At 49.3% G+C, this 48,617-nt stretch carries 40 protein-coding genes (1 of these 40 only partly in view); 31 read left to right on the forward strand and 9 right to left on the reverse strand.

All coding sequences use genetic code 11. The features are described from left to right. On the forward strand, window positions 1–719 hold the 3' portion of the coding sequence (locus tag A7K91_RS11330; RefSeq protein WP_068682704.1) for a replication-associated recombination protein A. The gene continues 595 nt to the left of window position 1, outside the view; only the last 719 of its 1,314 coding nucleotides appear in the window; its start codon lies beyond the left edge, outside the window; it ends in the stop codon at window positions 717–719. A gap of 169 nt (window positions 720–888) precedes the next feature. Here the strand turns inward: A7K91_RS11330 and A7K91_RS11335 are convergent, their stop codons facing one another. Further along, window positions 889–1,977 (reverse strand): copper resistance D family protein, encoded by a 1,089-nt coding sequence (locus tag A7K91_RS11335; protein ID WP_068682706.1) that lies wholly within the window; start codon window positions 1,975–1,977, stop codon window positions 889–891. Then, a complete protein-coding gene (locus A7K91_RS11340) occupies window positions 1,974–2,606 on the reverse strand; it encodes a copper resistance CopC family protein (protein ID WP_068682708.1) in 633 nt (210 codons plus the stop codon). Before A7K91_RS11340 ends, A7K91_RS11335 begins: the two co-directional genes overlap by 4 nt. A gap of 209 nt (window positions 2,607–2,815) precedes the next feature. On the opposite strand from A7K91_RS11340, the gene A7K91_RS11345 reads away from it, so the two are divergent. Then, on the forward strand, window positions 2,816–4,264 hold the full coding sequence (locus A7K91_RS11345; protein ID WP_082967391.1) for a hemolysin family protein: 1,449 nt from the start codon (window positions 2,816–2,818) through the stop codon (window positions 4,262–4,264). A 25-nt stretch (window positions 4,265–4,289) separates the two neighbouring features. On the opposite strand, the gene mnmA is transcribed toward A7K91_RS11345, so the two are convergent. Next, window positions 4,290–5,417, reverse strand: a complete 1,128-nt coding sequence (gene mnmA / locus A7K91_RS11350; protein ID WP_068682710.1) for a tRNA 2-thiouridine(34) synthase MnmA — start codon at window positions 5,415–5,417, stop codon at window positions 4,290–4,292. Between the two features lie 153 nt (window positions 5,418–5,570). Here mnmA and cymR point away from each other — a divergent pair, with 153 nt between their 5' ends. From cymR to A7K91_RS11370, 4 genes are read left to right on the forward strand one after another with little or no spacing between them, the layout of a single operon-like run. After that, window positions 5,571–5,990 (forward strand): cysteine metabolism transcriptional regulator CymR, encoded by a 420-nt coding sequence (gene cymR, locus A7K91_RS11355; RefSeq protein ID WP_068682712.1) that lies wholly within the window; start codon window positions 5,571–5,573, stop codon window positions 5,988–5,990. A 12-nt stretch (window positions 5,991–6,002) separates the two neighbouring features. Further along, window positions 6,003–7,160 (forward strand): cysteine desulfurase family protein, encoded by a 1,158-nt coding sequence (locus A7K91_RS11360; protein WP_068682714.1) that lies wholly within the window; start codon window positions 6,003–6,005, stop codon window positions 7,158–7,160. A gap of 15 nt (window positions 7,161–7,175) precedes the next feature. Continuing rightward, window positions 7,176–7,712, forward strand: coding sequence for a PRC-barrel domain-containing protein (locus tag A7K91_RS11365; RefSeq protein WP_082967392.1), 537 nt, complete (start codon window positions 7,176–7,178; stop codon window positions 7,710–7,712). A gap of 12 nt (window positions 7,713–7,724) precedes the next feature. Next, window positions 7,725–7,934: a hypothetical protein gene (locus tag A7K91_RS11370; RefSeq protein ID WP_068682716.1), complete on the forward strand. Its 210-nt coding sequence runs from the start codon at window positions 7,725–7,727 to the stop codon at window positions 7,932–7,934. 102 nt (window positions 7,935–8,036) lie between these two features. Here the strand turns inward: A7K91_RS11370 and A7K91_RS11375 are convergent, their stop codons facing one another. Further along, window positions 8,037–10,265 carry a copper amine oxidase N-terminal domain-containing protein gene (locus tag A7K91_RS11375; RefSeq protein ID WP_068682718.1) on the reverse strand — a complete coding sequence of 743 codons (2,229 nt, stop codon included), beginning with the start codon at window positions 10,263–10,265 and terminating at the stop codon, window positions 8,037–8,039. 749 nt (window positions 10,266–11,014) lie between these two features. Here A7K91_RS11375 and A7K91_RS11380 point away from each other — a divergent pair. Continuing rightward, a complete protein-coding gene (locus A7K91_RS11380; protein WP_068682721.1) occupies window positions 11,015–12,253 on the forward strand; it encodes a saccharopine dehydrogenase family protein in 1,239 nt (412 codons plus the stop codon). A gap of 1 nt (window position 12,254) precedes the next feature. Continuing rightward, window positions 12,255–13,382, forward strand: coding sequence for a carboxynorspermidine decarboxylase (gene nspC / locus A7K91_RS11385; protein ID WP_068682723.1), 1,128 nt, complete (start codon window positions 12,255–12,257; stop codon window positions 13,380–13,382). A 70-nt stretch (window positions 13,383–13,452) separates the two neighbouring features. Here nspC and A7K91_RS11390 read toward each other — a convergent pair whose 3' ends face one another. From A7K91_RS11390 to A7K91_RS11400, 3 genes are read right to left on the reverse strand one after another with little or no spacing between them, the layout of a single operon-like run. Then, window positions 13,453–15,531, reverse strand: a complete 2,079-nt coding sequence (locus tag A7K91_RS11390) for an acyltransferase family protein (RefSeq protein WP_068682725.1) — start codon at window positions 15,529–15,531, stop codon at window positions 13,453–13,455. A gap of 48 nt (window positions 15,532–15,579) precedes the next feature. Further along, the gene (locus A7K91_RS11395) at window positions 15,580–17,013 is read right to left on the reverse strand and encodes an MBOAT family O-acyltransferase (RefSeq protein WP_068682728.1); all 1,434 of its coding nucleotides are present in this window, start codon (window positions 17,011–17,013) and stop codon (window positions 15,580–15,582) included. Then, window positions 17,014–18,111, reverse strand: a complete 1,098-nt coding sequence (locus A7K91_RS11400; protein ID WP_068682730.1) for a hypothetical protein — start codon at window positions 18,109–18,111, stop codon at window positions 17,014–17,016. 194 nt (window positions 18,112–18,305) lie between these two features. On the opposite strand from A7K91_RS11400, the gene A7K91_RS11405 reads away from it, so the two are divergent. The 12 genes from A7K91_RS11405 to A7K91_RS11460 all read left to right on the forward strand — a co-directional run bounded on the left by A7K91_RS11405 (window position 18,306) and on the right by A7K91_RS11460 (window position 34,355). Continuing rightward, window positions 18,306–19,376: an AI-2E family transporter gene (locus A7K91_RS11405; protein ID WP_068682732.1), complete on the forward strand. Its 1,071-nt coding sequence runs from the start codon at window positions 18,306–18,308 to the stop codon at window positions 19,374–19,376. 442 nt (window positions 19,377–19,818) lie between these two features. Continuing rightward, the gene (alaS, locus tag A7K91_RS11410; RefSeq protein ID WP_068682734.1) at window positions 19,819–22,452 is read left to right on the forward strand and encodes an alanine--tRNA ligase; all 2,634 of its coding nucleotides are present in this window, start codon (window positions 19,819–19,821) and stop codon (window positions 22,450–22,452) included. 54 nt (window positions 22,453–22,506) lie between these two features. Continuing rightward, window positions 22,507–22,776, forward strand: a complete 270-nt coding sequence (locus A7K91_RS11415; protein WP_068682737.1) for an IreB family regulatory phosphoprotein — start codon at window positions 22,507–22,509, stop codon at window positions 22,774–22,776. A 14-nt stretch (window positions 22,777–22,790) separates the two neighbouring features. Continuing rightward, window positions 22,791–23,207: a Holliday junction resolvase RuvX gene (gene ruvX / locus A7K91_RS11420; protein ID WP_068682739.1), complete on the forward strand. Its 417-nt coding sequence runs from the start codon at window positions 22,791–22,793 to the stop codon at window positions 23,205–23,207. An 8-nt stretch (window positions 23,208–23,215) separates the two neighbouring features. Then, window positions 23,216–23,512, forward strand: coding sequence for a DUF1292 domain-containing protein (locus A7K91_RS11425; RefSeq protein WP_068682741.1), 297 nt, complete (start codon window positions 23,216–23,218; stop codon window positions 23,510–23,512). Further along, entirely contained in the window at window positions 23,512–23,826 is a 315-nt protein-coding gene (locus tag A7K91_RS11430) for a DUF1292 domain-containing protein (RefSeq protein ID WP_068682743.1), read from the forward strand. The genes A7K91_RS11425 and A7K91_RS11430 overlap by 1 nt, the downstream gene beginning before the upstream one ends. Before the next feature lie 176 nt (window positions 23,827–24,002). Then, window positions 24,003–25,127 carry an endolytic transglycosylase MltG gene (gene mltG, locus A7K91_RS11435; RefSeq protein ID WP_245697431.1) on the forward strand — a complete coding sequence of 375 codons (1,125 nt, stop codon included), beginning with the start codon at window positions 24,003–24,005 and terminating at the stop codon, window positions 25,125–25,127. A gap of 44 nt (window positions 25,128–25,171) precedes the next feature. Beyond that, complete coding sequence (locus A7K91_RS11440; RefSeq protein ID WP_068682745.1) at window positions 25,172–26,104, forward strand: peptidase U32 family protein; 933 nt, start codon at window positions 25,172–25,174, stop codon at window positions 26,102–26,104. Window positions 26,105–26,128: 24 nt separating this feature from the next. After that, window positions 26,129–27,385: a peptidase U32 family protein gene (locus tag A7K91_RS11445; RefSeq protein WP_068682747.1), complete on the forward strand. Its 1,257-nt coding sequence runs from the start codon at window positions 26,129–26,131 to the stop codon at window positions 27,383–27,385. 237 nt (window positions 27,386–27,622) lie between these two features. Next, window positions 27,623–29,803, forward strand: coding sequence for a methyl-accepting chemotaxis protein (locus A7K91_RS11450; protein WP_245697433.1), 2,181 nt, complete (start codon window positions 27,623–27,625; stop codon window positions 29,801–29,803). A 183-nt stretch (window positions 29,804–29,986) separates the two neighbouring features. Then, a complete protein-coding gene (locus A7K91_RS11455) occupies window positions 29,987–32,167 on the forward strand; it encodes a methyl-accepting chemotaxis protein (RefSeq protein ID WP_169833401.1) in 2,181 nt (726 codons plus the stop codon). 355 nt (window positions 32,168–32,522) lie between these two features. Continuing rightward, a complete protein-coding gene (locus A7K91_RS11460; protein ID WP_068682751.1) occupies window positions 32,523–34,355 on the forward strand; it encodes a peptidoglycan D,D-transpeptidase FtsI family protein in 1,833 nt (610 codons plus the stop codon). A 15-nt stretch (window positions 34,356–34,370) separates the two neighbouring features. Here A7K91_RS11460 and ytvI read toward each other — a convergent pair whose 3' ends face one another. Further along, the gene (gene ytvI / locus A7K91_RS11465; protein ID WP_068682753.1) at window positions 34,371–35,603 is read right to left on the reverse strand and encodes a sporulation integral membrane protein YtvI; all 1,233 of its coding nucleotides are present in this window, start codon (window positions 35,601–35,603) and stop codon (window positions 34,371–34,373) included. 188 nt (window positions 35,604–35,791) lie between these two features. On the opposite strand from ytvI, the gene A7K91_RS11470 reads away from it, so the two are divergent. After that, complete coding sequence (locus A7K91_RS11470) at window positions 35,792–37,198, forward strand: polysaccharide deacetylase family protein (protein ID WP_068682755.1); 1,407 nt, start codon at window positions 35,792–35,794, stop codon at window positions 37,196–37,198. A gap of 154 nt (window positions 37,199–37,352) precedes the next feature. On the opposite strand, the gene ilvD is transcribed toward A7K91_RS11470, so the two are convergent. Next, a complete protein-coding gene (gene ilvD / locus A7K91_RS11475; protein WP_068682757.1) occupies window positions 37,353–39,038 on the reverse strand; it encodes a dihydroxy-acid dehydratase in 1,686 nt (561 codons plus the stop codon). 247 nt (window positions 39,039–39,285) lie between these two features. Here ilvD and A7K91_RS11480 point away from each other — a divergent pair, with 247 nt between their 5' ends. From A7K91_RS11480 to A7K91_RS11525, 10 genes are all read left to right on the forward strand, one after another. Continuing rightward, window positions 39,286–39,993, forward strand: coding sequence for a response regulator transcription factor (locus A7K91_RS11480; protein ID WP_068682759.1), 708 nt, complete (start codon window positions 39,286–39,288; stop codon window positions 39,991–39,993). Then, complete coding sequence (locus A7K91_RS11485) at window positions 39,983–41,134, forward strand: sensor histidine kinase (RefSeq protein ID WP_245697434.1); 1,152 nt, start codon at window positions 39,983–39,985, stop codon at window positions 41,132–41,134. Before A7K91_RS11480 ends, A7K91_RS11485 begins: the two co-directional genes overlap by 11 nt. A gap of 137 nt (window positions 41,135–41,271) precedes the next feature. Continuing rightward, complete coding sequence (locus tag A7K91_RS11490) at window positions 41,272–42,264, forward strand: D-alanyl-D-alanine carboxypeptidase family protein (protein WP_245697436.1); 993 nt, start codon at window positions 41,272–41,274, stop codon at window positions 42,262–42,264. Between the two features lie 75 nt (window positions 42,265–42,339). Next, window positions 42,340–42,651, forward strand: a complete 312-nt coding sequence (gene ureA / locus A7K91_RS11495) for an urease subunit gamma (protein ID WP_068682763.1) — start codon at window positions 42,340–42,342, stop codon at window positions 42,649–42,651. Window positions 42,652–42,814: 163 nt separating this feature from the next. Next, window positions 42,815–43,264 (forward strand): MarR family winged helix-turn-helix transcriptional regulator, encoded by a 450-nt coding sequence (locus tag A7K91_RS11500; RefSeq protein ID WP_068682765.1) that lies wholly within the window; start codon window positions 42,815–42,817, stop codon window positions 43,262–43,264. A 197-nt stretch (window positions 43,265–43,461) separates the two neighbouring features. Beyond that, window positions 43,462–44,523: a BMP family lipoprotein gene (locus A7K91_RS11505; RefSeq protein ID WP_068682767.1), complete on the forward strand. Its 1,062-nt coding sequence runs from the start codon at window positions 43,462–43,464 to the stop codon at window positions 44,521–44,523. A gap of 72 nt (window positions 44,524–44,595) precedes the next feature. Continuing rightward, entirely contained in the window at window positions 44,596–46,095 is a 1,500-nt protein-coding gene (locus A7K91_RS11510; protein WP_068682769.1) for an ABC transporter ATP-binding protein, read from the forward strand. After that, window positions 46,088–47,155 carry an ABC transporter permease gene (locus A7K91_RS11515; RefSeq protein WP_245697438.1) on the forward strand — a complete coding sequence of 356 codons (1,068 nt, stop codon included), beginning with the start codon at window positions 46,088–46,090 and terminating at the stop codon, window positions 47,153–47,155. The genes A7K91_RS11510 and A7K91_RS11515 overlap by 8 nt, the downstream gene beginning before the upstream one ends. Further along, on the forward strand, window positions 47,139–48,062 hold the full coding sequence (locus A7K91_RS11520; protein WP_068682771.1) for an ABC transporter permease: 924 nt from the start codon (window positions 47,139–47,141) through the stop codon (window positions 48,060–48,062). Before A7K91_RS11515 ends, A7K91_RS11520 begins: the two co-directional genes overlap by 17 nt. 101 nt (window positions 48,063–48,163) lie before the next feature. Then, entirely contained in the window at window positions 48,164–48,610 is a 447-nt protein-coding gene (locus A7K91_RS11525) for a hypothetical protein (protein WP_156739489.1), read from the forward strand. Window positions 48,611–48,617: the final 7 nt, after the last annotated feature.

A 48,617-nucleotide genomic window follows, 5' to 3' on the forward strand; every position in this document is an offset into this window, starting at 1 on the left:
AGGATGCGCTAGACCATATTGCGTCAATGGCTGGGGGAGATATCAGGCGGGCGCTCAATGCGCTGGAGCTTGCAGCGGTTACAACGCCTTCGGAGCCGGACGGCTCCGTCCGCATCACGCTGGAGGTGGCTCAGGAATCGGTCCGCAAGCCCAGCATCCGCGCCGACCAATCGACTCAATACGATGTATTGTCGGCCTTTCACAAAAGCGTCAGAGGCTCCAGCGATGCCGCATTGTATTGGTTTCTTTACGCTGTAGAGAAGCTTGGCATGGACCCTATGACCTTTATCCGGCGGCTTATCGTGGCCTGCAGCGAGGATATCGGGCTTGCGAATCCTCAAGCGATGATTCAAGCCGTCACCGCGATGGATGCCTATCACAAAATTGGCTGGCCGGAGGCCAAATACAATATCGCCCAGGCGATCTTGTTTGCGGTGGAAAGCCCCAAGTCCAACGCAACGGCCGTCGCCATCGGCAATGTTATGTCGGCGATTGAACGCAATGGAAACGCCGAGGTGCCGCTTCATTTGCGCGATACCCATTATAAGGGCGCTACAAGTCTGGGGCACGGGGGTTATCAATATCCGCATGATTTCCCCAACCATTACGTAAAGCAGCAATATTTGCCGGATACGTTCCGCAATATGACGTTTTATAAGGCAACCGCACAAGGCATGGAGGACAAAATAAAGCAAAACCAGGAGCGGAGATTGCGTTGACCGCTGCCAGCCAGCAAAATGATAAACGAGTCCAATGAAAAACGGCGTTTCACACCTTGCGGAAAGCAAGATGCGAAACGCCGTTTTTGCTTGGGGCTGGCCGAAAAGTCAAGTGAAACAAATAACGATTCAGCAGGGAGGACCGGACGTGAAAGATGATTCCGTAAGGTTATGCGGAAAGGCTGAACATAGCTCCCAGGTAAGCAAAGCCGGCGCATAATACACCCATGGACAAGGCTGACCATGGACGGCTGGAGCGATGGCACCAGATGACGCCGCAAGCCATTAGCAAAGCTGCCGCAAACATGAGCAAGCCTTCAAGCGTCCAGGTAAAGGAAAGGCTCATGTCCGGGCTAAAGGAACCCCGGAACAGGCTGGTAAATAATGACGAAGGAGCTTCATACTGCAGCGTTTCTCTTACAGTATGCGGCGGCGCCTGCTGCCCCAGCGAAGCCGTTGCGGCCAGCACCAGCAAGGCGACAATGCCTTCCGCCTTTATCCAGGGACGAGGCTTGAAGCTGCTGTCTGTTGCTGCTTTGCGCTTATAAAGGAAGCCGTTGGTAAAGGCAAACAGCAGTAGCGGCAGTATTAGCAAATGCTTCATGAGAAGCATTTGTCCGTATGGCAGCATCCAGGAGTTGACATACTGTGGGGTTGTAAAGGTCATCAAGGTAAAGCCCGCAATGAGAGTAAGTAAAACACAAACGATAGCAACAGGCGAAAACCACTTCAGAAAGGCGGCCCAATGGTGGTCGTTTTGCGAAAACCAGCCTGCTACAAATAAAATGCCGATCCAGACGCTAAAGCCCAGAAAATGAGCGCTGTGCACAACAAGCCCCTTGAACGCGCTTAACGAAGAAGCATGACTGGCGTAGCCCAGCCAGATAATAAGCAAAAAAAGAATAAACAATGCAACTTTGGGCATATGCTTATCCTCTCGAAAAGCCTTTAGCGACAACAGGATCGTAAGGCCAAGCGAACCTAGCAGGGTCCAGATCCAGGCTTTGCCCATGCTGACGTCCGCTAATATGCTCCGCAGCATTTCCATATACGAAAGCTCAAACTCGGTCGAAAACCGTAAAGCAAGCTCGTGAATGGGAACAAAGGACAAAACGGGAATCAATAAAGCGCAAGCCGGAAGAAGCCAAGCGGGCGTTTTTATTTCCGGCTTGTTTTTGGCGGGCACAAGCCGGAGAATCAACGTTCCGGTCAACAGGGCGAAGCTGATATAGAGCAAAGCCTCGCTTATATAAATCATGATTTACGTCTCCTTAGTAACAAAACAACGACAGCACAAACGATAATACCGATAATAACAAAGGCGATAATGCTTGCGGTGGAGCTTTTTTCAGGCGAAGCTGCTTTTTCGACGTTATTGTCCGATGGTGAGCCAGCGTTTTCCCCGCTACCTTCGCCGCCATCCGTAGAAGTGTTGTCCGGCGCCGCAGAAGGCTCTGTGGAAGGCACTGTGGACGGCTCTGCTGACGGCTCGCTTGATGGAGCCGCTTCAGGCGTTGCAGTTTCCTCCTGCACAGCAGCATTGACCGTAAAAGCATAGGAGCCGTTGATGGTATGGCCGTCCGCTCCGATGATTGTCCAATCCACCGTATAGGTACCATTGCCGAGCGGCTCCTTCACCTTGCCGGACAATGTGTCGTTATCGACCTCGGTCCGTTCGGTTTCAATCTGCTCTCCATTTTCGTCGAGCAGTTTAAAGCTGCTCAGCTTTTCAATTTTTGTATTAAAGGTCATCTCGATGGCAGACGGAGAGTTGTCCAGGACTGAGTCTGCGGCAGGAACCGATTGTTCCAGACGCGAGTGGGCCAGCGCAGCTCCCGGGAGCAGCAGAAGAAAAACCAGAATAAGCGGTAAAACACGTTTCATCATAATTAAATCCTCCTGAATTGCATTGTGATATTTATTACAGCAACATCTCATGTATTATACCAAAAGTTAGGGATAGCCGCTCCCCAATTGCCTAGTTTATCGGCGCCATAATTGAACAATTCATGAATCTTGGATGGGCCTGCCGGAATAAAAATAGGTAAGGCTGGCATTACATTGCGGAGGGAGGTGCGTCAAGAGTGCTGTAGCATGTGCAACAGCAGCTAATTGAGGCTGTTCCAAGCAAAGACGGACCTCTCATCATTGGCGCTCTTGGCGGATACAAGTTGGATGAATGGGCTGCTGCGTTCTGGATGGTTATGCTGGCGTTTGCCCTGACGGGCGTTAATGCTTTTTTTGCGGCTGTACAAATGTCTTTGACTAAGGCTCGCACATGGTTGCCGAATAGAGAAGAGGCAAGGAACGAAGGGAGCTTGAGGAGCAGGCTGGCTGCAGCAATGGCGGCAAATCAGGAACGATTTATGACCCTTTGCCAATTAGGTGTTTCTTTTTCCTTTCTGTCCGTTGGTTTCCTGTTTACCTGGATCGCCGCTAAGCTGCTGGCGCCGTGGTTTGGCAGCTTTGACCGGGTAAGCGAGGTTTGGATTATGCCGTTGGCTTATACGGGGGCATTTGCTTTGGCCCTGTTCCTTCTGCTTGCAGCAGCGGGACTTGCGCTCAAGCTGGCGGAGCTGCGTCGTCCTGAAGCGGTGCTTCGTTTTGCAGCGTTACCGATGTATGTCGCGATGAAGCTGCTGTCGCCAATCGTGACGCTGCTGCTTTATTTGAACAATGGGCTGCTGCGGATATTTGGCCTGAGCGGTCACCATGGAGCCAAAGCGGCTCAAGCGGAGGTTAACCTGCGCAGTATGCTGGAGGAAGGACGAAGAACCGGCTTTATGGAAGGCGCGGAGCTAGCTGCAATGATGGACAATATTTTTAGCTTCAACGAAAAAACAGCACGGGAAATCATGATTCCCCGCACCGAGATGATATGCTTGAAAGCCGGTTTGTCTTTAAAAGCAAACAAGGCGATCGCCATTCAATATATGCGAACCCGCTATCCCGTCTGCGAAAATGACAAGGATAACATTATCGGATTTGTTCATATCAAGGATTTGCTGAAGGATAATGTACAGCCGACCGACAGCATGAAACCGATGATTCGGCCCGTAACAACGGTGCCGGAGGGAATGCAGATAAGCTCCCTGATGGGGCTGATGCAGAAGACGCGAAGCCAAATCGCGATTTTAATAGATGAGTTTGGAGGCACGTCGGGACTTGTTACGCTGGAGGATATTATGGAGGAGATCGTTGGGGATATTCAAGATGAATTCGATTCCGGGCTTCCCGATATTGTCAAAATGGACAATGGACATTATTCCATCAGCGGCTTGATGCTCATTGAAGAGGTCAACAGCTTTTTCGGGTTGAACATTCCGAGCGATGAATTCGAGACGATTGGGGGCTGGCTCTATCATCAGCTTCCGTCGCCGCCCATGCCTATGCAAAGCTTTATTTTGCAACGGAACTATCAATTTCAAATTCTTGAAACTAAACATCTGCGAATCTCTAGAATTGCAATAGCTAAGCAGGACAATGCCGTATCGCAGGATAAACCTGAGCAAAAAAGACCCACCCGAACGATATCCCGTTCATAATGAGTCTTTTTTCTGAAAGCGCTGATTATCTCACTGGCTCCGCGCTTGCTTTGTGCACGATGTCGATCGTCCCGCCGCCAAGACATTCGTCGCCATTGTAGAATACAACGGCTTGTCCCGGTGTAATTGCTTTTTGGGGATTGGCGAAAACAACACGCGCGGCGCCGTCAGCCTCCATGACAACCTCAACTTCCTGGTCGGGCTGCCGATAGCGGAACTTGGCTGTGCAGACCAGAGATTTGGTATCCTGGCGCGGTACGATCCAGTTCATGCCGGAAGCCGTCAAGCTATGCGAATAAAGGCTGGGATGGCGCTCTCCCTGAACGACGTACAGGATGTTCCGTTCCAGATCCTTATCCGCTACAAACCATGGTTCACCGGAGCCTGTGCCGGAGCCGCCGATGCCCAGACCCTGACGTTGTCCCAATGTATAATACATTAGACCGTCATGGCGTCCCATTTTTTGGCCGGTGGCGATATCAATCATATCACCAGGCTGGGCCGGCAAATAACCGCTCAGAAATTGCTTGAAGTTTCGTTCGCCGATAAAGCAGACGCCCGTGCTGTCTTTTTTCTTCGCGGTATGAAGTCCGGCCTCCTCCGCAATGCGGCGCACCTCGGACTTGGGCAGATGCCCGATTGGGAACATGGCTCTGTTCAACTGCTCCTGGTTCAGCGCGCTCAGGAAATAGGTTTGATCCTTGCCGGAGTCCACGCCTCTCAGAAGCTTGACGGTGCCATCCTCGGAACGTTCAACCCTTGCATAATGCCCCGTTGCCAAATAGTCCGCATTAAGCTCCAGCGCTTTGTTAAGAAAGTCGCCAAACTTGATTTCGCGGTTGCACATAACGTCGGGATTTGGCGTTCTTCCGCGTTTATATTCATCCAGAAAATAAGTGAACACCTTATCGAAATATTGGCGCTCAAAATTGACTGTATAATAAGGAATGCCGATTTTGTCGCAGACGCGCCGCACATCCTCGGAATCCTCCTCTGCTGTACAATGTCCGAATTCATCGGTGTCATCCCAGTTTTTCATAAAAATCCCGATCACATCATAACCCTGCTGCTTAAGCAGCAGCGCTGCAACCGAGGAGTCGACTCCGCCGGACATGCCAACGACGACTCTTGTTTCTGCTATGCTTTTGCTCATTTCCATCACCGCCTTGTTGATTAAAACAGCTATATTGTATCATAGTTGTGAAACTTTTTCATGAAATGACAACCTTTTTTGCACACGGAACGTCTGGTGTATGTTAACATATAAAGGTAATGGGAATACAGAGAAATAGAGAGAGGTGCTACTTTGAAAATATCGACAAAAGGTCGTTACGGTCTCACGATTATGATGGAGCTTGCAGCCAAATTTGGCGAAGGTCCTATATCCCTTAAAAGCATCGCAGAAAAAAACAGCTTGTCCGAGCATTATCTGGAGCAGCTCGTTGCTCCGCTTCGCAACGCGGGTCTGGTCAAAAGCATTCGCGGCGCATACGGCGGCTATATCCTGTCAAAGGACCCTTCGCACATTACGTCCGGCGATATCATCCGCATTTTGGAGGGACCGATTTCTCCGGTCGATTTTACAGAGGAAGACGATCCGGCAAAGCGCAATTTGTGGCTTCGCATCCGAGACAGCATTGCGGAAGTGCTGGATACGACTACGCTTGAAAGCTTGATTGCTTACAAGGAAGAAGAACAAAAAGATTCGTACATGTTCTATATCTAGGCGGCGACGGAGATGAAAAGATATTATTTCGACCACTCGGCAACAACGCCGATGCATCCCGATGTAATAAACGCTATGCTTGAGGTGATGCAGGGACCGGGCGGCAACGGCTCAAGCACCCATGCCTTCGGACGGGCTGCCAGGGGCAGAATTACTGCAGCGCGGGATTCTGTTTCGGCAGCCCTTGGCTGCAAATCAAGCGAACTGATGTTCACGTCAGGAGGAACGGAAAGCGACAATATCGCTTTGATCGGAGCGGCCAGGGCGCAGCGCAGGCGCGGCCGGAACCGGCTGATTACATCCGCTGCGGAGCATCATGCCGTGCTGCATACCTGCCAGTGGCTTCAGGACGAAGAAGGCTTTGAGCTTATTATGTTGCCTGTGGATGAATTCGGTCTTGTAGACCTGGAGCAAGTAAAGGCGGCGCTAACCCCGGAAACCGCTATTGTCAGCATTATGCATGGCAATAATGAAGTAGGCACGCTGCAGCGGATAGAAGAAATTGGGGCGCTGGTTGCTGAATCAAATGCGGTGTTCCATGTGGATGCCGTGCAAACGCTTGGTTTTATTCCGTATTCCTTAAACCATATGCCTGTTGATTTGATGAGCTTCTCCGCTCACAAAATCAATGGGCCGCAAGGCGTTGGCGCGCTGTATGTCTCCTCGGGCGTTCACCTGGACCCTCTGCAGCATGGAGGCTTGCAGGAAAGAAAACGCCGTGCTGGCACCGAAAACGTAGCCGGAATTGCGGGTTTTGCAAAAGCAATTGACATTTCTGTGAACGAAAAAGAAAAAAAGCAACCTTTTTTGGACAAGCTTCGTATGAGATGGATAGAGATGCTTGCAGAGGGAATTGGTCCCGCGGGCGTTGTTGTCAATGGACATCCAACTCTGCATCTTCCTCATATTGTCAATATCAGCTTTATCGGCATTCCGACGGAAAGCATGCTGATGAATCTGGATATGGCCGGAATAGCGGCGGCAAGCGGCTCAGCCTGTACATCGGGTTCTTTGGAAAAGTCGCATGTATTGAAGGCAATGGGGGTATCTCGCGAACGACTGGATTCGGCAGTAAGATTTAGCTTTGGTTTGGGGAATACTTTGGAGGAACTGGAGCAAGCGGCGCAAATTGTGATTGATATTGCCCGCCGCCTGTCCAAGCAAGGATAGGAGGTCCCTCCCAAAGTGATCAAACTTCAACAGCTGATCGGATTACCCGTTTTGGCCATCCATTCCGGCAAGTATGTCGGAACGGTAAAGGACGCCTGGTTTGACGAGCATTGGCGATTAAACGGACTTATATTGGAATTTGCCAAATGGTTTGCGTTTAATGTCAGGGCGGTAGAATGGAGCGATGTATTGACCTGCGGTGAAGATTCCGTCATTATCTCCGGAGAAGGCGCGGTTAAGGTAATGAAGCCAAAACAGGTCAAGCGCGCATTTTATTGCGGCATCGTCAAGCTGAAGGATATGCCGGTGATTACGGTGCATGGCGTTCAGCTTGGGGCTGTAAGCGATGTTTATTTTTTCCCGTTTCAGGGTACACAAATAGTAGGCTATGAGCTTACTGACGGTTTTGTTTCGGATCTGATGGAGGGACGGAAGTGGCTGAAGTCACCGAGTGATCCGGATGACGTATTGCTCGGGGAAGACGCGATTATTGTTCCTGCTGTCAGTGAAGCGGAATTGGAGCCTGTCGCAGCTTCCAATTTCAAGGGATAGGGAGACATGTATATGATGAGATGTCCAAACTGCAATTCAAAAGATATCGGAAAGATTGGTTCCCATCAGTTCTATTGCTGGGGCTGCTTTATTGAATTGACGGTTAACGGGGAAAAAATGTCCGTATACCAGGTTGAAGAAGACGGCACGTTAAGCTCGCTTGATGATTTGTTTTTTGAGGACGAAATTGCTCATACAGAAACTCACAATCATTTTACGTAAAAGTGGCTTGTTACTAAACTTAATGTATTAGGTATAGAAAACCCCCTCACATTCGCGTTTGGCGAAGGCGAGGGGTTTTTGAGCGGGTACAATGTTAGAAACTCACTTAATCTCCAACATAAATTTATCCCCATATCTTTGACCGAAAGGATAAATAATTTTTAGCTCATAAGTGCCTGCGGATACGTACTTGCCACTCTGATTTTTTTGATCCCACAATACAGGCATGCTGAATCCTTCATTTTGATTCAATGTTCCATTAAGGCTAGGTAAGTCTCCCTTGTAAATTTGCTTCAATTTTCCGTTTGTATCCACTTTAGAGACCGTATAGAAGATTTTATGGTTTTTAAATGTGTAGGGCTTGGGATCGCTGTTATAGACTGTGAAATCAAAGGCGATTATGCTATTTAGTGGATATATCTCCTTATAATTCACAGGAGCAAACATGGCGGAATACTCCATATCGCGCTCATTTATTTCCAGAGACTGCAGCAGTTGAGGGTTATCCTTAATAAATACCCGATAGGCCCCTTTTACGGACTCAGCCAGGTCTGTTTTAAAATGGTATGTGCCGCCAGTGGCCGGCTTTACATTATTTTGATGATCAATATACACAAATATTGATTTATTAATATCATGTTCCATTGGAGCGATGATAATCTGTTTACCTGTTAAATCACGATGAATTTGGATGCTTCCCGAGATAATACGACCATTCCCGTCACTGACTAATTTCCCAACAGTGACGTAATCATCAGCATCGCTCCAGTTAAAACCAGATTTCTGCAGAGTTTTGGACTGCTTCTCAGCCCATTTCAGATAAGCCTGGAATCGAAGCTGTTTTATTTCCAGGGCGGATAAAGCTGGCAATGAAGCTTCGGTTTGCACCAATACCAGTCTGGAGTCCGAGTTCCATCCCACCTTGGCTCCAAATGTCTCCAGCACGATTCGGGCCGGGATATACGTAAAGCCTTTACGAATGACCGCTGGCGTGCCCAACGGCTGTTCTTTGCCGTTAACAAGAGCAGTGCTGGAGTCAATCGTCAGCTTGATTTGTTTGCCGTCCTTGCTTGCTGTAACGACACGCTTAACAGGGTCCCAGCCAATTTTGGCGCCAAGCTTGGTTAAAAGCTCCCGGAACGGAACAAGCGTATGCCCGTTTTCCACAATGGGCTGATTTTTCAAATCAAGGAGCTCATTGTTCCACACCACAGCGGCTTTATATCCGGTTTGACCGGCTGGCACGGCGATATCAATGAGCCATTCGCTTGCGAGAGGCATAGGCCTGGTTTCCAGGCTGCCCAAATAATCGACCCATTCCCCCGTTTTTGCATCAATAAAAGGACCGGCTCCTGTATAAAATACAGGAATGCCCTGTTTGGGTACAAAGGAGTATTCAGCGGTGGCGCTGCCTTTTCCATCCGGCCTGAAAACCAATTCTACGTCATACAGGGACAGCAGCCGCTTTTTAGCCAGTTCTACGCTATAGGTTGGCGAAGCTGTGCCTGTCGTATTTTCTTCACCTTCGCTCATGCCCCCAAAGGCATAAACCAGCCGCTTGTTGTTATCCTCGGTCCAGGACAAAATGGGCTTAAAGCTTTTGTATAGCCTTGTTTGCGCTTTTTGAATGCTTTCCAGATTTTGTGGAATAATATAATTGGTTTTGGTCCAGCTCAAATCATGTCCGGCGACCTCGCCTGTTGCACGATTGATCCAGACATATAATTTGTCGGGTGTACGACCGTTTTGGTATGCCCGTTGGAGCGGGATAGTGTGGAGGGCCTTGTCAACCCAACGGAGCGAATAATCCGATTCCTCTATAACGTTATCCATCCATTGCTCGTGGTCAAAAGGCCAGCTTTGCTCTTTCGCATATTTTATAGCTATGTCTATGGCTTGAGCGTAGCTGAATTTCTCTGATGAAGGGTCGTACGGAGGCGCCATGGGGTCCCCGCCAACGCTGCTGTAATTCAATCTTTCACTGAGAGCAATCAGCTCGCCGTCGGAGGAGCGAAGTTTGATCGTTCCTTCCTGAACATTACCGCTCCCATTTGAATAAAGATAATGGATCGACCAACTGGCTTTATTTGGATCAGGAGCATTGGACACAATTTTGGCGTCTTTAGGAATCAGTCCATATTGCTTTGCCCGTTCCAGAGCATCGCCTTCATTTGCAAGCTTAACAGCCTTCAGCTTTGTTACATCCTCGGCAGCATAGGAAGCCGGAGCAGCAAGGTAAGCCGATCCGCTAAAAATAATGGAGGCTGCGAGCACGCTTTTGGCAAAAATAGTAACGCCCCTCCGGCCAAGATAAGCGCGGGTTGTCTTCATTCTGGATCACTCTCCCGAAAAATAGAATTTTCTAGCTGTTATTAAGGACGGTTTCCAGAAAAAAAAGTTGCGGCGCAATGGATGGTTAAGGGGAGAAGCAAGGCTGAAGGATTTCCGGCAGGGCAGGCAGCTTGAAGTGAAGAAAGACCGAAACGGCGCAGTTTTTGCGGCATCATGCGTTTTATTGTCGGTGCTGGGCTAGCTGCGATTGAAGCTTTACAAAAAATTAATATGATAAAAATCAAAAAAGGGTCTTGTATTTTTTCTGTACGTCTGTTATTGTAAAACCTGTGATTTTGGAAAGCCGATATATCAATATGAGATGGATCTTTCCAGCAAATAACTTTGACCACTCCCACAAGGACGTTAAGGCCATACGGACAGCCGGGTCAAATGCCGATTGGCAACATGAGTTGCCTTATTGATTGAGTTAAAAGCTCAAATTTTATAAGTTGGTTACTTTACAACCAGTGCATTTGCACATCAACTTGTGAAACGGTCAATAAGAGTGGTAAAGGCGAATTATTTGCTATATAGACTCTGATCCCAATATTGATATACAGTAGAAGCTTTCCGTCAAAGGGGCACTTTATGTTCTTTTGATCTGGAATTGTGAGCTTTTTAATATTGTATATCAAAGCAAGTGTGATGCGCGGATATGCCATTTTGCACTTGTTTTTTTGTTGCAAAAAATACGGTGCACGCGGCACGGGACGAAAAAATCCAATTCAGGTCAGGAGAATGAAACCATGGGAAAAGTATTAATCATTGGCGCCGGCGGCGTCGCATCCGTAGCGATTCATAAATGCGTTCAAAACAGCGAAGTGTTCGAGGAAATCTGCATTGCAAGCCGCACCAAGTCCAAATGCGACGAGCTGAAAGCAAAGCTTGACGGCGGCAAAACAAAAATCACAACGGCGCAAGTGGATGCGGACAACGTTGACGAGCTGATTGCTTTGATCAACAAGGTTAAGCCTGATCTCGTGATGAACCTGGCGCTTCCTTACCAGGACCTGACCATCATGGACGCTTGCCTGGCCACTAAAACGCACTACATGGATACGGCAAATTATGAGCCTAAGGATACGGCTAAATTCGAATACAGCTGGCAATGGGATTACAAAGAGCGCTTTGAGCAAGCCGGCATTACGGCACTGCTGGGCAGCGGCTTTGACCCAGGCGTAACAGGCGTATTTTCCGCCTATGCGCTGAAGCACTATTTTGACGAAATTGAATATATCGATATTCTGGACTGCAACGGCGGCGACCATGGCTATCCGTTCGCAACCAACTTCAATCCTGAGATCAACATCCGCGAAGTATCCGCTAACGGCAGATATTGGGAAAAAGGCGAATGGATCGAAACTAAGCCAATGGAAATCAAACGCGAATACAACTTTGCGGAAGTTGGCCAAAAAGATATGTACCTGCTGTACCATGAAGAGCTGGAGTCGCTGGCGAAAAACATGCCCGGCTTGAAACGCATCCGTTTCTTCATGACCTTTGGCCAAAGCTACCTGATGCACCTGAAAGCTCTGGAGAACGTTGGCATGACTTCCATCGAGCCAATCGAATTTGAAGGCCAGCAAATCATTCCTCTGCAGTTTCTGAAGGCTGTTTTGCCGGACCCTGCTTCCCTTGGACCACGCACGGTTGGCAAAACAAACATCGGCTGCATTTTTAAAGGCAAAAAAGACGGTCAAGACAAGACGTATTATGTCTACAACGTTTGCGACCATCAAGAGTGCTATAAAGAAGTAGGCTCCCAGGCGATCTCGTACACGACTGGCGTGCCGGCCATGATCGGAGCAGCAATGATTCTGACGGGCAAATGGGTTAAACCAGGCGTTTACAACGTAGAAGAATTTAATCCGGACCCGTTCATGGAAGAGCTGAACAAATGGGGCCTGCCTTGGGTAGAGGATTTTAATCCGGTTCTCGTGGACGAACTGCCTGTAGAAGAAAAAGAATCGGAGCTTGTTCGTTAAGATGAAATTTGAGGAACTTCCGACGCCGTGTTTTGTTGTTGACGAGGAGCTTATTGAGAGAAACCTAAAAATCCTGAACGGCGTTATGACGCGTACCGGTGCAAAAATCGTTTTGGCGCAAAAAGCCTTTTCCATGACGGCGATGTATCCGTTGATCGGTCAATACTTGAGCGGAGCAACCGCAAGCGGGCTGTACGAGGCCCGTCTGAGCTATGAGGCTATGGGCAAAGAAAACCACGTCTTTGCTCCCGCCTACCGTCAGGATGAAATAGATGAAATTATTTCCATTTGCGATCATATTATTTTTAATTCCTTTTCGCAGCTGGAGAAATTTAAGGATAAGGCGCTAAAAGCGGGAAGAAAAGTCGGTTTGCGCATCAATCCGGAATGTTCCACGCAGGAGGGGCATGAGATTTACGATCCATGCTCCCCCGGCTCGCGATTTGGCACCAAAAGCGAAGATTTTCGTCCTGAACTTCTGGATGGCGTAACAGGGCTTCACTTCCATACGCTTTGCCAGCAAAATTCGGATGATCTGGAAACGACGTTAAACGCCGTTGAAGAGAAGTTTGGACAATGGCTGCCGCAAATGGAATGGATTAATTTTGGCGGCGGGCATCATATTACGCGCGAGGATTACGATATTCCAAGACTGGAAGCCTGCATCAATCGCATGCAGGAGAAATACGGCCTGGCTGTTTATCTGGAGCCTGGGGAAGCTGTGGCGCTGAATGCCGGCTATTTCGTCACCTCCGTGCTGGACCTGCATAAAAACGGCATTGATATCGCCATTCTTGATACGTCTGCGACATGCCACATGCCTGACGTGCTGGAGATGCCATATCGCCCGCCGCTCTTCGGCTCAGGCGAGCCGGGAGAAAAGCCGTACACGTATCGTCTTGGCGGTCAAACCTGCCTGTCCGGCGATGTAATCGGCGACTATTCCTTCGACAAGCCGCTCCAGTGCGGAGACCGCCTTGTGTTCGGGGATATGGCGATTTATTCCATGGTCAAAACAAATACGTTTAACGGCATGCCATTGCCTGCCATCGCGATCCAAAGAAAAGGCGGAGATTGCGAGATTGTGCGCCAGTTTGGCTACAATGATTTTAAAGAACGCTTGGCCTAATACAATAGCCCCTTTCGTTTGGAATGATTCATTCCATTTGAAAGGGGCTTTTTACTGCTTAAGTCGCGTCTTACTGAACAGGCGCTTTTATTTTTTCCAGGACTAGTAAAAGCTCCTTTCTGATCGGCTCGGCCAGCATAGCGGCAAATTGAGTGCTTAGATGGAATTTGTCGCGGTAAACAACGGTATTATTGATGACGGACTTACAGGATTGAGAGTCACAGAGGTAATCGGACATGTCTACAAAGTAGACATTGCCGGGTAAATTCTCTGTATGCGCCCAAGGAGGCTCGCCTGATAAAAGCTTGTCTCGAGGCACAGAGCAATTGTCCCCTCCATACAGTTCAACGCAGGCAGGCACATCTTCAGGCATCGACGGGGTGTCTCTGATGGCAAAAATAGTCGTTATCCCGTCGAATTTGTTCCACATATCAATGTAGCCTTCCGGTATGTAAGCATCTCGATCAACATTTGCTGTAGTCATCAATACATCTGGAGGATCCTGTAGCAACGCTTCTGCTGCAAGCTTGTTCCATTCGATACAGGAGGCGGACAGCTTACCGTCAAAATCATCTGTCGTGAATCTGCAAGCATCCTTATTGTAAACGTCGATTCTAAGTTTTTCTTCCAGAGCAAATTGCTCCAGCGCAGGGAACCAATGTCCGGAGCGAGACCCGCCAACGAGAGCCAAGGTGTAATCCGGGTCGCTTGTTTCTCCATAGGAGCATTTTTTCATGCCCCTGTTTTTCATATCTACATAGCATCGATCCCCGTAAAAAACAGGCAGGTTTTGGATGTCCGCTAAGGAGGCGGATACTAAAGCGGAATCGTGTTCGCCTTGGGTACCCCATAACTGCTGAAAAGCATCCAGAACAGGCTCTGGCTCCTCATCAAGTTCAATTACGCGTTTTGCTTCGGAATTCTCTTGATCCAATACATGCTGCATCGTTGCTTGCGCGGCCATTTGCCGGGAATGCTCGGCATATATACTCCAGAACAGGCTGGCCAAAACAACGGGAAGGGCAAAGGAAGCCAATAAAAATACGATTTTTTTTCTGGATTGCCGAAGGGACAGCTTTCGAATAGGCGCCTCAACCATTCGGGTTGCAAGCAGAGATAATGCAAACGTAAGGAGAAGAATCGCAATTCCCGCCAATGCGGAGACGTCTTCCTTCCTGAAGTAAGCTAAATAAAAAAGCAACAGCGGCCAGTGCCATAAATAGAAGGCGTATGAAATATTGCCCAGAAACTGGAACGGCTTGGAGCCGAGTAGCCGCGCAACGCCGAAGCCGGAGTTGCTTTCAGCCGAAATAATGATAAATATCACGCCCCATATCGGGAGCAGCGCCGCATAACCCGGAAATACAGTGGATACTGGCAATAGGATGCCGGTTAAAGCAATGATGCAAAGACCCGTCCAGCCCAGGCCAATACTGACCGGTTTGCGTATAGCCGCATAAGGGAGCAGCAACGAAAGGATGCCCCCTAAGCTAAACTCCCAAACGCGCGCAAAGGTATCGAAATAAGCCCAAGGCTGGTTGACGGCTGTTATGTAAATGGAGTAGGAAATCGACATTACAAAAATAAGTGACAAAACAAGCAGCAACGTTTTGCGCGGAGGCGTTTTAAACCATTTGACCGCCATCATAAAGGAAGCGTAAATGACGAGCGGCCAGGTGACGTAAAACTGGCCTTGAATGGATAAAGCCCAAAAATGCTGCAAGGGGCTTGCTTCATTATGCTGAGCCAAATAATCCACGGCATCCAGAGCCAGATTCCAGTTTTGAAAATATCCCGCTGATGCAAGCGCCTCCGATATGATTTGCCTCCATTGGACCTGCGGCAGCAAAAAAAACGAAGCAGCCATAACAAACAAAAGAACGATAAATGCGTTTGGAAATAGCCGCTTGCCCAAACCTAGCAGGTAGTCAAAAAAGCGGATATGTCCTTCTTTTTCCATCTTCGATAATAGAGAGGTTGTGATCAAATAGCCCGAAACAATAAAAAAGACGTCGACTCCGCCGGAAACGGAGCCAACCCAGATGTGATAAATAGCTACAAGCATAGCGGCGACCGCCCGAACGCCTTCTAATTCGGGACGGAATTTTTTGATGCCGGCTTTTAAATCGCTAGTCGTGCTTGAAGTCACTGTGGCTCACTCACTTCTTTTATATTTATGTTATTCTAGATTGCTTTTTTAAAATTGGAAGTAAATAAAGCTGCTGCCTTCGCCTCTAAAGAGGAATACAAGCAAAATGGTAGCAACGACTGCGTAAATAGCCCCTCTTATAATAACGGGGATGTTGAGCTGCCACCAAAGCGACAATCTGCCGAATCTGGATACAATGACGCGCTCCAAAATATGCAGAATGTATAATCCCGCTGCAAGAGCAAATAAAGAAAGCATTTCAGGCTGGTAGTTAAATTGGTGAACAAAGGTCATTTTTTTTAGCATAACCAGCGCTTCCTGGATCGTGTTGGCCCGGAAAAAGACCCAGCCGATTACGGTTAGATGGAAAAAAACGGCGATTGCTGCGACTTTATACAGGACGGAGCCGGTAAAGGACTCCAGCTTGAGCTTTGTAATCAGTTTACGGTACATACGGTGTCCGGCGGATAAAAAACCATGATAGAGCCCCCAAATAATGAAGGTCCAGGCCGCTCCATGCCACAGGCCTGAGATAGCCATTGCCAAGATAAGATTGGCATAAATCCGCCAGTTTGCAACCCTTGACCCGCCCAGCGGTATAAAGATGTAATCCCGAATCCATTGTGAAAGCGTAATATGCCACCGTTTCCAGAACTCGTTTGGATTTGAGCTGAGATAAGGCGTTTTGAAATTCAAATCCAGTCGAAGTCCAAGCAAGAAGCCTATACCTACGGCCATTTCGCTATATGCGGAAAAATCAAAGTAGATTTGGAAGGCAAACAGATAAGCGGCAATCCACGCTTCAACGCCGGTTAAACCGGCTGCATTCTGGAAGTAATCGTTGACATAAGGCGCTACTTGCTCCACGATAACCAGCTTTTTGACCAATCCCAGCAAAATAAAGGCAAGCCCCAGCTTGGTTCTTCTGTTATTGAAGGCGATGCTTTTAATTTTTCGAAGCTGCGGAAGAAAATCGCCGCCGCGAAGAATAGGGCCGGCCGCCGAATGCGCAAACAGGGCGATAAACACCCAGAACTCTAGCAGAGATTTGGCGGGCTGGAGTTTTTTGCGATAAACGTCAACCAGATAAGCAATAAGTTGAAAGGAATAAAACGAAATGCCAATCGGGAGCAGAATCATGCGGTCTTCCAGGAAGCTCCCCGAGAAATCAAAGCGAAAATTGGCAAGCCGTTCAATGTTTTCAATAATAAAAATCGAATATTTGAAAAAAAACAAATTGCCCAATACGATAGCCAGTCCTGCAAAAAGCGCAAGCTTGCTTCGCGAGCCTCTTAGCCCAAGCGATATAAAATAGACAGAGGTGACAATAAGGGCAAAAAGCAAAAAGTAGCCAAGTCCCGCATATGCGTAAAACAAGGCATTGGCAGCCGCGAGCGTGTACATCCTTGCACGGGGAAATGAAAAATAAAGAGCAACAACCAACAATAAAAATAATATAAAAACAGGCGAATTAAACAACATCTATTCGTTCTCTCCATTCTGCCAAGCGCGCCATAAAATGTGTGCCAGCTCCTGATTGCCCTCGTTAGTTAAATGGGTATGATCCGTAAATTTGTCGGCAGAAATAACATCCTTTAAAGGAACATAGGTAACGTCCGGCCGAGCAAAATAATCGCTTAGGGTCGCCCAATTGTCTTGATAGCCTTGAACATTAATTTCATTTTTGGACAGTTCGCTATTGGCGCCTGCTATAAAGACTAGCGTTTTTTTGCTTTCCTGGTGCTGGAATATTCGATTCATAAAATAGACGCCCCAATTACGTTCAGTCATATCAAAGGGCGCAGGATTAAAAAAGTTTAAATATTCGTAGCTCTTTATCCATTTCTGATTTATTTTTTTCTCATTCCATGGAAGCGGGTTGCCAAGAAGATCCGTGCCCGCTTTTTGTTGTTTCCAGTAAAAGGATATCGGGTCTTTGTAGAGGTAAATCGGCAAAACGCCCATTAGCTTGTGAATTGCCGTTTTTTCTATGTAATCCTTGCCTTCAAGGTCCTTGTAGCCCGATTGTACTAATTGTTCCCGAACATCGCCAAAGGCTGCGGGATCAAGTCTTTTCAGCTGATCCCCGAGCCAGAAAACGGCGCGAGGGCCGCTTGAGCGCTCGTTAAAGGCGGAATAGGACAAGCCAATAATGAGATTAGACGTTGAAATCCCCTTTTTATCAAGCATTAGCAGAAGAGTATAAATATCTCCAGGCTGCATGGAGGGAGCAGATAAATTAAAAACAGCAGGCTTTTCTTTTGAACCGCCCGCACTTTCATTTAAATAATAGCCCAAGGAATGCCGGGAAGTTTCATTGGTGCCCCAGGCTACGGAGTTTCCGATTAAAATGATGTAATCGTCCCGTTTCTCCTTTTTAATTTTTTTGGCCATTTCATCAATAACGACCTCGATTGTATTCTGGTTTTTCAGAAACATGTTGTAATTGATTCGATAGTTGTAGACCGTGTCCAGACTGACATACCAGGTCAGTCCGATCTGAATCCCTATAAAAAAAATGATGGCGATGGCGAAGCTCTTAAAGCTTCTTCGTGCTTGTTTAACTTTTTTAACTTGCATCTGTCTACCTCTCAATTCATTTCATTCTATTATAGTATTCTCGATGGAAACATCACGAAAATTAGTATAACAAATGGATTTCCATTCAGTCCAGACGAATGGCTTCCTGCTGCTGGAAGATCATTGCGTATTGATGGATGATTAAGCCAACTTGTACATATACTTAATTAAGTTTGGGCTTGGGGGGTGATCATGTGAATCGTTTTACGGATAGTCGGCTTTTTGTATGGCTCGTTTATTTGATTCTAGGTCTAATTGCCATCTATTTTCTGCTGATGCTGAAGCCGTTGATCGTGACGGTATACGCTTTTTTGAAGGCAGTGCTGGGGCCGTTTGTCATTGCCATGATTATTTCCTATGTCCTGAATCCCGTTGTATCCCTGCTGCATGAGAGGCGGGTGCCGCGCACCATCGCGGTGCTGCTCATTTATGCGGTGTTTTGCGCTGTGATTACGGTTTTGCTGCTCAATCTTATTCCGATGCTGATTGGTCAAATGCAGGAGCTTAACCGGCATTTGCCGGAATTGTCCATGCGCGCTCAAGACATCGTGACGGACATCAACAATACTTCATTTTTGCCCGGGGGCTTTCGCGACGGAGTAAGCAAAATGCTTATCGGCATCGAAAAGTCGGCGTCGGAAGCGCTGCTTAGCTTTGTCAACAATATCGGGGCGGTGTTAAATGCTGTGTTTATTGCGTTTATCATTCCGTTTTTGGCTTTCTACATATTAAAGGACTTTGAGGTGTTCGAGCGCGCGGTCATTACCTATGTGCCAAGATCGCATCGCAAAAATACGGTGAGGCTGCTAAAGGATATCGACAATGCGCTTGGCAGCTATATCCGCGGCCAGTTTGTTGTTTGCCTGATTGTTGGCGTTCTGGCGTATGGCGGTTATCTCATTATCGGCATGCCTTATTCGCTGCTGCTTGCCAGCATTGTTGCGATCACCAACATCATTCCTTATTTAGGTCCGTTTTTTGGAGCCGCGCCGGCACTGCTTATGGCCTCCACCATTTCGCTAAAAATGATGATTCTTGTGGCAGTCGTCAACACGCTGTGCCAAATTCTGGAGAGCAATATCATATCGCCGCAGGTTGTTGGACGCACCCTTCATTTGCATCCGCTGCTTATTATTTTTGCATTGCTGGCCGGAGGGGAAATCGCGGGCATTCCCGGCATGATTCTTGCCGTACCGATTTTTGCAGCCTGCAAGGTCGTTATCCAGCACATATTCGCTTATTATGTGAGAAGAAAGATCATTTGACAGCTTTCACAGCGATAGCTATAATTTTGTCTATATGCATGTAAGTAAAAGTAGAAATTCAAAACGTTTGGTTTTCAGTACCGAAGCTGACTATGCCGCTAGGCATGGTTCGTAATGGAAAGCGGACTTTTTGAATAACCTATAATAGGAAAACGTTGACGAATTGAAGTAAGCCTTAACTATCAGACAGAGAAAACACTCCTTCGCAGCTGCCAGATTACGGCATATACGCGTTGGTTGAGAGAGTGTTGATGACAAAGAATGGCTGAAAGCTCTTTTCGGAGTGTGAATTAACTTCACCGGCTGGACCCGTTATCCTCCATCAAGGCGATTTTGCGATAGTTGTGCAGAATAACCAGGGTGGTACCGCGAAAGCTTTTTCGTCCCTGTCTTTGACAGGGGCTTTTTTATTGTCGTCAAACTAAATCAGGGGGAATTCCAAATGAAAGCAAGTGAAATCAGATCCAAGTGGCTGGCGTTTTTTGAAAGCAAAGGCCACAAAATCGAGCCCAGCGCATCTCTGGTGCCTCATAACGATCCGTCTCTGCTGTGGATCAATGCCGGCATGGCGCCGCTGAAGCCTTATTTTGACGGACGAGTTGTTCCCGAAAATCCTCGGATTGCCAATTCTCAAAAATGCATTCGTACCAACGATATCGAAAATGTCGGCAAAACGCGCCGCCATCACACCTTTTTTGAAATGCTGGGCAATTTCTCCATCGGCGATTATTTCAAGGAAGAGGTCATTGCATGGGCATGGGAATTTTTGACGGACAAAAAATGGATCGGCTTTGATCCCGAGCGCCTGTCTGTTACGGTTTATCCAGAGGACGAAGAAGCATTCAACTATTGGAACAAGGTTATCGGCTTGCCGGAAGAGCGTATTTACAAGCTGGATGAAAACTTCTGGGATATTGGGGAAGGACCTTGCGGACCTTGTACGGAAATTTTCTACGATCGCGGCGAAAAATACGGCGATTTGTCCGATCCTGAATGCTGGCCGGGCGGCGAAAACGAACGCTTCCTGGAAGTGTGGAACCTTGTGTTTTCGCAATTCAACCATAATAAGGACGGCAGCTACACTCCGCTCCCTAACAAAAACATTGATACAGGCGCGGGGCTGGAGCGGTTTGCCTCCATTCTGCAGGATGTTGATTCCAACTTCGACACCGACCTGTTCCGTCCCATCATCGACCGTACCTGCCAAATTGCAGGCGTAGCCTACAAGTCCAATGAAGAAAGCGATGTAGCCCTGAAGGTTATCGCGGACCATATCCGGACTGTGGCGTTTGCGGTTGGCGACGGAGTATTGCCAGGAAACGCCGGACGCAATTACATTATTCGCCGCTTGCTGCGCCGCGCGGTTCGTTATGGCAAGAAGCTTGGCATCGATCGTCCGTTCCTGTACGAGCTGACGCCGGTCGTTGGCGAGGTTATGGGCGTTTATTACCCGGAGGTGCTGGAGAAACGCGAATTTATCGAGCGCGTCATCCGTACAGAAGAAGAAAGCTTCCATAAAACGTTGTCCGAAGGACTTGTTATGTTATCGGAATTGGTTAAAAGCGCCAAGCTGGAGGGTAAAACGGTTATTGCAGGCGCCGATGCCTTCAAGCTCTACGATACGTTTGGCTTCCCGTTTGATTTGACGGAGGATTTTGCCCTGGAGCACGGCATGACGGTTGACCGCGACGGCTTCGACGCTTCCATGGAGGAGCAGGTTAAGCGGGCCCGCGATGCGCGCCAGGATACGGGCAGCATGAAGGTGCAGGGCGGACCGCTGGCCGATATTACGGATAAAAGCGAGTTTGTTGGCTATAATGAGTTGGTAACAGAAGCCAAAATTACGGCTATTCTCCTTGATGAGGAGCTAAGCGAATTTGCCGGAGAGGGCAGCCGCATCGCGTTGTTGCTTGACCGGACGCCGTTTTATGCCGAAAGCGGCGGGCAAATCGGCGACAAGGGTACGATTCAGGGCGAAGGCTTCCTGATTCAGGTTGATGACGTAACCAAGGCTCCGCATGGCCAAAGCCTGCATCATGCAGTTGTTGTTTCCGGCACTGCCGTTTCGGGAGCATCCGTTAGTGCGGCGGTTAATCGCTCGTTGCGCGAGGATATTATCAAAAACCATACCGCGACTCACTTGCTGCACAAGGCGCTTAAGGAAACGCTGGGCGAGCATGTCAATCAGGCGGGCTCCCTTGTTGAAGCCGAGCGCCTGCGCTTCGACTTCTCCCACTTCGGCAGCATTACGCCGGAGGAGCTGGCCGCTATTGAGCTTAAGGTGAATGAGCAGATTTGGCTGGGTACGGATGTTGTCATCTCCAGCAAATCGCTGAATGAGGCCAAAGCGATGGGCGCAATGGCGCTGTTCGGTGAAAAATACGGCGATGTGGTTCGGGTGGTTCAGGTTGGCGACTATAGCCTGGAGCTTTGCGGCGGCTGCCATGTCGGCAACACTTCGCAAATCGGCATGATCAAGCTGCTTGGCGAAAGCGGAATTGGTTCCGGAGTACGCCGGATTGAAGCGGTGACAGGCAAACATGCTTACTCCTTCTTCGAGCATCAGGGAGACTTGCTGAAGCAGGCAGCGGCTTTGCTGAAATCGGGCGTTAACGACGTGCCGAAGCGGATTGAAGCCATGAATGCCGAGCTTCGCGAATTGGCTCGCAGCAATGAATCACTGCAGGCCAAGCTGAGCCATATCGAAGCGGGATCGCTTGAAACGCAAGCAATCAAGGTTGGAGAAATCTCCGTTTTGTGCGCTCGCGTCAATGCGCCGTCAATGGACGCTCTGCGTAACATCGTGGACGAGCTGCGTCCGAAGCTGCCTTCAAGCGTTATCGTGCTTGGCGCGGTCCAGGATGACAAGGTCAATCTGGCAGCTGCCGTTTCGGCCGATCTGGTCAAGAAGGGTCTGCACGCCGGCAAAATTATTAAAGAAGCTGCGCAAAAATGCGGCGGCAACGGCGGCGGACGTCCCGATATGGCGCAAGCCGGAGGCAAGGATGTTTCAAAACTTGACGAAGCCTTGAAACTTGCGGAAGAACTGGTTATCGCAGGTGCGAATGTGATATAGTAGATTCAAGCCATACAGCTTTTAAGACGTTTTTTGGAAAGTGAGGTGCTGTTGATGAGTTCTATGGACCAAACAATGAAGTTTAACGTGAAGGCGGAGGGCGAGGAGACTTCTTCCGGCGACATTCTGCTGAAGGTGCACGAAGCGTTGCTGGAGAAAGACTACAATCCAATCAACCAGATCGTTGGGTATTTGCTGTCCGGCGACCCCGCGTATATTCCGCGGCACAACAACGCCCGAAGCTTGATACGCAAGAAGGAACGGGACGAACTGATCGAGGAACTGGTCCGGTTTTACCTGCAGCACAACAAGGAACAACGTTAGGAGCCGGGCAAGGGATGAGGGTAATGGGATTGGATTACGGCGACCGGAATATCGGCGTGGCTGTCAGCGACGCGTTTCGCTGGACAGCTCAAGGACTGACGGTTGTTGAAAGAAGGCGCAATGAAGGAGAATTCGATGTTCTGGCGGAGCTGGTTAAGGAGCATGAGGTATCCGAAATTGTGGTGGGCCTTCCGAAAAATATGAACGGCTCCGTAGGCCCGCGCGGAGAAATTAGCATAGCCTTTGCCGAGCAGCTCGGAGAAAGGCTGGGTATGCCTGTTCACCTTTGGGATGAAAGGCTGACGACGGTTGCTGCAGAACGGACGCTGCTGGAAGCGGATGTCAGCCGGAGGAAGCGAAAGCAAGTGATCGACAAGATGGCGGCAACGCTGATCTTGCAAAATTTTCTCGACTCTAAAGCGAAAAGGTGAGGGTGGATATGACAAAGGAAGACGTTCAATACGAAGAGCCGGAAATTATCTATATTCCGGATGAAGAAGGCAATGAGGAAGAATTCGAGGTCATCATGAAGTTTGAGGTTGACGGATCGGATCAAAAATATATGATGGTGGTTCCTCTGATCAGCGAAGATGAAGAGGAGGACGAGGTATACGCCTTCCGTTACGAAGAGGACGGAGACGACCTCAAGCTTTATACGATCGACGACGAGGAAGAGTGGAGCATGGTGGAAGAAACGTTTAATACGCTTCTTGCCGAGCTGGAGGAAGAAAATTAATGACTAATGCAAGCGAAGGGTCTCGCAATCACCCCGAGTCTACGCTCCTGCGCGATGCTTTCGGTCCTTATGTGGAGCTTGAAACCGATGCCGGCGAGGAAACCTTTCATATCAAAGCGGAGTTTTACATCGGCGATGTTCTATATGCTGCGCTGCAAAGCAAAGCTATGGTCAAAGAAGATGAGCTGGAGTTTTTCCGTGTCGTTGAAGAAGATGGAGAGTTCCATTTGGAGAGCATCGAGGATGACGAGGAATGGGAAACGGCGGCTGAGGCTTACGACGATCAGTTTTTTGTCGGTGACGAGCGACCGTAGAGCCAAGCGGCATGGACATGCAAGCTTCCATGTATTATGATTAAAAAAGGCCTTGTAAGCAATAATGCGTGATTTGATGATATAGGGTAACCAACAGGGCGGCTGGCAACCGCTCTTTTTCAATGTTGGGGACATTGAGGAGTGCAGTCTTATTTTACTGAAAAGGGTGTTGACTGTTGGCTAAAGAGGAAGAAACGCGGCCGGACAAAAAGAAAAAGAAGCGCAAAAAAGTGGTCGGAAAGCCGCGGAGTTGGGTAATCTCGTTATGGGTGGTGGCTTGCCTCCTGCTGTTAATGGGGCTTGTTGCTGGCGGAACAGGGTTCTATATTTGGAGCAAGCTGAAGCCGATGCCGTCGGGCGCAGTCAAGGAAGTGACCATTTCCAAAGGCATGTCTGCTAACAGCGTGTCCCGATTACTCGAAGAAAACGGGATTATTCGAAGCGGCGTTATTTTTGGCTATTATTTGAAATTAAAGGATGAAGGCTCTCGCTTTCAGGCTGGCGTATATGAATTGAAGCCTGGCATGGATAACTCCGAAATAATCGCTAAGCTGAATGGGGGAGATACCATTGCGGCTGAAACGTTCCGCTTTACCATTCCTGAAGGCTATACGCTTCTTCAAATCGCCGACAAGCTGGCGGCGGAAGGCATTGTAGACAGGAACAAGTTCCTGGAGCTGGCCGAAAGTAAAACAGCATGGGGCGATGTTGAAGCTGTGCGTTCCATTCCGGAATCCGACAAGCTGCACAAACGCTTGGAGGGATATCTCTTCCCGGAAACCTATGAGATGAAGACGGGAAGCACGGAGCAGGACATCATCCTGCGCATGTTGAAAGAAACCGACCGCAAGCTTGGTTTGCTGCCGGACGGCTGGCAGGATACGCTTGAGGAATCCGGAAGATCTATTCATGAGCTGTTGACCATTGCATCGCTTATTGAGCGCGAGGTTGTAGTGGACGAGGAGCGCAGTCTGGTTTCCGGCGTTATTTATAACCGCTTGAAGCTTCCGATGCGGCTGCAAATTGATGCTACGATTCAATATGCCCTTGATGTTCCAAAGCAGGTTTTGACTCATGCCGATTTGAAGGTTGACAGTCCTTACAATTCCTATGAAAACGACGGACTTCCACCTGGTCCTATCGCAAGCCCAAGCCTGGCTTCGATCGAAGCCGCGCTGTATCCGGCCGAAACGGACTATCTCTTTTACGTAACCAAAAAGGATGGCTCCCAGACCCATTTATTTGCTAAAACGTTCAAGGAGCATCAACGGAATATCGAGGCCAGCAATAACGGTCAATAAGGAGTGCTTAGCTGGCATTCATGCAGAGGATAAGGAGAACAACTATGGCTTACAAACCAGAATTGCTGGTGACAGCATCTACAATAGATGAACTAAAGCTGCTGGCTGAAGCGGGAGCGGATGCCTTCGTTATCGGGGATAGCAGATTCGGCACTCGCCTAGCCGGCAGCTTCACCGAAGAGATGATCCGGGAGGCGGTGGCTTTTGCCTCGCCGCAAGGAAAATCCGTTTACGTTTCAATGAATAACCTGATTTCCAATGAACGGCTGATGGAGCTGCCCGGTTTTGTAACATTTTTGCATGAGGCTGGCGTTAATGCCATCATTTTTGGCGATCCGGCAGTTTTGATGGCAGCGCGCGAGCATGCACCCGGCACGCCCCTGCATTGGAATGCGGAGATGACCTCCACAAACTTTGCAACGGCAGAATATTGGGCTCGCCGCGGAGCTACTCGTTATGTGCTGGCGCGGGAGCTGAATATGGAGCAGATTGAAGATACAAAGGCAAAAAGCGATATGCAAATCCAGGTGCAGGTGCACGGGATGACTAATATCTACCATTCCAAGCGGTATCTTGTGGACAGCTACCTGGAGCATCAGAGCGATGGCAGGCAGCTAGGCGGTAACGGGCGCGAACAGGGGTTGTTTTTGACGGAGGCTGAGCGTCCCGGCGAGCATTTCCCGATTTTTGAGGATGAAGGCGGCACGCATATTATGAGCTCGGACGATATCTGCATGCTCGAAAATATTCACGAGCTGCTGGCTGTAGGAGTGGATAGCTTCAAAATCGAAGGTATTTTGAAGCCTGCCGCATACAATGAAGCCGTCGTTAAGGCCTATCGCAAGGCGATTGATGCCTATATGTCGGACCCTGCCGCCTATACGTTTGAAGAGGAATGGCTGGAGCCCATCAGGGAGAAGCAAGACCCGAATCGAGAGCTCAGTTACGGTTTTTTCTATAAAGAGCAGGTTTATTAAAGGAATCAGGGAGGTGCAGACAGCATGAGCGCAACAGTGACTACGGCGCCGCGTTACCAAGGAAAAAGACATCGTCTCGATCGTCCGGAGCTGCTGGCCCCGGCAGGCAATTTGGAAAAATTGAAATTTGCCGTCCACTATGGGGCAGATGCGGTTTACATCGGAGGCCAGAAATACGGACTGCGATCCAATGCGGACAATTTCAGCTTCGAGGAAATGAAGGAAGGCGTGGAGTTCGCCAAGCAATATGGCGCAAAGGTATTTGTTGCTACAAATATTTACGCGCACAATGAAGATATTGATGGAATCAGCGATTATTTGCGCAAGCTGGAGGAAGTCGGCATTGCTGCGATTATTGCCGCCGATCCCATCATTATCGAAACGGCACAGAAGGTTGCTCCCGGACTGGAGGTTCATCTCAGCACGCAGCAATCCACCTTGAACTGGCAAGCGGTCAAGTTTTGGAAGGATGAGGGATTGCCTCGCGTCGTGCTTGCCAGAGAAACCAGCTTTCAGGAAATTGCCGAAATTAAACAACATGTGGATATCGAAATCGAAGCCTTTATTCATGGCGCGATGTGCTCCTCCTACTCAGGGCGCTGCGTGCTGTCGAATCATTTCACCGATCGCGACTCCAATCGGGGCGGCTGCTGCCAATCCTGCCGCTGGAAATATGATTTGTTCCAGGGCGAGGAGCAGTTGAACGGGGAAGGTCAGGATGCTTTTACAATGGGCTCCAAGGATCTGTGCATGATTCAGTATTTGCCGGAGCTGATCGAGGTGGGCGTGGACAGCTTCAAAATTGAAGGGCGCATGAAAAGCATTCATTACGTAGCGACGGTTGTTAATGTGTATCGTCAGGCGATTAATGCTTATTTTAATGATCCTCAAGGCTTCGAGGTTAAGCAGGAGTGGATCGACGAAATGAATAAAGCAGCCAATCGTCCGCTTAACACGGGCTTTTTCCTGGATGCGCCGGGAGCGGAGGACCATATTTACGGACCTGAGGAAAAAGCGGCCCCTTATGATTTTGCGGCGATCGTGCTGGATTATGACGACCGTACCGGCTTTGCAAAGCTGCAGCAGCGTAACCACTTCAAGCCCGGACAAGAGGTGGAGTTTGTTGGACCGGGCGGCACCTTCTTTAAGCAAACGGTCACAGAGCTTACCGACATGGACGGCAATCCGCTGGATGCGGCGCGACATCCCATGCAGGAGGTGCGCGTCCGCACCCTGAAGCCAGTTAAAGCCATGGACATGATGCGCAAAAAAATCAGGTAATAATAAGATTGAAAATAATGATCCGGCCCGCCTATAAGCGGGCTTTTTTGCAGTGGCTAACATGGTTTTCCAGAAGAGGAAGACCTTTTAAATAACTTTTTCTCATTGACAAGCTGAAAGCGATAACAAATAATAGAGCATATAGCCTATACATAATTCGGCAACATTCGCCAGCCGATCCAGAGTCTGGGTACATCTGGGTCTATTAAGCTAATTAACGACTGGAGGCAATTCAACATGGCTGATCAAAAACAGAAAAAGGGAAAATCGTCGCAGGCTTCACCGGTTGACGGGACAGCCCAACCTGCAAGCGCTTCCGAAAAAAGTGGCCAAAAACAACGAAAGATAGTAGAGGCGGGCAAGGACAAAAAGCTTGTAAATCCGCTAAAATCTGTAGGGATCAAGCTGTTTTTAGTTATATTCGGGAGCATACTGATTTGTGTATTGGCAGTAGGATTAATGGCCTATGGCAAATCTAAGGACATCGTGGAGAAAAAGGTGTCGGACGCGAGCCTGCAAACGATTATTCAAGTCGCGGGAAATCTGGACATTATGTTCAGAAATTATGAAGAGCTGACGATGCAAATTTTGATCGACAAAGATTTTCATAGATTGACACAAACGCTGAAAACAAGCAATGAGGGAGATTTCGAAAAATACGAGGCGCAGCGGCTTATTAATGAAAAGCTTCAAAATTATGTGCTTGGCAACAACAGTATCCGGGGCGTAGCCCTGTTCCCTACTGTTGACAAGCTGCCTGTCCTTACGTTGGGATCGTCCAGCAATTCCAGGGCTGTCGACTTGATGGAAGCTCCATGGCTTAAGGAAACCATTGAGCTGGGCGGGATGGTCAAATGGATTGCTCCGCAGCAAACGGGATTAACCATTGAAGACAGGCCATCAACAATCGGGCTTGCCCGTTTGCTGAAAAGCAGCGATTCCGGTATCGGAAATTACGTCATTTTGATGGAATTTAGCGTTGACTCCATTCGCGGCAGGTACGACAATGTCTCATTGGCGGAAAAAAGCGAAATATCCATAATCGACTCCGCAGGCAATTATGTCATTGCAAACGATAATAGTCTGATCGGGCAGCCGGCCAAAGCCGTTCCGGCGGCCAATGACGAGATGACGCAAGGCGCGCCTAAATTAACAACAACCGACGAAGTCGAGGTATTGGCTGCATTCGATACATTCGAGGCAGTGAATTGGAGACTTGTGGGGACCATTCCGGTAGAAGAGCTGGTTCGCGATGCAAAAGAAATTCAGAATCTAACTTTACTGACGCTTGTTGTGGCAGCTTTGCTTGCTATTGGCATCGGCGGAGTTGTTATTCTGACTATCGCACGTCCGCTTATGCAAATGGCCAAGCTGATGATGGAGGGAGCAAAGGGGAATCTGACTGTCCGTTCCAATTTGACCAAGCGTCAGGATGAAATCGGGACATTGGGCAGAAGCTTTAATGATATGATGGAGCAAATTACGGGTTTGGCGAAACGCACTACCGCTTCTGCAGAGGAAGTGCTGAACACAGCATCGCATTTGAGCGAGGCATCACGAAAAACATCTAATGCAGCCAAAGAAATCGCTGTTGCTACAGAGGAAATTGCAGGCGGCGCAACTAGCCTGGCAGTGGAAGCAGAACGCGGCAATGACTTGACCTCGGTTATGCATGAGCAGATGAAGCAGGTTGTTGCGGCCAACGAAGAAATGGCGGTATCGGCCAATGATGTAGAAAATGCCAGTGTTCAAGGAACCGAGCATATGGCTCTGCTGATAGAAAAAACGGGTGAAACCGAAAAAATGACTCGCTCCATGATGGAAAAGGTAGATTCCTTAAAGGATAGCACGGGGTCCATCGTTAAAATTCTGGATGTGTTGAACGCTATCACCAAACAAACCAATATTTTGTCTCTGAATGCGGCTATCGAGGCTTCCCGTGCAGGGGCTGCCGGAAAAGGATTTATGGTCGTTGCGGATGAAATACGCAAGCTGGCGGATCAATCCAGACAATCTATTGACGTTGTAGGACAAATCACGGAAAAGATCGGCTTTGAAATCAGGGAGACCGTTCAGGTGTTGTCCGAGGCGTCGCCGTTGTTCCAGGAACAAATCGGTTCCGTTAAGGAAGCTAGCGAAATTTTTGTCAGCGTACAGAAACAGATGACTGTCTTTGCTGAACGTCTGGAAGGCGTATCGCAATCTGTTCAAGGGCTGAACCAATCCCAAATTGTATTGGCAGATGCCATGTCCAATGTTAGCGCGGTGGCTGAGGAATCTTCCGCTACCTCGGAGGAGGTTGCTTCGCTTAGCAACGAGCAGCTTGGAATAAGCCAAAGTCTGGTTCAGCTGTCGGAAAAATTGGATCAGGTTTCTAATGGTTTGAAGGAATCTATTTCCCAGTTCAAGATTGACTAAAATGCTGTAATTAGTACAAAACAAACCTTTATTTCCCATAAATAGGGGCTGCCGAGATAATATTGGCAGCTCTTTTTTATTTGCTATTATTTTGCCGATGACATCTGCCGATAAAAACATATACGACTATTTGCTTAGTTTGCACTTAAAGTCACAACATCTAAGAAGGCGGTGTCATGCTTCATGTCAGGCTTGAAACAAAAGAAGTCGAGCAGTAAAAAGGTTGAATCCGTGGAAAAAAAGGTTGGTAAGAAGCCCGCAATAGGCCCGGTTGCCGCAATGCTTCGCTCCTCCCTTCAACAATTAAAGGAAACCCGTTTCGGGAATCCTATCAAGTCTGTTGGCATCAGACTGTTACTGCTGGTGCTTGCCGGAACGATCGGCTGTGTTGTTGCTGTAGGCCTATCTAACTATTCCAAGGCCAGAGAGCTGGTAGAGGAAAATGTTTCTGAAGCGAGCTATCAAACGGTTAAGCAGGTTGCAAGCAAGCTGGGGCTCGTACTGCAGAACTATAGTGATCTTTCTTTGCAGATTATGATCGACAAGGATATAAGAGACGCGCTGGAAACGCTTAGTTATGCCAAGGGGGACGCATATGCGGCAATGGCGGCTTCCAGGGAAGTTTCCGATAGATTGTCCAATTATGTGCTCGGTAATAATAATATTTCGGGCGCTGCAATCTTACCTACATATAAGGATGGTACAGTCATTTCAGGCGGTATGACATCCATCGCTTCGACAGAGGATTTTACTAGCAAGGAATGGTTCCAGCAAACGGTGCAGGAGGACGGAAAACCCAAGTGGATCAATCCACAGGGGGATGGGATCATCGTAACCAAAGACGAAAGCTCCATCGCTGTTGCCAGACTGCTGAAAATTAGCGGGACCGAAACAGGCACTTATGTGCTTGTAATCGAATTGCCGTTAGAAAAGTTTATGGATTACTACAATGACGTAAATCTGGGTGAAGGCAGCAGAATTTCCATTATGAACACCAACGGCAAATATGTAGCTAATGATGATTTGACGTTAGTGGGAGGAGATATCGGGGTTGTTGGACTTACAACAACGGACGAGGAGGGAGCTCGCACCACGCTTAAGACGACCGATGATCTTGAGGTGCTGGCTGCTTATCAACATATTCCAGGAACCGACTGGCAATTCCTTGGTTTGATTCCGGTCGAGCGGCTGGCGGAGCAAGCGAGCGTCATTCGCAATCATACATGGCTGATGGTTGGATTGGCCTCGCTTGTTGCAGTGGGCATTGGCATTCTTATTATTTTCCTTGTTGGCCGTCCGCTTGTCAGAATGCGTAATCTGATGCTTGAAGGCGCCAAAGGGAATTTGACGGTTCAATCCGTTCTGGATAAGCGCTCCGATGAAATTGGGGACCTGGCAAGAAGCTTTAACGAAATGATGACGCAAATCAAAATGCTGGCCCAGCAAACAACGAAATCAGCTGTAGAGGTATTGTCTACGGCGACGGAGCTTAGTGAAGCTGCCAGAAAAACCTCAATTGCCGCCAAGGAGATTGCGGTTGCGACAGAGGAAATCGCCAATGGCGCAACCAGCCTTGCGGTTGAGGCTGAAAAAAGCACCGATTTGACGGTCCACATGGATAAGCAGATGAAGGAAGTGCAGTCGGCTAACAGCCAAATGAGCGTAGCCGCTCAGGAGGTTCAAAAATCGGGTGAGCAGGGTACTGCTTACATGAATCAATTGATTGAAAAAACAGGCGCGACGGAAAGCATGACTCGCTCCATGGTGGAGAAGGTTGATGCGCTTAAAGACAGCACCGGCTCCATTGTGAAGATTTTGGATGTATTGAACAATGTGGCAAAACAAACGAACATTTTATCGTTAAACGCTACGATTGAAGCGGCTCGGGCGGGAGCGGCAGGCAAAGGCTTTATGGTTGTTGCGGATGAAATTCGCAAGCTTGCGGATCAATCCCGCCAGTCCATTGATGTTGTTGCTCAAATTACAGCCAAAATTCAAGGCGAGATTGATGAAACGGTGAGTGTTTTGTCTGATGCGTATCCTATGTTCCAGGAGCAGATTCAATCCGTCAAACATGCCAACAGTCTTTTTGAATCCGTTCAGGAGCAAATGGCACAGCTGGGCTTAAGACTGGAGGAGGTTACTGGCTCCGTATCGGAGCTGGCACAATCTCAGGTTGTGATGTCCGATGCGATGACCAGCGTAAGCGCCGTTGCGGAGGAATCCTCAGCAACCTCGGAGGAGGTTGCGTCGCTTAGCGGAGAGCAGCTTTCCATCAGTGAAAGCCTGGTGCGTTTATCCGGGAAGCTGGACACCGTATCGCACGGCTTGAAGGACTCATTGTCGCGTTTTAAAATGGAGTAACTCTCAATTATAGCTCAAACAGAAAAACAAAGAGGCTGTCCGAAAAGTCTATTTCGGTGAATAAATATTCAGCAAAACCGGTACCTGCAGGAAAAGGGTGTCTTGGAAGCTCAAACATTTTTGTCGGCTTTATTTTGATCCTATTTTTTAGTGGATAAAAGCCGACAAAAAAACTCGCCCTCAAGACACGCCTTTCCCCTCCGGTCCTCTCTGCTGAATAGTTATTCACTTTACGTGACTTTTCGGACAGCCTCTTTTGCTATTTAAGCGACTGTGGAAATTCATTTGACAGGACGCCTTTACGTGTTTGCGAATGCGCTCAAGAGGAGAAACTGGACGTAGAGGTGTTGCCTTTATGTTCAAACGTACGGCTATAACGGGAGTTGCCATAACGATCATGCTGCTGCTTTTGCTGGCACGGCTTGCCTATGTGCAGCTTATGCCGGGAATTTCAGTCTCTATGGCCGGCAAAGCAGCCCGCGAAAACCTAAAACGCCAGGCTGTTATCCAGCGGCAGCGCAGTCTGGTGCTGGATAGCGGTAGAGGCGATTTTGTGGACCGTTTTGGGCAGCCTATTACCGGAGAAAGCTACCGAGCGCTTGCATTATTTCCCGTTTCGCGTGAGGCGCGGAAGCGCGGGGGCAAAATAAAACAGCTTGCGGAGATGCTTGGCGTAGCGCCCGGGGTTCTAGAGCAAACCTGGAGCAGGATGACAACCGCGGAGCTATGGCGGGAAGGGGATTCAAAAGAGCCTTTTCGACTGAGTCCAAAGCAAGCGGAGGATATATCGAAGCTTGGGATGGACGGCATCCTGGTTGTTCCCTATCGCTCCCGCTACCGCTCCGACGTTGAAGCTAAACACTGGATTGGATTTATCGGCGAACATCCGGAGTGGCTGTTGAAAACGGAAACGGCCGCCATTCAGGAAGGCCGGCGGCGTCTTGATGATCAGGTCGGCGGCTCTGGCTTGGAAAAGTCGCTGGATTCTATCATTCACGGGGTTGGGAAAAGCTTTGTTTCCTATTTTATGGACGGTCTTAACAATCCGTTGCATGGCTTAAGCACCCGTTTTCACGAACCTGGAAATCCGTATTATCCCTTGCGTGTTGTAACAACAATTGATCTGGAGCTGCAAAATAAGCTGGAGATGTATGCGGATCGGGAAGGACTGGCAAAGGGCGCAATTGTTGTGCTGGATGCCGCTAATGGAGATATTGTCGCTATGGTTTCGCGGCCAAAGCTGAATCCGGGAAAATTTACGACGTCTGACGGCTCTGAATGGGAAAATCAAGCGCTTAAAGCGGTTCCTCCGGGCTCAATTTACAAGCTGGTCACTGCAGCAGCAGCATTGGAATATGGCAAAGCTGATCAAGACGAGGTTTTTACCTGCAGCGGCCATTATGGGAAATACGGGCTTTCCTGCTGGAAGCATGGCGGACATGGCGTGTTGACATTGCGTAAAGGGATCGCCCAGTCCTGCAATATCGTATTTGCAACCATAGCGGAGAGGTTAAGCGGAAGGCAGCTGGAGCAGATGGCTGGAATGCTGGGCATGACAGGACAGTCAGGCTGGCATGCGGATGAGTCGTTCGGTCCATTTGCAAAGCCGCTGCGGCTGCTGGAGGAGGAAGAAAACGGCAGAGTATTTGCGGGAGAAGGGGCGGACATAACCGATGGCGGCATCTTAGCCCAGAGCGGAATCGGGCAACGCGACGTCCGGCTGTCGCCGCTGGCGGCGGCAAATCTCATCGTTACGCTGCTTGCAGAGGGAAGAGTAATGGAGCCGCGTTTGGTAAGCTCGATCCAGTATGCAAACGGCCAGACGATGGTGAAGCTTCCGCGTCATCACCATCATGCGGCTTCGGGCAGACGCCTCTCTCCTTCGACGGCGCATGTGCTGCTTCAAGGGATGAAGGAAGTTGTTTCGGAAGGAACCGGGAGCCGGATTAAGAATGGAACCTGGCATTTGGCAGGCAAGACGGGAACAGCGGAAGCAACTTTGGGCGGCCGGAACATAGTGCATCAATGGTTTGCAGGCTATGGCCCTGTGGAATCGCCCCGATATGCGGTTTCCGTGCTAGCGTCCAATAGGGCGCCGAACAGCCCGCATCAAGCTACCGTATTGTTTAGAGGGGTTATGGACCTGGCTGCGGAACACGAAGCGGGCCGTCGAAACGGCCCGCAGTAACCCGTATTACTAGCATTAGCTTTTTTTATTCTCCCCGTCCTCCTCTTTCTTTTTGGCGGGGGGAGTACGCTTCAGCCTTTCCAGAAATGATTGGCTTGGTGTTTCCTCGACGGAAACAGGGGGAGTGATGCCCGTTGCAGCCGCTGGTTCAACATGCTCGTCGTATTCGTCGATCGGCTTGCGAATCCACATTTTAAAGTAGCCCTGAACATAAAGCGATTTAATCAAAATAACAAGAATCGGCGATAAAATAACGCCGGCAATGCCGAACAGGGACAACGATACAATCATAAATGCCAGCATCGTAAAAGCCGAAACGCCGAGTGAATCGCCGGTAATTTTGGGCTCTAGAATTTGTCTAGTCAATATAACGACCAATAGCAGCAAGGAAAGCCATATAGCCAGCGTCGTTTGTCCAACGATAAACAAATAGATGATCCATGGAACAAACAAGGTGCTGACGCCGAGTAGCGGAAGGACATCAAAGATGCCGGCAACTAGCGCAATAACAAACGCATTGTCAACGCCCAGCGCTATAAGCGCAACCAGAATGACCAGGAAGGTGACCGTAATCATTTTTACCTGGGCTTTTATGTAGGAGCCAATGCCCTTAAATACATTTTCGCGCAGAAACACAAACGCCGCTTTAAAGGTTTTTGGTGTTTTTTCGGTTGCCGTTTTTCTCCACACCGTAATTTCGATGCTCAGAAAATAAGCGAGAATGACGCCAACAACCAAATTAAACACAAAGGTGGATATGGAGGAGACATAACCAACAATTCCCATGAATACGCTTTGAGCAATGGCTCCGATTTTGGACGAGGCTTTGTCAAGAAAGTCCTTTGTGCTTTGAGCAAGGTCAAAATCTTCGGGCAGCTTGTCGAATTGCTTTTCCAGCGCGATGGTCAGATTGTCGATCTGCTGGGTAAGCACCTTCTGATATTCAGGGAAATTGTTTGCAAGCGCCGTGCCTTGCTTCGTCACTATGATGCCGGCCCCCGTAAAAGCGCCCAGGATCAGCAAGGTGAACAGAATGATGGATATGCCGGATGCAATTGATTTTTTGACGCCCCATTTGTTTAATCTGGCAGCCAGCGGCTCGATGCAGATAAAAATGATAAGTGCAAAAAAGATGGGTGTTGCAATCCGGTAAAGAAAACTGAACGCATACATAATGAGATACACGGTTAATGCGATCAGGGCGATATCAAACGCCGTTCTCCAGTAACGTTTGTAGAATGAGAGCATGTTTTGGTTTTCCCCGCTTTCCTTTTATAAGCATGATTCATAATGTTGATTCTGACAAATAGATTGTACTATAGATTTCAGGAAATGCGCCATTTTTTTAAGCAATTATGATACAATTAGAGGTACTGTTGTTGCCGGATGCCTCTGACCATTCATGACTATTTTATCCAAAACGGTGGGGAAGCAATATGGAGAATATTCTACTTTGGGGATTTTATGTGATGACGTTTTATGCATTTCTCCCCGGATTGATCAGCCGTACCTTCGGATTTCGCGTCTTCAAAAAAGGAAAAACCGAAAAAGAGATAGGACTAACTTTTGACGATGGACCCGATCCTCATTATACCCCGCAGCTTCTGGATTTGCTTGCCCGCTACAATGCAAAAGCGACTTTTTTTATTGTAGGCTCCCATGCGGAGGGGCAGGTTGAGCTTCTGCGCAGGATTCACGAGGAAGGCCATGTGCTTGGCATACACAATTATGTGCACAAATCCAACTGGCTGATGCGGCCCAAAACGGTGAAGCACCAAATAGAGATGACTAACGATCTGATCGAGCGGGCGACCGGTCAGCGTTCCACCTATTACAGGCCGCCTTGGGGCATTATCAATTTGTTCGACTATTCCAATATGGGACATATGCAAATTATTTTGTGGTCGGCCTTGTTTGGTGATTGGCGCATACGGCTTGGTGCCAAAAGGCTGGAGAAAAGAATGCTCAAAAAGCTGTCGCCGGGTCAGGTGCTCCTGCTTCATGACTGCGGAATGACGTTTGGCGCGGACAGGGATGCTCCACGCAACATGCTGGAGGCGCTGGAGACTTATTTGGAGAAGGGAAAGCAGGAGGGATATTCCTTTGTCGGAATCGACAAGATGATCTCGCTTACTGACGTTAACCGGAAAAAGCAGCAATCTCTGTTTAAACGGAGCATCATTTCCCTCTGGTTATTATGGGAGCGGGCCTTTCATTTTTTGTTCCGGCTTAAGGTGGTGGGCAGCGGCGATCCACCGGCCTTCCATTATCGCGTCACCAAATACGGGGGAGAATCCGTATCCTTCGAGGACGGCAGCAAGGTAGAAAAAGGCGACCGCATTGCAGAGCTGCATTTTGACAACAGGATGTTGTCGAGCCTTGCGGCGACCTCCAAATCGCCACTGGCGACAGGAATTCGCATACTTCGTGAGGTTGAGCGGGCGCTGCCAAGACTGGCCAAGCAATTAAAGGCAGATCCCGATGCCGCCGGAGTGAAGGCGGTTTATGGGGTTACCATGATTCATAGAGGGGCGGATCGGCTTGGTTTTCATGTTTACAAGCTGAAGGAAGGTTTGTTTGCGCGCTCGACGCGGGTCTATCTGCGCGTGCTTCTGAAGGTGCTGACGAATACGAAGCAATATGACAAAACCCGTAAGCGCAAAAGCGAAAATGAAATGGTATCGCCAAGAGTGCTTCTTATGCCAATCCCGAGATTGTTGACTTATGATCAGGATAATAGCGAAGCTGTCGTTGATACCGGCGCGCCTGCAGCCTTATTGGAGGATACTTTGGCTGCGTCAGTGCAGGACCCAGAAATCACCTCCAAAACAACCGCCTTTTAGAGGTGGTTCAAAAAGCCCGCTTCCCATTGCGGGTCATGACTAGCGTCATGGCGGGCGGCGAATATGGGACTCAGCCGAAATGCCAATAAAAATACCCGGTTGTTCCGAACTTGATGTTCGGGGCAACCGGGTTTTTATTTGCAGCTATATTCTGTTACATCTTCATGACGCCGCCTGTGCTGGCGGATGTAACGAGGTGGGCGTAACGAGCCAGATAACCGCGTTTGATCTTGAGCTCAAAGCCCGGCCATTCAGCGCGGCGTTTTTCAAACTCCTCGTCGCTGATCAGCAGATCCATCGTGCGGTTGTTCATGTCGATTTCTACGATGTCGCCATCGCGTACAAAGGCAATTGGTCCGCCTTCGGCTGCTTCAGGGGAAGCATGTCCAATGCTGATGCCGCGGGATGCGCCGGAGAAACGGCCATCCGTAATCAACGCAACTTTTGCGCCGAGTCCCATGCCGACGATTTGCGAGGTTGGAGCCAGCATCTCAGGCATGCCAGGGCCGCCTTTTGGTCCTTCATAACGGATGATAACGACATGCCCTTCCTTGATTTTGCCGCCGGCGATGCCAGCAAGCGCGTCGTCCTGGGAGTCGAAGCAAATGGCTGGACCTTTATGGTAGCCGCCAACGGACTTGTCCACTGCGCCTGTTTTGATGATGGCGCCATTTGGAGCCAGGTTGCCAAACAATACGGCAAGCCCGCCGCGCTCGGAATGCGCGTTGTCAATGGTATGGATAACATCGGTATCCTTGATTTCGCAGCCTTCTACGTTTTCGCGAAGCGTTTTGCCTGTTACGGTAATGCAGTCGCCATGCAAAGCGCCTTCTTTTTTGAACAGCTCATTAAGCACAGCGCTAACGCCTCCGGCGTTGTGAACGTCCTCAATATGATAATCCGATGCAGGAGCGATTTTGGCAATATGCGGAACACGCTCAGCCACTTCGTTAATGCGTTCGATCGGATAGTCGATGCCGGCTTCATGCGCGATAGCCAGCGTATGCAGAACCGTGTTGGTGGAACCGCCCATTGCCATATCTACAGCAAAAGCGTTGTCGATTGCTTTTTCCGTTACGATATCGCGCGGCTTGATGCCAAGCTCGATAATTTTCATGAGTTGGCGCGCGGATTCCTTAACAAATTCCTTGCGCTCAGGCGATACGGCCAGAATGGTGCCGTTTCCGGGCAGTGCGATGCCCATAGCTTCGGCGAGACAGTTCATGGAATTTGCCGTAAACATGCCGGAGCAGGAGCCGCAGGTAGGACAGCCGTATTGTTCAAGCTCCAGAAGCTGCTTGTCGTCGATTTTGCCGGATTGGTAAGCGCCAACGCCTTCAAATACGCTGGACAAGGAAATGGATCGGCCATCCGACGTTTTGCCAGCTTTCATTGGTCCGCCGCTGACAAACATCGTAGGGATGTTGACGCGCAGCGCGCCAAGAATCATGCCTGGCGTAATTTTGTCGCAGTTCGGAATACAAACCATGCCGTCGAACCAGTGGGCGTTAACTACCGTTTCCACCGAATCTGCGATAATTTCACGGCTGGCAAGGGAATAACGCATGCCGATGTGGCCCATTGCGATGCCGTCGTCAACACCGATGGTATTAAATTCGAAGGGGACGCCGCCAGCTTCGCGGATGGCTTCTTTTACAAGCTTGCCGAACTCCTGAAGATGGACGTGGCCCGGAACGATATCAATATAGGAGTTGCAGACCGCAATAAACGGTTTGTCGAAATCTTCGTCCTTAACGCCAGCAGCTCGGAGGAGACTGCGGTGCGGTGCGCGGTCGAAGCCTTTTTTGATCATGTCAGAACGCATTCTTTTTGCCGCCATATAGTAGGACCTCCCTTATTATCACGATAAACAATACACATAATATTATCACAATGACGCTACCTTGGCTACATGAATGAAGCTGGGGATTATGCTGAAAACCGCCATTTATTGCCCTAAATTTTAATAAAGTCTTAAAAATAACATAAGCTTTCTGAATTTGGCGCCATCCTGGTTTTTTTCCCATTCCTCTTCATGTATAGTGAAAATATTGGAACATAAGGGCGTTTTGCAGGAGGAGAACGATATGGATAGACGGATATTGATTGTAGATGATGAGCGGGAAATTGCCGAGCTGATCAGTATTTATTTGAAAAATGAAGGTTTTGTTACCGAGATGGCTTTTGACGGCGAGCAAGCGCTGGAGGCCTGGAATAAGGAGCCGTTTGATCTTGTTATTCTGGATATTATGATGCCGAAGATGGACGGGCTTGAGGTTTGCCGGACCATCCGCAAGGAGCACCATGTGCCGATTCTGATGGTCAGCGCCAAAACGCAGGACATGGATAAAATATTGGGACTGATGACGGGCGCGGACGATTATATGGCAAAGCCGTTTAATCCGCTGGAGCTGCTGGCCAGAGTGCGCTCGCTGCTGAGGCGCTCTTATCAATACAGCAAGCCCGATAACGGCGACAATCGGGAGCAGAACGAAAACCGGGAGCTGAGGCTGGGATCTCTGCGCATTGACAAGCTGAGCCATTCCGTCGATGTGGACGGCAGACCGCTTCAGCTCACCTCTACGGAGTTTGGCATCCTGTATTTGCTGGCGGGACAGCCGGGACGGGTGTTTAGCGCAGAGGATATTTTTCAGCAGGTATGGAAGGAAAAATATTTTGAGTCCAACAATACAGTTATGGTTCATATCAGCAAGCTCCGAGACAAGCTGGAAAAGGAGCTGGGAGAAAAGCTGATTGTGACGGTATGGGGGGTTGGCTACAAAATTGAGGGATAATATCGTTTTCCGGCTTGTGTCGCGCTCCGTGATCAATCTCTTTTTGGCCATTATACTGGGCTTGATCAGTACGGCTTTGCTGTTTATGGTCGCTTATTTTCTATCCGGTACGTTTAAGTCGATGTACTTTATCCGGGGTGTCGGTTCAGCCTTCCTGGACATATTTGGCGGTGCAGATACGGGCGCAATGGTTATAATAGGGGTAGCTTCGTTATTTTATTATATTGTGCTGCAATGGGGCATGCTCAAATACATCGGCAATATTAACCAAAACGTAAAGCAAATAGCCGAGGGCAAGCTTTCTATGAATCACCAGCTTCCTGTCAGGGAGCGCAGTCCGTTTGGCTCAACCGCGGTTTATGTAAACCAGCTGCTTATCAGACTACAGACTGCGCTTGATGAGGAACGGAGAGCGGAGCAAGCCAAAAACGAGCTGATCACCAACGTGTCGCATGATTTGCGTACCCCGCTTACCTCCGTTGTTGGTTATTTGGGCCTTATTGATCAGGACCGGTACCGTGACGAGGTTGAGCTGCGCCATTACGTCAGCATTGCCTACGACAAATCCCAGAGGCTTAATGATCTCATTAACGATTTGTTCGAATATACGCGAATGCGCCATGACAATATTTCATTGAAGCTGGAGGAGCTGAATTTGACAGAGCTTCTCAAGCAGCTGCTGGTGCAATACCGTTTGGCGTTCCAAGAGGCGGGCATGGAAGGGTATCTGCATGGCGCGGATGCGCCGGCTATTGTCAAGGCGGATACAACCAAGCTGCTGCGGGTTTTTGAAAATCTGATTACAAACGGCATAGCTTATGGAAAGGATGGCGGCAGGATCGACGTTTATTTAGTTGTTCTGGAAAGAGAGGTACGGGTGGATGTAGTCAATTATGGCGAGCCGATATCGGCCTCCGATTTGCCGCATGTGTTTGAACGCTTTTACCGGGGCGACAAATCGCGTACGCAATGGTCAGGGGGATCGGGACTTGGGCTTGCGATTTCCAAAAGCATCGTAGAAAAGCATGGCGGCGTCATTGAGGCGTTTAGCGATTCCAGGCAAACCTCGTTCCGCGTTTCCTTGCCGAAAGCTCCTAGTCCTGTGAAAGGCCCCCGCCCGGGAACGGAAGTAAGCCGGTAAAAGCTGCGTCCCAAGGGAGTTTTAAGATACATTCCAGACCATTTTAAGGTTTTCTTATGATTCAATTACAGTCTCCTTAAGCTTCCATGCCTATACTTGCAAGTATAGAGATGCGAAGCGGAAGGGGACTTTTTAACATGATGAATATATCTGAAAAGCTGCAAATGATAGAGCGGCGCGAGAAAAATAGAAGAAATGCCCTGAAATTGACGGCGGTGCTGGCCATTATTGCAGCCATTTGCCTGGGGTTTCAAACGGTCAAAGGCTCTGCGCCTGCGGGTGGAGCTGGAATGAATTTGTCTGCAGCCATTCTGATTGATGCCAAAAGCGGTGAAGTACTGTATCAGCATAACGCCGACAGGCCGCTCCCGCCTGCCAGCATGTCCAAGATGATGACTGAGCTTGTTGTGCTGGATCATATCTATAGCGGGGAGCTTCACTGGAACGATGAGGTGCAGGCGAGCGCTTATGCAGAGGCTATTCCTGGCTCCAGAATGGGACTTGCGAATGGCGACAAGGTTCTTGTCAGGGAGCTGTTTGAAGCGATGACCGTTTATTCCGCGAATGATGCGGCCGTGGCTCTCGCCGAGAAGATTGGCGGCACGGAAGAGGATTTTGTAGCCAAGATGAATGAGCGGGCAAGGCGGATTGGTTTATCGAAAACTGCTGTGTTCGGTAACGCCTCCGGGCTGTCAAAGGAGGATATCGCAAATATACCGGGCGCAGCAAGCGAGCGTGATACGTTGCTTAGCGCCAGAGATACCGCGAAGCTGGCAGGCCATCTGATCGGCAAATATCCCGAGGTGCTGGAGGTGAGCAGCCGCAGCAGCGTCAAAGTATCCACCAGCAAGCGTACCTTGGCGGCGACCAACTGGATGCTGGCCGATCAGCCGTTTGCTTACCCGGGCAGTGATGGGCTTAAAACAGGCTATACGCCGAATGCGGGCTATTGCTTCACAGGTACGGTCAAGCGGGGCGAGCAGCGTTTGATATCTGTTGTTATGGGAGCGAGTTCCAAGGAGGCCCGTTTTTCGGAGACGGCCAAGCTTTATCAACTCGGCTTTAGCCGGCAGGGCTCCAGAATTGCGCAGTCTATAAATCCCATGAATATTCATTTTGATGTAATATAAACTGACACAATATATTTACTTCTGCTGACAGCCCTTTTATAATGAAGGAAAACAGTGTATAAAGAGGTGGAACGCATGGCATTGACGGCAAAAGAAAAGGAGCAACTGCTGCTGGCTATTGCCGCAGATTTGGCCAAACGGCGTTTGAAGCGAGGAGAGATGCTGGATTATTCTCAAAGCACGGCTTTGATCATAACGGAAATGCGGGAAAGCGCAAGAAACGGGGCATCAGTAGAGGAGCTTCAAAAGCGCGGCCGCAGCTTGCTTAACCGAAATCAGGTTATGCCTGGCATTCCGGAGATGCTGGCGGAGCTTCATGTCGAGGTGCCTGATGTCGATAGCATGACAACAATCAAATTGTATAATCCTATTTATACCGTCCATTAGGCAATGGGCGGCAGAATCAAGGCGTCAGACGCGCTAATTGCGCAATGGCGCTTTTTGGACGTTTTGCGGCAAAAAGCCTCATCTGTTAATTGACGCTGGGAAGGGTCAGAGCTATACTGATTGAATTAATGATCGGAAAGCTCAAAGATGGGAGTGTCGCGGCTTGGAGGAAATAAACAATGAACGGCTGGCATTGATGCATAAACTGGACGAGGCTTTTCGCGATGTGCGAAAGCAAATCTTATCGGAATGGAATAAAAACAACGAGCATAATCTTGGCATGACGCATGGCAGAATGCTGATTTTGCTAAATGATAACGGGGCGATGAAGGCCAGCGCGCTGGCGGAGGCGCTGTCGATTACCGGTGGAGGCGTTACAGGCATTGCGGACCGTCTTATTGAGCTGGGCTACATTAAGCGGGAGAGAAGCCAGGAGGACCGCCGCGCTGTATTATTGACCCTGTCGGATAAAGGGAAAGCCGGAGTCGGCAGCATGATGGAGGTTCGCCGCAATATTATGATCAAGCTGTTTAAGGGACTAAGCATGGAGGATATGCTCCAAGGCATCCATTTGTTTCAAACGATGAGCCAAAATATGGAGAGCCAGGATTAAGAAAACGCTTTATTGTTACAGAATCGTGACGGATGTCACACTTTAGTTGAATAAACGATAGAAAAATGTAGAATTAAGGGGTAATTTGTCGATTATTGCGGATTGACAAATTCCAATAAAAATACTAGGATAAGTAGGAATTGAAAAACATTATTCCGGTACGTTATTCTGTACGATCGTGAAAAGGGGAACTTGATATGAAAAAACAAATGGCTTTGCTGCTTGTCCTGATTTTGGCTGTAGGCGTTATTGCGGCTTGCGGCGCTAAATCGACCAACTCAGGCAACGCTAACTCGGGCAAAAATGAAAGCAGCCAAAACGAAAACGGCGGCAATGATAAGCCTAAGCAGCGGATCGCGCTGGTCCTGCCGGAAGCTATCGGCGTTAACCCGTTTTTTGCTCTGATGGATGAAGGCTTCAAGCGCGCGGGCGAAGAGTTTGGCGTTGAGGTTAAAACGATTGAATCGACCGACCCTGCAGCATTTGAACAAAACCTGCGCACGACGGTTGCCGAAAATTATGATCTCATTATTACGGCAACGTTCCAGGCCGAGGACGCGCTTAACAAAATCGCTCCTGAAAATCCGGACAAGTCGTTTGCCATTATCGATACGGTTATCGATCAGCCAAACGTTCGCAGCGTGGTATTCCGCGAACATGAAGCAGCTTTCCTCCTTGGAGCCGCGGCGGGCCTTTCCACTAAAACCAACAAAGTAGGCGCGGTTGTCGCTATGGATGTCCCGCTTCTTAGCAAGTATACATCCGGCTTTGAGCAAGGCTTGAAGCATACCAATCCCGATGCTGAACTGCTGATCAATTATGTAGGCAGCTTCACGGATTCCGCAAAAGGCAAAGAGATGGCGCTGCTGCAATATGACAAAGGCGTAGACTTTATTGCCGGCATGGCTGCTGTAGGCGACCTGGGCGTATTTGAAGCCGCCAAGGAACGCGGCCTGTACGCTTCAGGCCAAGACGTTGACCGCACGGAGCTTGATCCTGAGCACATCGTATTGTCGCAGCTGAAAGGAACGGATGCTGTAGCTTACGAAACCGTTAAAGCCTTTGTGGAAGGCACCTTCCAGTTCGGCAGCGCGGATTACGGCCTGAAGGAAGACGGCGTTGGCCTGACCTTCGTTACTCGCGACAGCAAGTCGGCGCTTAGCCCGTTTGTTGGACAGGAAAACGTGGACAAGCTGAAGGCCATTGCTGAAGAAATCAAATCAGGAACTATTCAAGTGGTTAACCCGCTTGCCCAATAATACCCAAATACCGGCTGCTCATATGCGCAGCCGGTTTCCTTGTTGAAATCCATTCGGGAGGAGCTCCGTGCCGTGTTGTTGGAAATGGATGCAATTACTAAAAGTTATGGCTCGGTCGCTGCAAACAAAGGCGTCAGCTTTAAGCTGCGCAAAGGCGAGGTTCATGCTCTTGTTGGAGAAAACGGAGCAGGCAAAACAACGCTGATGCGTATTTTATATGGTATGGAAACGCCGGATAGCGGAATGATCAAGCTGAATGGAAGGCCCGTAAGCATGAATAGTCCGATGGATGCCATCCGTAATGGAATCGGGATGGTCCATCAGCATTTTATGCTTTTTTCGTCGTTCACCGTTGCCGAAAATATTGTGATCGGTCGGGAGCCGGAAAAAGGGGTTTTATTCGACCGAAAAGCCGCCGCCGCTGAAACGGTCAAGCTGTCGGAGCAATACGGCATGCCTGTTGATCCCTGGAAAAAGGTTGGAGAGTGTCCGCTCGGCGTTCAGCAGCGCATAGAAATTTTAAAGGTGCTGTATCAGGGCGCGGAGGTTATTATTTTGGACGAGCCAACCGGCGTTTTGACCCCTCTTGAGGTCAAGGAGCTGCTGCTGGCGATTCGTCAACTGGCGGATCAGGGCAAAAGCTTTATTCTGATCAGCCACAAGCTCAATGAGGTGCTTGAGGTTGCGGACGTCATTACGGTGCTGCGCGACGGCGAAGTAACGGGTACGGTGAAGGCATCGGAAAGCAATGAGGAGCAGCTGTCCCGTATGATGGTGGGCCGTAATCTGGTTCAGCAAGCACGCGCCGGCATTCAGATTGGCAAACCCGTGCTGGAGCTGGCGGGCATCGGCCTCAAGGGCGGGAAGGCCAAGGCGCTTCTGGACAACATCACGTTTTCTGTGCGCGAAGGCGAAATTGTTGGCATAGCCGGTATTTCAGGCAATGGACAATCCGAGCTGCTGCAGGTTATTTCCGGGCTGTGCGCACCGGATTCCGGCAGCGTCAAGCTGCAGGGCAAGGAGGTTGCGGGGTCTCCCGTTCATGCCATCCGTTCAGCGGGAATGGCCCATATTCCGGAGGACCGTTACCAATGGGGAGTTTCCAAGGATGCAACCGTTGCGGAAAACGGTTTGATGGGCCATACAAAACGCCATCAGCGCCTTGGCATTCTGGAGCGGAAGGATATTCGTGCTATGGTTGGCGAATGGGTGAGCCGTTTTGGCATTAAGACAGGTTCTCTGGCTACCAAAGCCCAGCATCTGTCAGGCGGCAATTTGCAAAAGCTCATTGTTGCCCGCGAGCTTGCCCAGGAAACGCCATTTTTGATTGCGGCGGAGCCTACCAGGGGCGTTGATGTCGGCGCGATGGAAATGATCCATGGCGAGCTGCTGCGCAGGCGGCAGGAGGGAGGCGCTATTTTGCTGGTATCCTCCGAGCTGAGCGAGGTTTTAAAGCTGTCGGATCGCATTCTGGTTATGCTGGAAGGTAAAATGGTAGGCGAACTAAGCGCGGAAGCGGCCACCGAAGAAAAAATAAGCTTGTTGATGGCAGGAGGGAAAGCAGTTGTTTAGCTTGAAAAATATAGCCCAATCGATGCTGCAGCCGCTGCTTGCCATCATTGCGGGGCTTGCGGTTGGGGCCATTGCCATCCTTATTGTCGGCGGCTCTGTTGGCGAGACCTATATGGAAATGTGGAAGGGGGCCTTCGGCAGCTTCTATTTCCTGACTAATACGCTGGCGCGGGCTACTCCAATTATTTTAATAGGTCTAGGCGTTGCACTGGCGTTCCGGGCGGGCTTCTTCAACATGGGCTCGGAGGGTCAGCTGGTGCTTGGAGCGTTGGCGGCCGCTGTTACCGTTATTTATTTGCCTGGACCGGGCTGGCTCAGGATGATTGCGGGGCTGCTGGCTGGCATTACCGCCGGCGGCATCTGGTCGGCGTTTGCCGGATGGCTGGACGCTCGTTTTCGGCTTAATTTACTTATCGTTACGCTTCTTCTCAACTATATTGCCACTTTGTTTACGGGCTATATGGCTGCTTATCCGTTAAAGGACAAAACCGGCTCCGCCGCCATGGCGCAGACGGTTATGCTGGATAAGGCGGCATGGCTGCCGAAGCTGTTTCAAGGCATGACGCTGCATGCCGGATTTATTCTGGCGGTTGCGGGAACGCTTTTGCTGTATCTGTTCATGAAGCATACTGTTAAAGGCTATGAAATTTCGATGCTAGGCGGCAATCCGCTGTTCGCCGGCTACGGCGGCGTGCAGCGCGGCAAGTTGATGATCGCAAGCATGTTTGCCAGCGGAGGCTTTGCCGGTTTGGCGGGAGCCGTGGAGGTGCTTGGCACGCAATACCGTTTTCTCGACGGGGCGTTGACGTCGCCTGGATATGCGTGGTCCGGCATTATGGCCACTCTGCTTGCCGGCTCCAACCCCCTTGGCACGGCGCTGGCCGCGCTCTTGCTTGCGGCGCTGCAAACCGGGGGTATGGGCATGGAGCGCAACACGGATGTTCCTTTGGAAGTTTCTAGCATCATTCAGGCGGCCTTAATTTTGTTTGTATCCGCCAAGCTGACACTATCGTTTATCAAGCGCAAGAAAGCGAGGTCGAAAAATGGATCAGCTGTTTGATGTTTCGTTGTTCGCCTCCGCGCTTCGTATGCTTGCGCCAATTTTGCTTGCCGCCCTTGGCGGAGCAATCTGTGCCAGAGTCGGTTTGTTTAACGTAGGACTGGAGGGGCTGATGCTCGTTGGCGCTTTTGCTGCCATAGCCGGGAATTATTGGACAGGCAGCGTAGCTGCCGGGGTATTGCTTGCCATGATATGCTCCGTCCTGTTTTCGTTATTGCTCGGCTATATGAGCATTCATCTTAAAGCCAATGTTATCGTTGTGGGCATTGCGCTCAACTTTCTTGCGTTAGGTTTGACAACCTTTGCGCTGCGCGCTATTTTTAATGTAAAGGGCGCTTATTACGACAAAAATATGAAGGGTTTGCCCAAATGGGACATCCCCCTGATTAAAGATATTCCGTGGCTTGGCGACCTTTTGTCGGGACACTCCATATTGATCTATATTTCCATCCTGATTGTAATCGGCCTTCAGTTTTATTTGTTCAAAACGGTATCCGGCTTCCGACTGCTGGCTGCCGGAGAAAATCCGACGGCGGCCAGGAGCCTTGGCATCAAGGTGTCCCGTATCCAATACGGAGCCGTGTTGATGAGCGGCGTGTTATGCGGCCTTGCAGGCGCCCAGTTGTCGCTTGGCAACGTAACGATGTTTACGGAGGGCATGACGGATGGAAGGGGCTTCATCGCGCTGGTAGCCACCATGCTTGGCCAATCCAATCCGCTTGGCGTAGCGGCGGCAAGCCTGCTGTTCGGCTTTATGGAATCGCTCAGCATCCGGCTGCAGGGCTTTGCGTTGCCGACTCATTTCACCATGATGGTGCCATATGTGGTGACGCTGATCGCCATGTTTTTCTTCAAGGACAAGGGCTATCTCCAGGAGGCGAGAAAGTCCAACGAAAGCTCGCGGTAACAGGTTTGTTCAACGGCCCCAGGTTTGCGGGACAATGAGTTTGAAGCTAGGCGAAGGTGTTGAACGTTACTTGCCCCGACTAGCGGGCGATTGCGGGTTTTGTGCGATTCATCGTACAAAATAGAGCGAAGCAGCGCTATGGTTTGGGATTTTGTACGATTCGTCGTACAAAATGGAGCGAAGCAGCGCTATGGTTTGGGATTTTGTACGATTGGTCGTACAAAATGGAGCGAAGCAGCGCTATGGTTTGGGATTTTGTACGATTCGTCGTACAAAATGAAGCGAAGCAGCGCTGCGATTTGGGATTTTGTACGATTGGTCGTACAAAAAGGAGCGAAGCAGCGCTGCGATTTGGGATTTTGTACGATTGGTCGTACAAAATAGAGCGAAGCAGCGCTGCGGTTTGGGATTTTGTACGATTCGTCGTACAAAATGGAGCGAAGAAGCGCTACGGTTTGGAATTTTGTACGATTTATCGTTACTACTTAGGTGCTCTACTAAGTGAATTTTTGGAACAAACAGGAACTAAGGGCCTCGATGCCGAATGAGTCATTT

It is taken from the genome of Paenibacillus oryzae (assembly GCF_001675045.1).
Classification (GTDB): Bacteria; Bacillota; Bacilli; order Paenibacillales; family Paenibacillaceae; genus Pristimantibacillus; species Pristimantibacillus oryzae.

Excerpts from the sequence above, each read along its gene's own strand:
- A7K91_RS11335 (WP_068682706.1), bottom strand. The coding sequence starts at position 1,977 with ATGATTTATATAAGCGAGGCTTTGCTCTATATCAGCTTCGCCCTGTTG.
- A7K91_RS11340 (WP_068682708.1), bottom strand. The coding sequence starts at position 2,606 with ATGATGAAACGTGTTTTACCGCTTATTCTGGTTTTTCTTCTGCTGCTC.
- mnmA (WP_068682710.1), bottom strand. The coding sequence starts at position 5,417 with ATGAGCAAAAGCATAGCAGAAACAAGAGTCGTCGTTGGCATGTCCGGC.
- A7K91_RS11360 (WP_068682714.1), top strand. The coding sequence starts at position 6,003 with ATGAAAAGATATTATTTCGACCACTCGGCAACAACGCCGATGCATCCC.
- A7K91_RS11370 (WP_068682716.1), top strand. The coding sequence starts at position 7,725 with ATGATGAGATGTCCAAACTGCAATTCAAAAGATATCGGAAAGATTGGT.
- A7K91_RS11375 (WP_068682718.1), bottom strand. The coding sequence starts at position 10,265 with ATGAAGACAACCCGCGCTTATCTTGGCCGGAGGGGCGTTACTATTTTT.
- A7K91_RS11380 (WP_068682721.1), top strand. The coding sequence starts at position 11,015 with ATGGGAAAAGTATTAATCATTGGCGCCGGCGGCGTCGCATCCGTAGCG.
- nspC (WP_068682723.1), top strand. The coding sequence starts at position 12,255 with ATGAAATTTGAGGAACTTCCGACGCCGTGTTTTGTTGTTGACGAGGAG.
- A7K91_RS11395 (WP_068682728.1), bottom strand. The coding sequence starts at position 17,013 with ATGTTGTTTAATTCGCCTGTTTTTATATTATTTTTATTGTTGGTTGTT.
- A7K91_RS11400 (WP_068682730.1), bottom strand. The coding sequence starts at position 18,111 with ATGCAAGTTAAAAAAGTTAAACAAGCACGAAGAAGCTTTAAGAGCTTC.
- alaS (WP_068682734.1), top strand. The coding sequence starts at position 19,819 with ATGAAAGCAAGTGAAATCAGATCCAAGTGGCTGGCGTTTTTTGAAAGC.
- A7K91_RS11415 (WP_068682737.1), top strand. The coding sequence starts at position 22,507 with ATGAGTTCTATGGACCAAACAATGAAGTTTAACGTGAAGGCGGAGGGC.
- ruvX (WP_068682739.1), top strand. The coding sequence starts at position 22,791 with ATGAGGGTAATGGGATTGGATTACGGCGACCGGAATATCGGCGTGGCT.
- A7K91_RS11425 (WP_068682741.1), top strand. The coding sequence starts at position 23,216 with ATGACAAAGGAAGACGTTCAATACGAAGAGCCGGAAATTATCTATATT.
- A7K91_RS11430 (WP_068682743.1), top strand. The coding sequence starts at position 23,512 with ATGACTAATGCAAGCGAAGGGTCTCGCAATCACCCCGAGTCTACGCTC.
- A7K91_RS11440 (WP_068682745.1), top strand. The coding sequence starts at position 25,172 with ATGGCTTACAAACCAGAATTGCTGGTGACAGCATCTACAATAGATGAA.
- A7K91_RS11445 (WP_068682747.1), top strand. The coding sequence starts at position 26,129 with ATGAGCGCAACAGTGACTACGGCGCCGCGTTACCAAGGAAAAAGACAT.
- A7K91_RS11450 (WP_245697433.1), top strand. The coding sequence starts at position 27,623 with ATGGCTGATCAAAAACAGAAAAAGGGAAAATCGTCGCAGGCTTCACCG.
- A7K91_RS11455 (WP_169833401.1), top strand. The coding sequence starts at position 29,987 with ATGTCAGGCTTGAAACAAAAGAAGTCGAGCAGTAAAAAGGTTGAATCC.
- A7K91_RS11460 (WP_068682751.1), top strand. The coding sequence starts at position 32,523 with ATGTTCAAACGTACGGCTATAACGGGAGTTGCCATAACGATCATGCTG.
- ytvI (WP_068682753.1), bottom strand. The coding sequence starts at position 35,603 with ATGCTCTCATTCTACAAACGTTACTGGAGAACGGCGTTTGATATCGCC.
- A7K91_RS11470 (WP_068682755.1), top strand. The coding sequence starts at position 35,792 with ATGGAGAATATTCTACTTTGGGGATTTTATGTGATGACGTTTTATGCA.
- ilvD (WP_068682757.1), bottom strand. The coding sequence starts at position 39,038 with ATGGCGGCAAAAAGAATGCGTTCTGACATGATCAAAAAAGGCTTCGAC.
- A7K91_RS11480 (WP_068682759.1), top strand. The coding sequence starts at position 39,286 with ATGGATAGACGGATATTGATTGTAGATGATGAGCGGGAAATTGCCGAG.
- A7K91_RS11490 (WP_245697436.1), top strand. The coding sequence starts at position 41,272 with ATGATGAATATATCTGAAAAGCTGCAAATGATAGAGCGGCGCGAGAAA.
- ureA (WP_068682763.1), top strand. The coding sequence starts at position 42,340 with ATGGCATTGACGGCAAAAGAAAAGGAGCAACTGCTGCTGGCTATTGCC.
- A7K91_RS11505 (WP_068682767.1), top strand. The coding sequence starts at position 43,462 with ATGAAAAAACAAATGGCTTTGCTGCTTGTCCTGATTTTGGCTGTAGGC.
- A7K91_RS11520 (WP_068682771.1), top strand. The coding sequence starts at position 47,139 with ATGGATCAGCTGTTTGATGTTTCGTTGTTCGCCTCCGCGCTTCGTATG.